Raw genomic sequence first — 57,671 nt, forward strand, 5'->3', positions numbered from 1 at the left:
GCCTGCGAAGATCTGCACCGGCGCGACCAGCGCGGCCATCCACATCGCCATGGAAAACATCTTGCGCGCATGGGCGTTGCCGCTGTCCTTCAGCAAATGCCATGCGCCGGTCGCGCCGACCACCAATGCGGTCGTCAGATACGCACCGATCACCGTGTGGACGAGGCGATAGGGAAAGCTCGGGTTGAAGATGATCGCGGCCCAGCTTGGCCCGGGCACGAACTGTCCGGCGGCATTGATCGCAAAACCGGTCGGCGTCTGCATCCAGCTATTCGCCGACAGGATCCAGAAAGCCGAGATGAAGGTACCGGTCGCGACACAGCAGGTCGCGGCGAAATGCAGGCCCCTTCCGACCTTCTTCATCCCGAACAGCATCACGCCGAGGAAACCCGCCTCGAGGAAGAAGGCGGTCAGCACCTCATACGCCATCAAAGGCCCGATCACCGGCCCGGTCTTGTCGGAGAACACCGCCCAGTTGGTGCCAAACTGATAGGACATGACGATGCCCGAGACGACGCCCATCGCAAAGGCGACCGCGAAGATCTTTATCCAGAAGCGGAACAGGTCGAGATAAAGCGGCTTGCCGGTACGCAGCCACAGCCCTTCGAGCACCGCGAGGTAACTCGCCAGGCCGATCGAAAAGGCTGGAAAGATGAAATGGAAGCTGACGGTGAAGGCGAACTGGATGCGGGCCAGAAGGATCGGATCGACGGCGTCGAACATGGGCACAGCACCTCCGCCGACGGTCTGCGCCCACGACCGATTCTGCGCAAGTGCGTGCGGTGCATTCGCACCTGCATATCGTCGTCGCCCGTCTCGCCGAAACGGGCGAGCGGCAGCTATTGCTTCGGGGCGCTGCCCTGCGGCACGGTCGCGCCCGGCGCACCGCCCTGCCCCTGCATCATCTGCTGCTGCATTTGCATTTGACGGATTGTCGCCTCGGGCAGGAAATCGACCATCTCGACATCGAACACCAGCACTGAATTGGCCGGAATCGGGCCGGTCGCCTTGTCACCATAACCAAGGCTCGGCTTGATCCAAAAACGGTACTTGCCACCCTTTGGGATCAGCTTCAGCGCTTCGGAGAAGCCCGGCACGACCTCAGTGACCTTCATCGGGGTCGGCTGTTGCGACTTGTCGAAGGTCGTGCCGTCGGTCAGCTTGCCCTCGTAATTGACCAGCGCGATATCGGTGTCGGTCGGCTTGGCGCCCTTGCCCGCGGTCAGCACCTTGTACTGCAGGCCCGATGGCGTCTCGACGATCGTCTTGTCGCCACTGCGGTTCTTGGCGAGGAAGGTCGCGCCCGACACGCTCTGCGTGTGCAGATAGGCCTGACCCTGGATGACAGCCAGCGTCCCGAGCACGCCGACGATGATGCCGATCAGGCCGAAGATCAACGCCCGGCCATTACCCGATTTCGCTGCCGGTGACGACGCCAATGGGGGCGCCACCGGGGGCAGCGTGGAGGGACTGACAGGAGGCGTCGCCATCGGCGGATCTTTCACTAAAGGAGTAACGGTCGCGGCGAAACGTCGCAGGCTTATTGGCCCGGAGGCGGTCCACCGGCGCCGGGCGGCATGCCACCCGGCGCGCCGCCCTGCTGTTGCTGCATCATCTGCTGCTGCATCTGCATCTGGCGCAGCGTCGCCTCGGGCAGGAAATCAAGCAGTTCGACGTCGAACATTAGCACCGAATTGGCCGGGATCGGACCGGTGGCCTTGTCGCCATAACCAAGGCTCGGCTTGATCCAGAAGCGATATTTCGAGCCCTTGGGCATCAATTTCAGCGCTTCCGAAAAGCCCGGCACGACACCGGCAATCGGCATCGGCGTCGGTTGCTGCGACTTGTCAAAGGTCGTGCCGTTGGTCAGCTTGCCTTCGTAATTCACCAGCGCGACATCGGTGTCGGTCGGCCGGGCATCGCCCTTGCCGGGTTCGATGATCTTGTATTGCAGACCCGATACCGTCTGCACCACGCCCTTGTCGGCGCGATTCTTCGCCAGATAGGTTGTGACCGGATCGGCCGGCGCCATCTGCGCCAGGGCGACCGCTCCACACATGACAAGCGCGATACCGATCCAGAGATACACCAGCACGCGCCGCTTGACTGGCTGCAACGGAACCGCGGTGATGGATGACATCGGCGCTTAACCCTGACGTGGCGCGACCAGGGCGCCTGAGCTACGGAATCTGGAGAAAGTTATGGGATCCGAAGACCCCACGGCACACTTACCGTGCGCCGTCACGCTCCAGGCGCTTGCGCTCGAGCTTGCGCGCACGACGGATCGCTGCCGCACGCTCGCGAGCGCGCTTTTCCGACGGCTTTTCGTAATGCCGGCGCAGCTTCATTTCGCGATAGACGCCTTCGCGCTGCAGCTTCTTCTTCAGGGCACGCAGGGCCTGGTCGACGTTGTTGTCGCGAACGATGATTTGCATAAACCGGTGCAGCTCCGAATCAATAGATATAGGTCGTCGCAGACATGAGTCCGCGCCGCGAAGGCGTGCGCCCTACCAGCGCCTGTCGGGGTTTTCAAGACGAAACGGCAATTTGCGACCTCCGCTCTGCCCCGCTATGCCGCGCGACATGACCGGAACGCCCCTGACCCTATATAACAGCCTCACCCGATCGCTCGAAGCGTTCGCGCCGATCGATCCGTCACTGGTGCGGGTCTACACCTGTGGCCCGACGGTCTATAACTATCAGCATATCGGCAATATGCGCGCTTTCCTGTTCGCCGACACGCTCGGCCGGGTGCTCCGCTGGAAGGGCTGGCCGACCAAGCACATCATCAACATCACCGATGTCGGCCATCTGACCTCGGATGCCGATGCCGGCGACGACAAGATGGAAAAGGCCGCTGCTGCTCAGGCCAAATCGATCTGGGAGATCGCCGCGCATTACACCGACGCGTTCAAGTACGACGTCGCGCGCCTCAATATCGTGCCCCCGGCCGAATGGACCGTCGCAACCGATCATATCGCGCAGATGATCGACTTCGCCGAGAAGATCGCGCCGGAGCATTGCTACGAAATCGATTCCGGCCTGTATTTCGATTCGACCAGCGTGCCCGACTATGGCCGCCTGGCCCGCGCCGTCTCCGATGAGGGCGAAAGCCGCATCGACCCGGTCTCGGGCAAGCGCCATCCGCAGGATTTCGCGATCTGGCGCAAGTCGCCGGAGGGCGAGCAGCGTCAGATGGAATGGGACTCGCCCTGGGGCAAAGGCGCACCGGGCTGGCATCTCGAATGCTCGGTGATGAGTCACCAGCATCTCGGCCATCCGTTCGACATCCATACCGGCGGCATCGATCACCGCGAGATCCATCATCCCAACGAGATCGCGCAGAACCAGGCGTTCTGCTCGTGCGGCGACAGCGGTGCGCGCATCTGGATGCACAATAATTTCCTGGTGGCCAAAGATCCTCAGGGGCGCGGCGGCAAGATGTCGAAATCGACCGGCGAGTTCCTCAAGCTGCAGGTGCTGGTCGATGCCGGTTACCACCCGCTCGCCTATCGCCTGCTGTGCCTGCAGGCGCAGTATCGCAGCGAGCTGGAATTCACCTGGGACAATCTCGCCGCCGCCGCGACACGCCTCAAGCGCCTCGTCCAGGCGATCGAGCGCTTGCGCACGGATGCGGTCGGCACCGCGGACAGCGTGACCGCCTATCTCGCGCGCCTCGACGAAGCGGTGTCCGACGACCTCTCTACGCCCCGCGCTCTGCCTGTGCTGGAGGAGATGATCGCCGACAAGCGCATCCCTGCCGCCGACCGCCTCGCTGCGCTGGTGGCGTTCGACGCGGTGCTCGGGCTCGAACTCGCCACGCTCACCCGCGCAGATCTGCGCGTCCGTCCGACATCCGCGACATTGACCGCGGAAGAGATCGACGCCCGTCTCGCCGACCGCAAACAGGCCCGCGCCGACAAGGATTTCGCCCGCTCCGACGCGATCCGCGACGAGCTTGCTGCCTCCGGCGTTGAAGTGATGGACGGCGACCCGTTGGGTTGGGACTGGAAACTCACGTGATCCTCCCCGGCACGGGGAGGGGATCCGATAGGAGCCTCGAATGAAAGCCGTTCTCCCCGCCCTCGCCCGCCCTTTGCTCGAACCGCATTTGCCCGCCGGCCTCGACGTCGCCTGGTTTACCTCGCGCGAGGATGCCGAACAGATGGTGCTCGATGCCGATATCGCCTGGGTCGATATGCAGCGCTCGGGCCATTCGGGTGAGGTCGCGGCGCTCGGCACGCGGCTCAAATGGCTTTCGACCATCTTCGCCGGCCTTGACGCCTTTCCGCTCGACCTGCTCAAGGAGCGCGGAGTCATCGTCACCAACGGCACCGGCATCAATGCCATCGCGGTGGCCGAATATGCGGTGATGGGCGTACTCGCCGCAGCCAAGCGCTTCGACGAAGTCGTCCGGCTCGCCGACCGCCACGAATGGACCATCGCCGCGCCCGGCCAGGTCGAGCTGCTCGACACGACCGCGCTGATCATCGGTTATGGCGCGATCGGCAAGCTGATCGGCGACCGGCTCGCAGCGTTCGGCGTGGCCGTGACCGGCGTCACCCGATCGGGCCGCGACGGGACGCTGACCCCGGATGCTTGGCGCGCCAGACTCGAGGAGTATGACTGGGTAATCCTCGCCGCGCCCTCGACCGGCGAAACCAAGGCGATGTTCGGCGCCGACGAGCTTGCCGCGATGAAGCGCAGTGCCTGGCTGATCAATATCGCACGCGGCGACATGGTCGATCAGGACGCGCTGATTGAGGCGCTGACCGCGCGGCGTATCGCCGGCGCATTCCTCGACACCGTGACCCCCGAGCCGCTGCCGGCCGACCATCCGCTCTGGGATGCGCCAAATGCGATCCACACCATGCATTTGTCGGGCCGTAGCCAGACCAAGATGTTCCAACGCGCCGGCGCCCTGTTCCTGAAGAATCTCGATGCCTTCATGGCGGGCCGGCCGATGGAGAATGTCGTCGATCTCGACGCGGGCTATTGACCGGCGCGGCGCGAAGGGAAAAGGATCGCCGCCTGTCGCGGGAGACGATGACTTGCTGCACGCCGCACTCCTGTTCCTCACCATGGCCGGCGCTGACGAGGTTCCCCAACGCTTCGATGTGAAGACCGTTGGCGACACGAGGAAATGCCGCTTCGTCGCGTTGGACCAACTGACCCTGTCGCAGGGCATCGACCAGTCGCCGTTCCGCGCCGCGACCTGGGAGGTCAGCGCCGACGGAACCAGCGAAACACAGGGCGGCACGCTCTGGGCGCTGCTCCGCCCGGGCACGTCCGCGGAGCCCCGGCCGGTGCTGACCGACGCCGGCGCGCAGCTCAGACTCCCGGCTTCGGCCAAGACCCGCATCATCACCGCGACCTTGCTGGTCGACGGACGCGACCTGAAGCTGGCGGGCAAGGTGGAACCGGTGAAATCGCCTCCTGAACACGGCAATGGTCCGGGTATCCGCCCGGCCATGCTCCCCGACACGGTCGCCTGGCGCATCGCACCTCAGGAAATGATGCGGCTCCTGCCCATCCTGACCCGGGCGAAACGCGCCGAGATCCACTGGATCGAGGAGTCCGGCAAAGTCGTCACACGCGGCTTCGACACGATCGGCTTCCGCCGTGCCGTGCCATTGCTGAAAGCGGCGAACTGGACCTGCGGTTAAGACGCCAGCGTCGCTCCATTTATCCTGAGCGCCAGCTCGATTTACCCAATCGGGGAAATTATCCCTTGCCCCGATTACCCCAACTGGGTAACAGCCGCGTCATGACGACCATGGCTGGCATCAAGATCAAACGCTTTCGTGAGGAACGCGCGCTGACCCGAGCGGCGTTCGGCGCCTGGTACAGCGCGCCGGGCAGCACGGTTCAGGGCTGGGAAGAAGATGGCAAGCGCGCCAGCGGCCCGGTCGTCAACCAGATCGCGGCAAACGGCATCGCCAGCCACGCCGACTGGTACATCGCGATACGCACGGAGAATGACATGAGCACCTGGGCCCCCGACAGCTGGACCAAGGCCGAGGCGCGGCAGATGCCGACCTATGCCGATCCTGCCGCGCTCGACGCGGCGACCGACGCGCTGGAGAAATTCCCGCCATTGGTCTTCGCCGGGGAGGCTCGCAACCTTACCGCCGATCTCGCCAAGGTGGTCGAGGGCAAGGCTTTTCTGCTTCAGGGCGGCGATTGCGCGGAGAGCTTTGCCGAGCATAGCGCGAACAACATCCGCGATACGTTCCGCGTCATCCTGCAGATGGCGGTGGTGCTGACCTATGCGTCGAAGCTGCCGGTGGTGAAACTTGGCCGGATGGCCGGCCAGTTCGCCAAGCCGCGCTCCGCCGACACCGAGATACAGGGCGATGTCGAACTGCCTGCCTATCGCGGCGACATCGTCAACGATATCGATTTCACCGCCGCCGGGCGCCAGCCCGACCCGCAGCGCATGATCCGCGCCTATTCGCAATCGGCGGCAACACTCAATCTGCTGCGCGCCTTCGCGACCGGCGGTTATGCGAACCTGCATCAGGTCCATCGCTGGACGCACGATTATATGGGCCGCAGCCCATGGGCGAAGAAATATTCCGACGTCGCCGACCGGATCGGCGAAGCGCTCGACTTCATGGAAGCGTGCGGGATCAGCCCGGAGACCGTGCCGCAGCTGAGCCAGACGCAATTCTACACCAGCCATGAGGCGTTGCTGTTGCGCTACGAACAAGCGCTGACGCGGCAGGATTCGCTGACCGGCGACTGGTACGACACCAGCGCGCATATGCTGTGGATCGGCGACCGCACGCGCTTCGAGGGCAGCGCCCATGTCGAGTATCTGCGTGGCATCGGCAATCCGATCGGCATGAAGTGCGGCCCGAGCCTTGAGCCCGATGCGCCGCTGCGCCTGCTCGACACGCTCAACCCGGACCGCGTGCCCGGGCGCATGACGCTGATCACGCGTTACGGTCACGACAAGATCGAAGCCGGCCTGCCCAAGCTGGTCCGTGCGGTCCTGCGCGAAGGCCATCCGGTGGTGTGGAGTTGCGACCCGATGCACGGCAATGTGGTCAAGGCCGCCAATGGCTACAAGACGCGGCCGTTCGACCGCATTCTCGCCGAGGTACGCGGCTTCTTCGCCGTCCACCGCGCCGAAGGATCGATCGCCGGCGGCATCCATGCCGAGATGACCGGGCAGAACGTCACCGAATGCACCGGCGGTGCGGTCGATGTGACCGAACAGTCGCTGGCCGATCGCTATCACACGCATTGCGACCCCCGATTGAATGCCGGGCAGAGCCTTGAGCTGGCCTTCCTGCTCGCCGAAATGCTCAATGTGGAGATGGCCGAGCGGCGCCGGGTGGCGGCCTGATCGCACCCGGCCGCCGTTGACCCGGGCCTATAACGTCGGCCCGGGCTGGATCGCTCAGTCGGCATAGGCCGGCTCGAGTTGCACGGCCCGGGCGTGATCGGCTTCGGCGCCGGCCTTGTCGCCGATCGCCTCACGCGCCAGGCTGCGGCGCAAATAGGCCAGCGCCAGGTCCGGATCGGCATCGATCGCCGCGGTGAATTCCTCGATCGCGCGCAGCTCATCGTCGATCAGGCGATAGGCCTCGCCCTTCGCATTCAGCGTGACCGGGTCGCCGGGCGAGCGGGCCAGCGACTGGTTGTAGTCACGGATCGCGCGATCGTGGCGGCCCAGCGCGACATAGGCATCGCCGCGATTGTGATAGGTCGCTTCACGCTCGGGCTCGATCGCCAGCGCCCGGTCGTAAGCGGTGATGGCGCCGGCATAATCCTCTGCATCGGTCAGGAGCAGGCCGAGCACGCTGAACGCGTAGCTCGATTTGGCATCGATCCCGATCGCCGCGTCGAGATCGCGCCGCGCCTCGGCGGCGCGATCCATGTCGCGATAGAGCGACGCGCGATCGACGAGAAACTCGGCATTGGTCGAATCCGCCGCGATCGCCCGGCCATAATCGGCCAGCGCCTTTTTCCTGTCGCCGGACGCCTCGTACAGCTTGGCCCGCGACTGAAACGTCTCGCTCGAACGCGGATCGATCCGGATCGCGGCGTCATAGGCCGCGAGTGCGCCCTTGCGATCGCCGGCGCGGACCAGCGCACGTCCCTCCCACAAGGCAAGGTCGGCGCGCTTGGCCAATATCTTGCGCGCGGCGCGATAACCGCCCACCGCAGCCTGCCAGCGCCCGAGATTATAATTCGCGTCGGCACCGCCGCTCAGCGCATCGGTATTGCCGGGAGCGATCGCCAGGGCCGCCGTGTAACGCGCCAGCGACTCCTCGTTGCGATCCATCATCAGCAGCGTCGAGCCGAGCGCGGCGAGCGTATCGACATCCTTTGGATCAAGCGCATGAGCCCGTTCGAAGTCGGCCAGCGCTTTGGCAAAATCCTTGCGTTCGTAGATGATCCAGCCGCGATTATAGTACATCCCCGCCGTCGGCTCGGCCGAAATCAGGCGGTCGTAATCGGCAAGCGCCTTGTCCGGTTGCCCGGCCATGGTGAGCGCAATCGCGCGTTCGAAACGGACATCGGTATCGTCGCCGGCCGCCAGCAGCGGGTCGAGCAAAACCACCGCACGCTCCGGATGCCCGGCGCGCCGTTCGGCGCGCGACAGGTCGAAGATGATGTCCCGGTTTTTCGGGTCGAGGGCAAGCGCAAGACGGAAGGCCGCCGCGGCATCGCCAAACCGTCGAAGCGCCACCAAGGCGCGGGCGCGGGCCAGTTGGCCACCCTTGACCGCGGCATCGAGGCGCAGCGCCTGTTCGCTGGTGCGCAACGCCCGGGCCGGGTCGCTTTCAAGCTCGACGGTCGACCGGCGCACCAGTTCGACCGCGCCCGGCTCGGTAGCGCTTGCGGGAAGCGCAGCGGCCGGCACCGCAACCAGCAGCACGCAGCCAAGGAGAGTGGACCGGATCATCGCACTTGCCCCTTGCGACCGCGCGCCGCAGCAACCGGCGGTGATGCCGGCGGACTGCCCCGAGCCGTGGAGACCGCTTCGATCGGTGCCCGGGCGAGCCATTTCGCGGCCGCCGCCTTGACCTCATCCAGCGTCACCGACGAGAGCAGCCGGACATAGTCGGTCTGTTCCGCGGTCACCGCCTTGTCGCGCGCCGATCCGCTCATCGCCGCGGCCCACCAGTCATTCTTGCTCCGTGCCGCGGCCGCCCGGCTCAACAGCGGCTGACGCACCGCCTCCACTTCCTCGGCGGTGATTGCACCGCTCACCAGCCGTTGCGCCACGGCCTTGCCTTCCGCGACCAGCGCGGCGAGATCGGCGGGCTGGCTTTCGACTTGCGCGATCAGCAAGCCCTGATCGGCATGGTCGGGCATCGACGTGATCACCATCGGCGCATAGGTCTTGCCCATCTCCACGCGCGCGCGCCGGCGGAATTCGTCGTTGAACACGCCGGCGACCAGATTGAGCGCATATTCCTCGCGCCGGCGGGCCGGCTCGGCAACGTAGAGCGGCCAGATCAGGCTTGCCGCGGCACGATCCGCAGAGCCGCCGTGCGTCGCGCGGATCACCGGGAAAGCACGATCCGGAACACGCAGGAAGTGCGCATCCGGGCGTGCGCGATCAGTGGCCGAACGCGGCGGCAGCGCACCGATGGTTTTCGCGACCATGCGGATGGCGGTCGCCTCATCGATATCGCCGACCAAGGTCAGTTCGATCGGCGCCTCGGTCAGCGCAGGGCGAAGCAGCCGCAGGAAATCGGCGCTGCGCAATTTGGCCGCCACCGCCGGCGGCGGCAGGATCTCCGGATGGCCGGGATCGAGCGCCGAGTATAACGCGTCGTTGAGCGACATGGTCGGCTCCGTGCCCATCATGCGATACATCATCGACAGCGCGGTCGGCAGGCGCTCGTCGATCGCCGGACGGAAGCCGGGATCGGTCATGAACGCGGCGAACACCTGAAGTTGCGTTTCGATATTGGCCTTGTTGGTCGAACGCGAGAGCTGGAAGACATCATTGCCGATCTTGTAATCGAATTCCCAGCTGGTGCCGCGCAGGCTGCGCTCCATATCCCCGTTCGACAGGCGTCCGAGCCCGCCCGCGGTGAGCAGGCTGGCGCCCAGTGTCGCGCCGAAAACACCATCGGCGGGCAGTTCGCGGCGACCGGCACCCAGTAGCGCGCGCACTTCGATCCCATTGGTTTCAAGCGACGACTGTTTGAAATTCAGGATCGCGCCATTGGCAAAGCGCAAGCGCACAAAGCCGGGATCAGCGATCACTTCACGACTGGCGACGGTGCCGGGCGTGCCGAAATCGGCATAGGGCCAGACGGTCTTGTCATGATCCGCGAACGCGGCGAGCGCGGTGCCTGCCTCGTTACGGGCCCAGGCGCTGCGTATCTTCTCGCGATCGAGCGGCGTGGGCAGCACGACCGCGACCAGCGATCCCTTGCCCGCCCATTTGCTTGCGCCGACCGCCTTGAGCGTCGGCGCGTCGAGCGTTTCCACCGCGACGTCATAAGCGTGCATCGCCTCGCGCGGCGAGACGGCGGGGCGGTGATCAAGCAACCGGTCGAGGATCATGTTGGCGCGTGTGCCCGCAGTGCGTGAATCGGCGACCGATATGGCGCCGCGCAATACCGCGCGCTTTGCTTCCATCTGTGCCTCGACCTCCGCCTCGGTCGGCCCGTCCTGAACGAAGCGGCGGAATTCCGCGTGGGCGGCGGCCATGCCCTGTTCCCAGCCATCCTCGACCGGCACCGCGATCAGGCACGAGGTGATGAATTCGGGCGCGTCGTTCTCGACCACCATCGCGCCGACCAGCCCGCTTTTCCCGGCATTGACGAGCAGTTTGAAGCGCTCGGCAAGAATGTCGCGCCAGACCGCGTCGCGTGTTTCGCTGGTGTGGCGCACCATCTCCACCTCGTCACGCGGCGCGGGCGGCAGGATGCGACAGGCGGATACGATCGTCGGCATGTCCGGCGCGGCGGTGCTGAAGACATCCAGACCGCGGGCAAAATCGACCTTGCCGGGCGACGCGCGGACCGGCTTTGGCCCCTTGCCCTGCCATGTGCCGAACCCGGCGCGGACCTGCGCCTCGATCGCATCGAGCGGTTGATCGCCGACCACGACCAGCACGGCGTGTTCCGGCCGGTACCAGCGATCGTAAAAGGCGCGCAGCGTGTCCGCCCGTGCGGCGGCCAGTGTTGCGGTCGTCCCGCCCGGTTCGCGCGCCACGGTGCGCGATCCCGGCGCCTGGAAGAGCGAGATTGCGTCACGCACGGCCTGTTGCGGGCCGCCGCGGCTTTGCCGTTCCGCCAGCACCACGCCGCGCTCGATCGCCACCCCGGCATCAGTGAAGATCACCCCGTCGGCCACGTCGCGCAGCCAGCGGAACCCCTCATCGATGCCCTTCTTGTCGGTCGAGGAGAAGTCGAGCCGGTACGTGGTCGAGAACAGGGTCGTGGCGGCATTCTGATCGCGCCCGAACGCCACGCCGAGCGCGGCGAAACGGCGGTCAAGATCGCCCTGCGGCGCGGAACGCGTGGTGCGGAACGCCAGATGCTCGACGAAATGCGCGTAACCGCGCTCCGCATCCCGTTCCTCGAAACTGCCGACATCGATCCCCAGCCGCATCGACAGGCCGCCGGCCGGGTTTGCCGCATGCATGATCGCATAACGCATGCCGTTGGGCAGGACGCCCGAGCGGATATCGGGATCGGCAAGCACGGTTTGCCGCGGTGTGACGACGACGCGCGGCTTGTCCTGACCGCCAAGCGCCGGGCTTGTCGCCATTGCCGCCGCCGCGATCGCGACGAACGCCGTCAACGCGCAGCTAAGGCGCCCCGCAAATGGCCTGGACTTGAATAACATCATATTCCCCCGATCCTTCATCTAGCTGAGGAATGGCGAGCGGCGCCAGCGGGATATCATCGACTTTGGATACGGTTGGGGAGGCATGGTTTCGGGCATGTCGAGCGTGCGAAAGTCCCTGATGGCCCAGCTTGGGGCGACGGCCCGCGACCGGGGTGGCGCCGGGTGGCGGCCTGAATCGACGTGTCGAGCATTTGAGACCGTAATTTCGCGTCACGATCGCGTTCAAATTCCCGCAGTTGCGGGAAGTGCTGCGCGAAAATGCTTTTTTGGGTGTTCTGCGGGAAGCTGCGGGAAAAACTGCGGGAAAACCGGCGAGCGCGCACGGGAAAATTACGGTCGCGCTGCGGGAATATTGGGAAATGTTGGGTTGAAATCATGGCCTGCTCTGTTCCGGTTCTGCTCAGTGCAAATGGTGCAGCGGATGCGCTTTCACGCGCGCTGCGCGCGTTGTGCGGCGGAGAGCAGGCATGACGCAGTCAGCAAGCCACTTGAATCGAACCACGCGACGGGTTCGGGGGGAGATATGGGACACCGGATGTGTCGTATCTCCGGCGCGGGACACCCTAGGAGCCAGGAGTATATTGCTTTAATTTCAGTAGTTTACCGGAATCGGTTAGCGGATACCTGTAAAAACTGCGCGTTTGATGAAATTGGAATTTTTGTGGCCGCCGATCCGTATCCGGCTCGTTCGGTTCGACACGATCCCTCCTCGGCTATCGTGTCACTCAATTATCCTCTCTCACTCAAGGGGTGCACTTGTTCTCTCTGGACGGCCTTCCTGGATCAGCGCGCGCATGTTGCCGATGCCCTGCGCCGCGATCACGCCCAACTTGGCGAGGTGCCCGCGAAAGCCGTTGAGGAGTTGCGTGCGCTGAGCGACCAGCATCTCGCGCACCTTGTGCTGCATCCGAACAGCCTGATTGGCGATTCCAGTGCCGGTCCTGGCGCGATATATATCGGGCGCTATGGGGGCGATGAGTTGAGTCACGACGACTTGCCTGACATCTGCTGCGCTGCAAAATTTTCTCATTATAGTTGTAAATCTCAGCTGGTTGGTTTAGGTCTGACGACGATAGATTAAGCCGGCAATCAATTAAGGGGTTATCTCATGGACAAGATTCAGCAGACCATCGCGACCGAAGCGAAGCCCGTCTGGACCGCTCCGGTAATCGATGTCGTTTCCGCGCAGACGACCGCTGGCGGCGCGGCCGTTCCGGTTGAGAACCTCACGTCTTCCTGATTTTCAAGAGCTGACAAACGGTTACCGCCGATTTGTCAGTCCGCTACGCTTTACGGGCAGCCATCGCTTCGGCGATGGCTGTTTTTGTGATTTGACGGGCTGATTGTGCTCGCGCACCCTGACTCCTCATCCTGGCCGAATCGGCGATGGAGCCGGAGCTAATTCATGTCCATTTGCGGGCGCGCTACCTGTTCCTCCGATGACCCACGGCCAATCGACCGTACGCTCGCCGCGCTGACGCTCGGATCACCGCGCCTCCGTGTCCAGACTCTCGTGGACGGCGCACGGATCGCAGGATGCGACGGTGCCTCCGTCGCGGCGGCACCGGGCGGTCGGGGGGCGGCGTTCGATGGGCGAATCGACAATGGCGAAGATTTACGGCGCGCGCTGAACATCGGCGCTGGCGAAGCGCGCAGCGCCGCACAGCTTGTGCTGGCCGCCCATGCCGCCTGGGGTGACGCGCTTTGCGACCATGTCATTGGCGATTACGCCCTGGCCGTATGGAACGGCGCAACGCGGCGCATGATGCTGGCGGTTGACCCTGGGGCTTTCCGGCCGCTCTTCTACTGGCTCGGTGCCGGACAGATGCTGTTTGCGACCGAGCAGCGCGGCTTATGGGCCGATCCAGAGGTGCCTAAAGAGGTCGATGAGCGGCAGATGGCGCACTGGCTCGCGATGATGCCGCGCGATCCCGATCGCAGTTTCTTCGTCGATATCTGCAACGTGCCCCCCGGCCATCGCGTGGTGTGGGAAGGCGGCAAGGCCCGGAGCGAGCGGTGGTGGCAGCCCGAAACGCTGCCGATCCTGAAACTGAAGACCGATCAGGATTATGAGGAGGTCCTGCGCGCCACGCTCGACCAAGCCGTACGATGCCGGATCGGCGCGGATGAAAAGATCGGCGTCCAGCTGAGCGGCGGACTCGACAGCACCGCAGTGACCGCGATGGCCGCTCGCGCGCTGGACGAACAGGGACGCGGGCTCACCGCCTTCACCGCCGCCCCGGCGAAACCCGTCCAGATCGAAACCCGAAACCGTTTCAGCGACGAATGGACCCATGCGGCGGCGCTGGCGGCGATGTATCCCAATATCGAACATGTCCGCATCGCGAATGACGAGATGCCGGTATTGGAGGCGGTGGAAGGACGCGAAGGCGGGCAGGATTGGCCGATCCTGAATGCCAGCAACACCGTGTGGGTCGACGGCATCGACCGCGCGGCGCGAGATCGGCGGATCGACGTGATGCTGATCGGTGCGATGGGCAATTTCACGATCAGCCATGACGGCATGGCCGCCTTTGGACAACAGTTGCGGCAGGGCCGGCTGTTGACCGCGCTGGAAACCGGAATGGCGATGCGGCGCAATGGCGGCCAGCGCTGGTTGAATCTGCTGAACCATGCGGCTGCGGCGTTGCTCCCCAACGCCGCGCTGCGCAGGCTTCGCTCATTCGCCGGCAAGCGCGACATGGGGCTGTTCGACTATTCGATCGCCAGCCGCGCCTTCCTGAACGAGACCGGGACGGAGGACGACGCCAGAGCGGTGGCCGGCAATCTCTACAATCTTGCCGGCGGCGATTCGCGCAAATTGCGACTGCTGGCGCTCGCGCGCTCCAGTCATCGTGGTCAACAATATTGGTCGTCACGCCGCCTTTATGGCCTCGACGTCCGCGATCCGACCGGCGATCGCCGCCTGATCGAGCTGGCGCTGATGATCCCCGACGAAAAATGGATGCGCGACGGTGTGCCACGCGCGCTGCTTCGCCACGCGATGGCCGGGCTGGTTCCCGATCTCATTTTGAACGAGCGCCGAAGAGGGCTGCAAGGGGCCGACTGGCAGCTTGGGTTCGAGGAGGCATTACCCGGCCTGAAAGCGGAACTCGGCAGGCTGCGCCACAGCCCGCTGGCGGCGCGCGCGCTCGATCTCGACCGGATGGAAAAGCTGCTTGAAGACTGGCCGGGGGCCTATGCGGCAAGTAGCGCGGATGACGCGAACACCGCCTATCTGCTCGCGGTGAGCCGGGGCATCACCGCCGGCCGTTTCATCCGCCGGATGGAGGGCGGCAACCAGTGAATAGTTACAGATAGCCGAGCCGGCGCATCGTCGCGCCATGATCGTCGGCGATTCGCGCGGCAACCGTTCCCGGCATCGCCTCACGCCAACCGCCTGCGCGCCCGGAGCGAAAAAATGGCGCATTCGACCCTCCAAGCCGCTCGGCGAATCCATCACGCGTCTCCTGCCTCACAAGGACATCGAACGACGACGATTCAACCGCCCGCGCGATCGTCGCATCATCCTCCTTACGCCCGAGAAACCGCGCAGCGGCGGTGAACGACGCGACCGGATCGGTGATCATATCCTCGTAACGTATCAGCCGGACCGGAAAATCAGATTGATCGAGCCAGCTCCGAACGTGCCCGCTCCAGGTCGATACGAACTGGTAGATCTGCCGGTTCGAGTGCTTGCCGCTGGTACCCAGCGCGAAATCGGGATCGGCCATGTCGTCGACTATCCTGGCCAATGGTTTGCCGAAATGATGGACGCAGGACAGCGCCACATCACGTGGGTCACGCACGATCAGGATCGCCCGGTCGATAATGTCGGCGGGAAAGGGCGGCTCGGTCGCGCCGGGCGGGACCAGCCAGGCGTCATGCGCCTTGACCGGTGCGGCGAATTCGCCTGCCACCCTGCGGCTGATCCAAGGTCGCACCCGCGCGATCTCGGCATTGCTCAGGTCGCCTGTGTCCTCGTCGAGCACCAGATCGCATACTGCCCGGCTGCTCAGCGACGCCGGCGGCCCGAGTGCGTTGATGTCCGGGATGCTGCCGCCCGAGTCGAGGCTCGCGAGAAAGGCGCGGGTCCAGGTGTTGCCGGATTTTGGATAGGATGCGAGCAGGACGACCCCGCTCACGGCGCGACCAGCGCCTCGATCCGGTCGAGCCATCCCTCGATCCGGTCGAATTCGAACCGGCGGCGCCAGCGATGAACCGGCACCGACCCGGCGATCGCAGCCTGCACCCCGAACAGTGCCGGCTTCCGCCCGAGCGCGGCCGCGACGGTCGGGCGGAAAATCTCCGCGCCAAGCGCACCGACGATCTCGGCCGGATTGGCCAGGCGTTCGAGCAATTCGTCCTCGCCATGCCCCGGCCGCGCGAGCAGCACGATCGCCCCGATCGGCACCGGCCGGGTCGGGAATCGGTCTGGTCGTGACGGTAATGATATTTCTGCTGGCCCGCGCGGTTGCGCTCAAGCCCGGCCGATTCGACTCCGACCGCATCGAGCGTGTCCTGCCATAGCTTCAGCCGGGGAAAGGCTGGCCGGACATAAGGCACGCCATCGATGATCTCGATCGCGCAGACATCGTCCGCGATCAGCGGATGTCCGCGCCGCGCCAGATGTGCCGCGGTGGTCGATTTGCCCGCCCCCGACGGACCGGAAAAGACGATCGCCTTGCCGCCGACCGCGACGCAGGATCCGTGCAACGGAAACAGGCTGCGGATATGGCAGAGATAGCCCAACACCGATCCAAGCAGGAACAGCCTCACTTCAGCTTGCGACGCGCCCGCGCGCGGATCGACCATGACTTCGCCGGGGCCGTTGACGAAATACGTCGCCACCTCACTCAGGGTGAGCAGGCAGCGCCCGTCCTGCGATACCTGAAGGAACGGGCTGACATCGATCGCCCCATCGAGGCGTTCAGGGGTGGCGCCGAGGCGGATCACGATATCGACCGGCCGGTCATCGCCGTCCCATGGCACCAGTTCAGGCAAAGCGAGGTCGGATTGAACCCGCCAGCCGCAGAGATACAGGTCGCTCACGCCGGCGTAACGCTCAGACGCACAGGATCATCTTCATGCCGGCCAGGCGATCGACAAAAGCCAGTAAATCCGCCTCGATCACCGTCGGGTCGCCTTGATAGGCGTCGATCAACGCATCGCGCAGCGCAACAACCGTCACCGGCTCGGCGATCCGTTCCCAGATCGCACTGCCGACCGAGTCGATTCCGATATAACTGCCCGCATCGATATCGAGCAGCACCTGACCGTCGCCGACTTTCGCCGCCAGAAAGCCGTCAGCCCGCTTAATCTCGCTCTGCAGATCGATCGTCATCCCGTGCCCCAAACCGCCGCCCATCGCGCTGCTTACGGATCGCACTTCACCTCGTCCAGAGTGGAAACGCCGGCATCATGCGACGCGCGCATGACAAATTCGTCATCGGCCCGCCATCTCCGCGTAACGCGTGCCTCGCTAGTCCGACATGATGTCGACATCCTTCCCCATTCGGCGACGCCGGTCGCCGCTGCGCTGGCTCCTTGCCGTGATCGGGTTCATCCTGGTCACGCTGGTCGTGGTCGCCTGGGCCGCGGGGTTCTTCGATCGCGATCCGGACCGGTTCTTCGCCAGCCCGGGCAATGGCCGCGTGCCGGTCGCCGCGCTTTATGTGTCGGGCGATATGGGGTTGCGTTTCGGCATGGGCAGCGGCGTGTCGCACGCGCTGGCCGAGCGGCATGTGCCGGTGCTCGCGATCAATTCACCCAGCGCCTTTGCGACGCATCGCAGCACGGCCGAGGTCGACACGATCGTCGCCACGGCGGTGCGCGATACGCTGACGCGGACCGGCGCCGACCGCATCGTCCTGATCGGCCAGTCGTTCGGCGCCGACATACTGGGCATCGGCGCGGCCGCGCTGCCGCCCGACCTGCGCGCCCATGTCGCGGGAATCGTGCTCGTCGTGCCGGGCCAGGGCGTCTATTTCCGCGCCGACCCGACCGGTTTCGCCTATCGCGGCACGCCCGATGCCGATCCGGTCGCGGCGGCAAAGAGCGTCGCCTGGGCGCCGATCTTCTGCATCCATGGCGAGCAGGAAACCGACAGCCTGTGCCCTAGCCTGAAAGGCACACGCGCCAAAGTGATCGCCCTGCCCGGCGGCCATTTCCTCCACCGTGACGAACAGCGGCTGATCGCCACGATTTTCGCCGCGCTCCGCCCTTATGTCCCGCAGATCAAGGAACTGCCGCAATGACCCGTCCCGGCCGCCTCGCACCGTTGCTCGCGGCACTCCTCACGCCGCTCATGGCGCTGCCCGCCATCGCCAGGCCAGTCGCGGTGACCGCGCCGCCACCGATCATCGGGCTGTGGCATAATCCGATGGGCACGATCCAGGTCCGCACGATGAACTGCAATGGCGAGCTGTGCGGGACGATCGCCCATGCGACCCCAGCGGCGGAGCAGGATGCACGCGAGTCCGGCGTCACTCAGCTGGTCGGGCTGCAATTGCTTTCCGGTTACCGGGAGACCGCGCCGGGCAAATGGTCGGGGACGGTGTTCGTGCCCGATATGGGCCGCCGCTTTTCGTCAAGGATCGTCCAGACATCGCCCGACACGCTCAAGATCTCGGGCTGTCTGATCGGAGGATGGTTTTGCAAATCGCAGATATGGACGCGCGTCTGATCCGGCGCGACCGGATCGGCGACGCCATCGCCTGGGGCCGATCGCACCGCCGCCCGTTGATCGCGCTTGCCATATTGGCGGTCGCGCTGCTCGGGTTCGAGGCGCTGCACGCGATCCTGGGCGAAGTGCGGTTGAAGGACGTACGGCGCGCGTTGCACGAGATTCCGCAGGGGCGTATCGCCGCGGCGATCGCGCTGACCGCGCTGAGTTACTTCGCGCTGACGCTGAGCGAGGCGCTGTCGCTGCGTGCGATCGGCGCGCGGCTGCCGTGGCGCACCGCGGCGCTCGCTTCGTTCACCAGCTATGCGATCAGCCATAATTTCGGGTTGAGCCTGCTCACCGGCGGATCGGCGCGGTATCGCGTCTATGCCTCGGCGGGGCTCGACCTGGGCGATGTCGCTCGGGTAGGGCTGCTGTCCTCGGCCGGCTTCTGGGCGGCGCTGTCGGGGATCATCGCGCTGGCGCTGTTGAGCGGGAACGCGCCGATCGCGATCGGGCCGGCATATTTGCCGGTCATCGGGCAGCGCGTGATCGGCCTTGTCATCGTTGCGCTGCTCGCGACGCTGTTCGCGGCGCGGCATCGCGGCGTCGAACGGATCGGCATCGGGCGCTTCACCTTGCCCGTACCGCCGGTACGCATCATGGCGGCGCAGCTCGGCGTCGCCGCGCTCGACCTTGCCGCCGCGGCCGCCGCGCTGTTCGTGCTGTTGCCGCAATCGGGGCCACAAAGCTTCGCCCTGTTCTTCTTCGCTTATACGCTCGCGGTGACCGCCTCGGCCGTCTCGCACGTGCCCGGCGGGATCGGGGTGTTCGAACTGGTCATCCTGGCGATCCTGCCCGCCGCGGGCGGCGAGGCATTTGCCGCGTTGCTGCTTTACCGGCTGATCTATTACGTCCTGCCGCTGATCGTCGCGGCGGTCTTGCTCGCCTCGGTCGAGGGGCACCGGTTGCGCCGCCCGATTTCGCTTGGCCTGTCGCTGGTCGAGCGCACCAGCCATTTCCTCGCGCCGCCACTGATCGCGCTGCTGGTGTTTGTCGGCGGGTTGATCCTGCTCGTGTCGGGCGCTTTGCCGGCGGTGCATTGGCGAATCAACTGGCTGGCCGATGTCGTGCCGCTGCCGTTCGTCGAAGCGTCGCACTTCGCCGCGAGCATGGCGGGCACCGCGTTGCTGCTGATCGCGCCGGCGATCAATGCGCGGTTGCGCAGCGGCTTCCTTGCCGCGCGGCTGTTGCTTGCCGGCGGCATCGTCTTCTCGCTGCTCAAGGGCTTCGACTATGAAGAGGCCGTGCTGCTTGGGGTGATCGCCGCGCTGCTGCAATATTGCCGCCCGGCCTTTTACCGCCGCGCCGGCATGCTCGACGCGCCGCTGCAGCGCACCTGGTTCGCCGCCGCCGCGATCGCCATCGCGCTCAGCCTGTGGGCGGGATTCTTCGCCTACAAGCACGTGCCGTACAGCGACGATCTGTGGTGGGCGTTCGCATGGCGGGGCAACGCGCCGCGCTTCCTGCGCGCCAGCCTGGGTGCGGCGATGCTGCTCGGCGCAGTGGCGGGCTGGCGGCTGCTCTCCGCGCCGGTTCGCCCGGCGGGGGACGATACCCTGCCGCCCGCAGTCGCCGACGCCGCGATCGCCGTGTCGGAGCGTGCCGACGCCGCGCTCGCTTTCACCGGCGACAAGCAGTTCATCGTCTCAGGCTCGGCGGACGCGTTCCTGATGTACCGCGTGCAGGGCCGCACCTGGGTGGTGATGGGCGATCCGGTCGGGCCGAGCGCCGCCTGGTCGGAGCTGGTGTGGCGGCTGCGCGGGCTGTGCGACACCGCGCATGGCCGGCTCTGTTTTTATCAGGCGAGCGACGACCTGTTGCCGCTGCTGATCGAAATGGGGCTGCAGGTGATGAAATATGGCGAGGAGGCACATGTCGATCTCGCAACCTTCACGCTGGATGGTCCGGCCGCCAGATCGCTCCGTCATTCAGTGCGCAAGGCGGAGAGCGCCGGGCTGGCCTTTGACATCGTCCCGAGGGCCGCGGTGCCCGGCATCGGGCCGCAGCTCCATCAGGTGTCCGACGCCTGGCTGCGCAACAAGGCCGGTGGCGAGAAATGCTTCAGCATCGGCCGCTTCGACGCGGATTATATCAGCCGCTTCGATTGTGCCGTGCTGCGCCACGAGGGGCGAATCGTCGCCTTCGCCAATATCTGGACGACGCACAGCCGCACCGAGCTGTCGGTCGACCTGATGCGGCATTTGCCCGATACACCCTATGGCGCGATGGACCTGCTGTTCGTGCGGTTGATGCAATGGGGTGCGGCGAACGGCTATGCCCGCTTCAACCTCGGCATGGCGCCCCTGTCGGGCCTGACCGGACGACGCCTCGCCCCGCTCTGGTCGCGCATCGGCCATGCGATCTACGGCCATGGCGAGGCGCTGTACGGTTTTTCCGGGCTGCGTTCGTTCAAGGCGAAGTTCCGGCCGGACTGGGTTCCGCGCTATGTTGCGACCACCCCCGGCCTCGCCGCGCCGCGCGCGATGATGGATCTTGTGGCGCTGATCGGTGGATAGTGCCGCGCCGGCCCCGTGACCCCGCGCCTTGACGTCTTCACGCCCCCGCCGTATCAGCCGCGCCTCTGGCTCGACGGCCCCTTCGTCTAGCGGTTAGGACGTCGCCCTCTCACGGCGAAAACACGAGTTCGATTCTCGTAGGGGTCACCAGCGATTTCAATCGCTTGGCTGCCGGATAGCTGCGCAATTGCGCATCTTACTGCAGATTTACTGCAAAACCGTGGCTGGAAATCGGCGGATTTTCACGGATTGTTCAGGACAGCAGCCGGGTAGGCTGGCTCGTCGCCAACTCGCGACCAATGTCTGATTCGTGTCCAATTGCAGTCGTTCCAGCCCCGTCGGCAGAAACCGACAGCGGACGCGTGCTCGGGCTATCGATCATCTCCTATGCGGCAATGCGAAGTGGGGGCCCGCTGGAATTCTCCGGCGACGCCGACGCGCGCGGCGGTGTCTTTCCCGCCGCTATAGAAGACGCCCGCCGTCAGCGCGAAGGTGGCGGTCGGTGTTGAAGCGATGCTCGAGCGAGGCGCTGACAGCTACTTCGCGGCGATAGATCGCAGTGTTCGCGGCCTAGCTGGTCCGACCGGGACCTGAGAGCATCGGTGCTGGCGCCAGCGTCACCGCAGCGGCAATCCTCCGGCGCGCTTCGGGGCGACTGGCGTTGGCGAGGTCGAACAGGGTCGCTTGGCCATTCTGCAGATTCTCACCCTTCTGGCAAATTGTAGCGGTGCTCGTTAGCAACGGTCTCGAAGGGGTGGCCATGGCTGATATTCAATGGGTGCAGGTAATCGCTGGCGTGGTTGGCGGCGGTGCCGCAGGAGCTATAATCACTGCAATTGCTACGACGTATCGAAATCGTATTCAGCCGGTTAGATATCGCCTCGAATTGAAAGAGCTTTTTGGCGGTGTGTCTGCCGGGCCATCGGCAAGCGTCCAAGTGATGCTGAGCGACAAGGGGGCGGTTCAGGCTTTCGGTAACTTGCATCAAGTGACCTTGGACATCAGCAACCGCGGCAATATCGATCGTGCCAATTTCAAGTTTAGCTTGGGTTTTCCGGCCGGGACCAAGATCGTGATGCTCGATGCTCGTGATACTGACCGAAATCACAAATTCGTGTCGCGCACAGATGTCTCCGCCATCTCGCCGGTGGATGCATTGGATTTTGAGGTTAAGCCTTTCAACCGCGGCAATGTTTACGAGATTATTGCGTACGTAGCTGATGCGACCGACCTGAGTGCGGCAGATATTGAGCTCACTAGCCCGGCGCCCGTTTCCTTCGTTTCTTCACCCTCAACGGCCGAACTCGTGGCGGGGCTCAAACCGGCGGTAGAGATCGGCCTCTTCGGAGCGAAACTGACGTTCAAGTAGGCCGCTAGCACTACGGCATTCGTCGATTGGCCGCTCCTGCCAACAGCCACCCTAGGCGACCGCCTTCTCGACATCGCCACGTACTTACGAAGCCGCTGCGCATGCGGTCTGCCAGGCCGCGCCGGTTGCGCGTGGTCGTGAAGCCGCCCGACAGGATAGTCATGGTTGCCATCGGCTCCAGCAGCCCGTCGAGGGTGGGGAAGAAGTCGATACCGCCAGCCCCTTCGCCCTATTCGGGGACCGGGTGAATGTCGGTGACGGCGCGCAATCCCCCTCCCAAGGCAGGCGTGATCCTGGTCGACCTCACCCGACCGCAGGATTGCCAATGGCGAGCCTCTTTCCATCCTGCGACCCCGAGAAATCGAAGGCCCTGATGACGGCGCTCGATTCTATCAATGGGCGGTTCAGCCGGTACACCATGCGGCCAGCGTCCACCGGTCGGAGGAAGAAGTGGCGCATGCGCCGGGTTCGCCTCTCGCCGGTACTCCACCAGATTAGACGACCTTTTGCGGGTGAAGGCATAGGCGTGATTAGCGCTTTTCGAATGATGCGAAGTGGCCCCCCGGGAGGTTGAATGCGCTGGACGTCCAAGGCCTCCGCCACTTCGTTACCTCGTTGACCTCGTGAACTCGAAAAGGGCCTTCGAGATGAAGGGTGCGCCAGCGCTTGGATTTGCGGGAGTATCCACCGGCCGACATCTCCTCACCGCCTTCTCCGTACCATGAGCTAGAAGGGACATCGATCAAATGGTCGCTGAAGCGGCCCTTCCAAAGCGACTCCTCAACAGGATCGATGTACCAGAGTTCGCCGAAGCACAGAGCCTGTGCCCATTTTTCCCATGGCCGTATGGGGTACTGTCGTATGATTAGGCCGGATTGCGTTCGCTCGGCAGTTTCGCGCATCTTCCCGCCCAAGATGCCAAGCCACATCACCGGAACATTGACAGCCATATAAGCCACCGTTCTCTTTTCGATGGCGTCGTAGAGTATGGGGGTATGCTGCACCTCGATCGCGAAGGTGAGCCCGCCATCTGGCGAGATCACATAAACATCGGCCCGCCGATCGCCGCCGCTGGAAAGGACCACGACTTCATAGTCAGCCTGATAGCCCATCATGCGATAGGCGTCCCTAAGAAGCAGCTTCGCGGCAAGATGCTCCTGTGTTTCACCCACCGCCCATGAGCAACTGGTCGGTGGCTTGTGAGAGAAGTTATGAGCGACGATCCGCCCCTTCCTCAGGATCACCGCACCGTGACAATTGGGACAGAAATAGTCGGGTCCTTTTTGCGCCGCACCCGCATCTATCTTCAAGCCATTGAGTAGCCCCGTAAGCATGGCGGGCAGTGTAGCCCGGGTACGCCGGAAAGTTACAGCTTTAAGTACCTTCTGGCATCATCGTGGGTGACTGTTTCTCGTTCGATCTCCTCGTCCATCCCTCGAATGGGTGAATATGGAGCAAGGTTGGGTTCCGCAAACGGGTTTCCCTCAAGGTGGCGAATGAGCGACTCGCACAGCGTGATTATATTGATCCAGCGTAAAGCCAAGTGATGGAGTATCAGAATTTTCGTCGCCGGTATTTCGACTGGAATATCTTTGCCGCCGCGGTTGCGGGGAGAATACTCGAAAACCGTGGCGAGCGACTCGTTCGCCGCGGTTTTGTTGAATCGGCGAACTTCCTCGATGAGCCGGGAAATCGCACCATAGGCGGCGGTTTTTCGGTAGCCGCCAGATGCGGGGTCGAATTGTAAAAATATGCTCGACGTCAGAGCGTCAGGTAGGATGGTGATCTCAATTTGTCCGTTGAGAAGTTGGTAGAATATCGTGGCGAATTTATCCCACTCCTTACCTTCCATGTACACATCTTCGGTACGCGTGGACATGGTCACTGCGTAAGCGTTTAGGTGTTTGATTAGCGATGCCCGGGGGTCTAGCGCTTCCCCCTTATACTTTAAGAGCAAGTGGCAAAGGATATTCAGCAGTTCGTGTTGCAGCGCTTTCCGGTAAGCGGCTTCGTCGGCGGTCAGCCCGCCGAACGTCAAAGGGTGCAGAACGTCTGCAATGTCCCTAAAATTTCGGAAGGTATGAATCCAGTTGCCCGTCGGCTTTTCGGTCCCTCGCTTAACGGCCATGGCGGTTTCGAGGTTACGGCCTACTTCCGTGATGAAGGCGCTGACGAACTCTGCGTCGGTCGTAAATCGGCTGTGAAAATTTACGATCTCGCGGCGCTCTTGATCGTTCATTTCTAGCGAAGCCAAGTGCTTCGCTAGCGCCTTGCGATCCTCGCGAAGCTGCCACACCTGATCGCGAACGAGGGTAACGATGCGCAACGAGCCCGCCTCATGGCGGGCATACGCGTGGCGGTACTCTTGCTGAGTGATGCTGATGCGGCTGGGCTCGTCGTACCAGCCCCCGACACGCCCTCCGATGAGGAGTATAAAGTAATCTGCCTGATCGATATTCGATAGGCAGGCCTCATAGGAATGTTGATCAAGATTGTTGTTGAAATCCCGGTACTCTGACGCGAGCACTCGACAGCCACGGCTCTCCAGAAGGTACTTTATCGCGCCCCTGAGATCCTCAAAGTCGTAAATGGTCGAGGACAGGAAAAATGTCGGACGTTTTGCCATGGGGGCCTACAAGTCAAAAAAGGTTCAGGTTGCACCATCAGAACCCGGCGCTGCGCTGACGGCAAGATGTGTGGTGGTGGGACCACCACAATCTTGGCAAGGGGAGCCCGCTGCGCTGCCCGTTGCATCCCCACCCGCTAATCGGCGCGTTTTCTGATCCGCATACTGGCGTGTGGGATCGTATCCAGGCCGTTGCGCCGTGTCGACGTTGCATCACTCGTCAGGAACGACGGTTCCCGACACCGCGTTTGGCTCGTCCTGATCGGACCCTCTGCGTCCCTCAGCGCCGCACATGCCGCATTCGGCGATGTACTCGCCCATCTCCCCCTCATCCGGCCGCCATGTGACGGTGATGTCGAACGAGCCGCACCGGCCGCACCGGTCAGGTGCTCGCGCCAGCGACTTCAGCGCCAGCCCTGTAAGCTCCTGCAGCACGTGTTCCGTCGCTGAGAGGGCCAGTTCTGCATCGGCACGCGTCGCGTTGCCCGCATGGGTCAGCCAGTTTGCGAGCTGCCAGCCTTTCTGGCAGATCGCTTTCAGGTAGCCGCGGACATACTCCGCCGCGCCACCGGCCGCCTTGGCCCCGATCACATGGTCCGACCATGCGGTGAAGTCGCCCTTTTTCGGGGCGTCTGCGATTTCATCGAAAAGCCCGGCGGCGTTTACCTCCTTGATAAACGAGGTCATCGCTTCCCGGCACTGGAGGCCGATGGCCTGAAAGTCCTCGATCTCGTTGGCGGCATCCAACGCGAGCGCCGCCTGATGGATTTTTCTCTGCGTGATCGACAGGAGTTGCAGCACAACTTCGTCGCCTTCGGGCTCGCGCCGGGCCTGTACGCGCGCCATCAACCCGATATGGAAGGACAGCGTGTAATCGACGCTGGGCATCAGTTTTTGGGAGTAGAGGTTGGTGGGATTGGTGATGACCCACCACCTGTTCAGGTTCGTGTGCACATCCCAAACGCGATAGTCGGTTCCGAAGACCCGTTCGGTCTTTAGCTTCTCCGCGTGCTCGACCAGCTCCTCCTCGATGTCGCTTTCACCCGTATTTTCAATCTCCCTCTCGCGCATCTTGTTGCATTGCCACTCGATGTAATCGGTGATCTCGCGCACCTCATGTTCGGATTGTTCAACGACCAAGTTTCGCAGCTCCGTTTTCGGCAGCTCCGGCGGGATGATGCACTCACCTGAGTCGTCGTGTTGATGCTCTTGTTCATCGGTCATGGCTTTATCTTATCTCTGACATCGGCGGTGCGAGCGCTCTTCCATGACGAGTTTTCAAGCGGCGCATCAATGCCCGAACACCAGGCGCCTAGGCTGCGAAGCAAACTGCGTGGCAGCGCGCAACGCAACGATATCAGTGCCGTATAACCTCGTCTGGAGTGAACCACTCGTTTCTGATGACTGAGGCCGCCACCGCGTCGGGGTCTTCCGTATAAGCAATCAACGCCAAGCTCTTTCGCGCACGGGTGCACGTCACGTACAACAAGCGCCGTGTACGGTTTACGCCCCCATCTGTCGCCTCGGCCAAATGCTTACGGTCAGTGTCCGACAGAGGCTTTGCCTCAAAAAGCTTTTCGTAGGAAAAGAGAAAGCCACGCGCGTCGCTGTCATCGAGTACCGCCAAGACTCTATCGAATTCCAGGCCTTTGACCCCTTGATGAGTCCCGAAGTGACCGCGATCTGCAACATACTCGGCATAGGCGGCGGTCTGCCGATACGGCGTTTCCAAGAATGCCCGCCACGCCTCTAGGCTCGCTGGCGACGCCGCGGCGGCCTCTTCAGCCTCCGCAGAGTCTACCGCGTCGTCGATGGGATCGAGATCAATTGCTTCGTTGGACAGCTCCGGCTGAGTGGCAACCACGAACGCTCGCAGCGCCGCCGGAATCTCGAAGAGCTGGTGTTCCGCCACGCATTGGAACACGTCGAGAAACGTAGCCTCACCCTCTAGATCTAAAGCTAGGAGCGCCTCCACACCCGATCGGACGGGAAACAGCGGATCGTCGGGCGTCGACGTCGCGATAATCGCGGAGCGCTTCAGCAGCGGCGATGTGGCGCGCAAATGCGCCATCAATGCAAAGTCATCCTTGGCGCGTGCCGCATTGACCAGAGGCTCTACCCGTTCCGTAAACAGGCGGATCCCGGCAAGGTCTCCTGTTCGAAGCCCGGTTCCGAGGCGGGAATCGCGATCAAGCGCCTGGAACATGTCGAGGAACCCCGCCCTCGCAGCCGCCATGTGATGCTCGAGTATCAGGGCCTTCACTGCGCGTTCTCGCTCCCATTCGGGATCATTGCAAAGTTCGGCCATCGTTGCGCGAACGACATATTCAAAACCTGGCTTGTCCACGAGATCGCTTGGCGCGATGAAAAGACGCACAATCCCTTTAGAGCTGTCGTCCCGCGCGAGCTGCGTCTGGCGATCCACGGCGGACCGTAGCACGTTACCGAGCGCGACCACGCGCTGCGGCGAGCGATGATTCATCCGTTTGGCGGGCCGAGCCCAATCCAAGGGAACGAGACGCTCGAGCTCGGAGTGACCATCGGTATAGATGCGCTGCATCGTGTCGCCGAAAAGTCCGATCGCAAACTTCCCGACGTTGGCCGCGGCGAGGCTAAAGAATGCCTCGAGCAGTCCCCTGTTGGTATCCTGGCTCTCATCGATCAACAGAAACGGATATCTGTTGACCAGCACCGCCTGCATCGATGGTTTGGTTTGAATGAAGGCGGCTGTGATCTTCAGGACCTCCGAATGCGACAATGAATCGGCACCGAAATTGTCGCCATTTGGATTGTAGGTGAATCGTCGCGGGATGCTCAGCCACTCCAGCCGCTTCGTCGTCGACTCTATCGCCCGACCCCGATCCTGCGCTGCCTTTGTCCCAGCTCGCCCCTTTGCCTGCTTCTCATGGAGGTCGGCAATGTCTGCGGGTAACGTCGCAAGGAGCCAAGTCTGAATATCTGAGTGGTAGGTTTCGATGTGCTTCCAACAAAAACTGTGGATCGTCGAAATGGGAAAAAGCATGTCCTCACCGACGCGTTCTGCAATCTCGTCCGCCGCAGCGTTGGTGTAGGTGATGACCGCGATCTTCTTTCCCAAGCGTCGAAAGCCGAAGCCATGGTTCGCGCGGAATACATCAAGCGCATTCTTCAACGAGCGCGTCTTGCCCGAACCAGCACCAGCGTAGAGAAAGAAGCTTTGTGGGTTGGAGGGGTCGAGACAGGCCTCGATTGTCGCATCGACATGATCGTCGAAATTCGCCGGTGCAGTCTCAACCTCGACCATGAATTGATCCTGCCTTGAGTTCGCTTTCCGCGATTTCCTTGCCGACCGCTGTTTCGAACCATTTCAGTCCATGAGCGATATAAGTTGGGGGTTTGAGTGCTTTCGGGTCGGCCAACATCAGGCAGTCGAGCGCCAATGCGGCTTTCTCAGCCGTTTTCAATAGGTCGAAAAGTTCGTCAGCTAAGTCCGCGCCTGACGGCCCTTGAGTGACGATCGCCTTGATCTTTGCCGAAGTGCTCGATCCTTGGACGTCTGCCATCGCTGCGGTGTTCGTCAGCACTAATGCATCTTCGAAGGTCCGAGGGATAACGCTCGTTGGGGTTGCACTACTCGACTCAACGCTGATGGGTTTCTGGTAGGCAACGTAGAGGTCATAGCCATCGCCCGACGTTGCATGATCTGAAGGTGGTAGTGCCGCCAGCTCATCGATCAGTTTCAGGCCGGGGTGCCATTCTTTCAGGACGGAGTTCGCGGTTTGCTGACCCCTGCCCAGTTCGGGCCGAGCCGATTTCCACCGTGTTGTCTCATGGCCATTCTTGTCTGTGATCTTGACCGTTGCCGTTGCGTCGAGATCACCGATGATCAGCGTGGCAATACCTAGGACATCAATCAGGTCACGGAAGCTGTGCACGTGGCTCCCGCCCAGTTCGAGCAACGTCACGTATCGGCGCGAGAGTTCGGGGAAATGATGGCGGATGAAGTGCGGCACGAGGATCCGCTCGGCTTGGCCTTCGACAAAGATGACGCCGTCAGCGAAGAAGAGATCGCAATGTGTCGCCTTCAGATAGCGCTTCACAAAGCGTTTGGTCTCATCCCCCTCGCCGAACACATGGGAGAGGTTGGCGACGGTTGTGGTCGGTGTCTCGCCCTTGGATTTCGCCGGCCTGCGCCGAAAATAGCGCAGATTTGCGAAATCCGCCTCGTGCGCAACATGGCTGGAATGCGTGCTAACCAGCAACTGGGTGCAATACGCGTCTTTGTCGCCGAGATCGCAATGCTTGCGAAGCAGATTATACGCCTTGTTTATAAAGACCTGTTGAACTTGCGCATGAAGGTGCGCCTCTGGCTCTTCTACGAGAACTAGATGTAGTGGCTGGATCTCATGGACTACATTCTCCCCGCCGACGATACCTGCCTTCTCAACGCGCATCCACTCGTCGCGAAAACCCATCAGCATGAACACCATGGCGATGAGATTTTGATAACCGAGACCGGAATAGTCCTCGGGGAGCTTGAGAGTTTTGGTGCCGTCCCCCGATGGGTCTGCGACTTGGTACTGCACCGAAGAGCCGTGCTTGAGGCCGTCGGTCGTTCGCAGCAACGTCGAGATTTTGAGTTTCGGATTGCTCATCCCGGGGTAGCCGAGATCTTCGAGTTCCTCGAAAGCTGCCGCGAAGCCAGCCTCTAGCCTGGAGTCGAAACTGCGTTCGGCCGCCTGGATCGCCCCCAACGCCTCGTAATCCTTTTCAGTCGGCGTCTTTGAGGGATCTAGATGTCGATCATAATATGACCGCAATTGATCGGAAAGTCGGCGCTTGAAGCGACGGACGCCTGCTTCGGCCTTGTCCTCTCCACCCTCATGATCACCAGCATCCGCAAAGTCCCGCTGCGCAGCAATTTCGTCCATCTTGATCAGATTTTTGAAGGGTGGGTGATCGAAGCGAAGCGCGCTGGCAGGCAAATCTTGCGGAACAGCCAAGCCGCATTTTCCGGGGCGAGTCACCGCCCGCGGGTCGAGGGGGAACGCTGCTAACTCAAGATGCGCCCGCAGCCTGCGTTCAAGGAAATCGGTCAGGCAAAGCGGCCAAACCGCAAGCTTGATTTGTTCGCCCGCAGGGCCGGTCGTCGCGGCACTGCCCGACGCCACACGTTCCGCTACATATTCCGCTTTTAGCTTCCCGATATCTTTGATTTGATATCGCAGGCGCACGCCAAGCAGTCCCCCCGACCAGTCCAGCGTCGGAAGAATATGGACTACATGCTGGATTTCGCTGAGTGGCACTTCGAGCCAGACGTCGAGCGCCGGCAGAAGCGTGTCCAAATCGACCGTGGTCTCTGCCTCGAACTCCCATTCCTCGCCAAGGACATCAATTTCGGTCCAGTTTGCGATAGTGATATCTCGCAGTGCGAGGCGAGTCGGCGTCATCAAGAAAGTGCGCAAAGCCACCATTGCCGATGTCTTGCCGCTATTATTAGCGCCAACGAGGATAGTGGTCTTCTTATCAAGATCGAGATGGGTTGATTTCAATTTGCGGAAATTAGAAATTTCCACGAACTTGATTCGCATGTTCTCCCCCTCGAAATATCGATCCTGCCGGACTGCCGCGCTAAGTTTACATACAGCGCGCCCCCGGAAGCGCTAGGATCATTCGCTCGACGATTCTATTCTCGGCTTTCGTGCGCGTTCCTTCGTCTTCCGAAATAAGATCATGGCGATCTGACTCCGACGTTCCTGCAATGCTAGCACTCAGTATGGCATTCGTCAGCGAGGGGTGCATCGCTTCAGCTAGGCTACATTGCGCACATTCGACTCTCACCGAGCGTCCACGCTCAAGCAGCGCCTGGATGCCGGACATCGGCACGAGGGTAATCGCGCCAATCTTGATCACCTCGATCTCACCAGCCTTGATCAGCTCGTAGAACTTCGACCGGCCGATGCCGGTGACGCGGCAGGCGTCCGCAATCCTCAACGTGATGGGTGACAGGTCGCCGTTCGGGCGACGCGGCATGTGACGCATGATGCGTTCCTTCATTTGTCTATCCCCATTTCTGGGGGATTGACGGTGGGTAAGCCTTGCCTCGGCGCCGTGCGGGCGAGCATGCGGCCGACGAGCTTCATAAACTCGTCGTAGCGAAGGCGGCCGAGCCGGTTGGTCTCGGCATCGAACGCCGGCTGGTGCGCGGTGAGGGTCAGCTGGTGGCGGATGAACAGCCCGAGAGCCTCGGTGAGGTAGTCGAGCTTCTGCTCCGTCCGGTCGGCGATCCGGTTCTGGCGGTCGAGCCGCGCCCCGAATCGCTGGTCCAGTTCATGGCCGGCGCGACGATCGAACCAAGCGGTCAGCGCATCGGTCAGGATCGCGGTCTTGGACGAACCCGGCTGCGCCGCCAACGCGTCGAGCTTGGCCGACAGTTCGTCGGGCAGGTAAAACTGGTGGCGGGTCTTGCGTGTTTGCATGCGCGCAGAATCCACCGTCGCGCGTCCGGAAAACAGTAGCCCGCTAGTGCCTGCAGGTGCCTCTTCGAGGCAACTCACGCCACCTTCAGCCGATTTCCGGTCCTGCACGCCGCCGCCCGAAGGTCCAGCTGATCGAGTCGCCCCTGCCGATTCCGGATACGTACCGGCCGACCCGCTTCTCGAGCACCGGGCGCCAAGGTACGAGCGTGAACTCCCGCGATTTCTCGATCACCGCATATTTGGCGGAGCCGACCTGCACCGCCTTGCGATAGGTGCCCTCGACAGCGCCGCCGTGGTTCTCGGCGTAGCCGAGACCCATCTCTTTCGAGAGCTGGCCGGCCACCTGCCGCAGTTCACGCCGGCGAAGCTCGTCGATCATGCCGGCGCGGAAGTGGATGGCATCCCCATCGCGCCATGCGAGATCCTGTTCGACAAGCCATTGCTGGCGCAGCGCAAGCGCCTGGCGGACCTGTGCTCCGAAGCCGCGCTCAAGCGTTTCCGGCTCCTTCGCCAATTTCTGCTCGTCCAGCCAGGTCACGCCGTCGTGCCGCGCAAGTTGCTCGAGCGGGAGCTCGGACAGCGTTTCTACGTCGACGGGCCGCGCCGCAGTCGCGCTGCGCTCGAACGCAAGCACCCGATCGACATGATCAGGCGCGATCTTCCAGCTGCCGTCGGGCAGCCGCTCGACGTCCCCTCGGCCGCGCCGCATCGCTTCCAGACGGCGCACATGCGCCTCGGCAAAGCGCTGGGTCGCACTCGCGTCGTGCCTAAGATGATTGTCGATGCTGTAGGTCCCACCACTGGCAGCGGCGACGTCGGCAATGACCCGGTCCGCTTGCCGGACGGCCGGGACCACGGGGTTCACCTTCACGATCTCGGAATGGTCGAGGATCTCCGAAATCGACCGCTCGCCGAGCTCGACATAGTGGCTGCGCCCGTCGATCGCCGCGACGATCATGTAGTGGCGGTCATTATGCTCGTCGGAAAGTCCGGTCGAGATGACGCGGCCGACCAAATGTTTTCCCTCGGCGGGGTCATAGATCGCATAGTCCTGCGGCGGCACCTCTGGCGCCCGCCGCGTGAGCTGCTCATGCATGGCCGCGATGATGTCGCCCCGACGCGCCATGGTGCGGAGCGTGTCCTCCAAGTCATCGGCAAGCCGGAAGCGCCCCCTGCTCTCCTCTGTAGCCAATCCCATGCGCGCAAGCGTGCCCAGCCGCCCCGCACGCAGGCCCTGCTCGACGCTGTCGCTATGCCAGGACGACACCAGCCCGTCGGGCTCGCGCGCGAGCAGCAGCTTGCGGTCGATATTGGTGAACCGCTCCTGCGTGATCTCACGCCGACGGGCCTCGAAAATCTCGCGATCGGTTCGGGGCCCAAGGTCGAGGTTGACCAGCTCGGCGGCGCGCGCGGCAAGCCCGCGGCTGATATACTCGCGGGCGATGATCAGGTCCTTGCCCCGATCGTCTGTCCCACGCACCAGAACATGGCTGTGGGGATGGCCGGTGTTGTAATGGTTGGCCGCGACCCAATCGAGCTTCGTACCGAGGTCCTGCTCGACCTGTTTCATCCAGCGCCGGACCAGCGGCTTGAGATCGTCGTATTGGGCACCATCCTCAGGCGCGACGATGAAGCGGAACTGGTGGCGATCGCCTGCCCCGCGTTCGAGGAATGCCTTGCCGTCGGCGACATCGTGATCCCCCGCGTAGAGCGTGCCGCGTTCGCCCTCGCGCGTGGTGCCGTCTCGCTGCAGATAGCGCAGATGCGCGACGGCTGCCCTGGCTCCCTTGCCTGCGAGTTTCACGAAGCGCGCCTTGACGATCACGCGGCGCGCGCGGGAGCCGACATATCGATCGGACGATCCGAGCACCCGACCAACGCCAGCGCCGCGACCGATGCGACTGCCGTCGAAGCGCCGCGCGCGAGCGCCAGATGGCCGCGCGCCGCCTGCCAGATTGGCAGCCTTGCGGAGCTGGTGCGCGAACGGCCGATCCTTGCCAACCCGGCCCAGCCAGAGCTCGAAATCATCTTCCGCCATCACGAAGCCTCGCCTTGGAAGCGTCAGATGAGGGTGCGCAGAGTGGCCCATTCAAGGGCCTCCATTTTGTCTCGCGGGAGACCCGCAGAAATGCGGGGTTTGCGAGGCCCCAGTCTCGCGACTGGAGGCATGGCCATGGGCATGCCTCCATAGAAAACGACGTGCAGACGCCACTTTCGCGGCCTCAGGGAGGCACCGCTTTTATCTTGCCTTACCCCTCTTCCTGCCCCTGACCTCTGCACCCTTCCCGTTGTTCGCTATTTGTTCTAACGTACCGCTTCTTGTGATTCGAGCTGTGGAGCGGCATGATGGGCGTCCGGATAGAACCTTGCCAAGGTGCAGAACTGTCGCTGCGGGGCGATGTCGAATGCATCATTCCGTTACCTGTGCGAGCACTTCGAGAGGGCTTTGCCATCGCGATTTCCGACGGAACGCTGCTACGCGGAGCCTTGGATCCAAGGACTGGTGAGTGCCGCTTTTCGATCTCTGTAGAAGGCGCAAGCATCGTGTCGATCACGCGCGGAGCCTTTGGTGATGTGGTCGATATGGCGTGGCGGATCGAATGGATCAGTGTTGCGGCGGACGGGGATGCGTTGCGTTCCGATGCTCCTTCTCAAGCGCCAGATCAGGCATTGCTGGCACTAGAAGAACTTCCAAAAAGAGCCGCCTGATTTGGCTTTTCTTGCGCGCGAAGGTGGCGCGTAGCCTGCGACCGGGTGGCTTTAACGGCTCGTTTCATCTTCGTTCGCTAGCATATGGCAATGCCAGCGACGCTCAAGGAATACCCCGGCGCCCTCGCAACGCCTGCTCAATTTCGTGAGCTTGCGGACGAATATCGGGATGCCGCGCTCCTCCTGCTCGCAGCGAGCGAGCGACGTCGACCGCTGAGTCGAGCGCCGTTCCGCTTATCGGCGATCCAAGCGATCGAGCTTTATCTCAATGCTTATCTGCTGGCCCACGGTCACGATGCGGCCGAAGTCCGCAAGCTCCAGCATGATCTTGGCGCACGCACTGAGCTGGCCGCAGCGGCAGGGCTGAAGCTACGCCAGAAGACGGCAGAGCATCTCAAAACCTTGCATCAGAACCGGGAATATCTGGTGACTCGCTACGGACCGGAACTTGCGTCGCAGACATCGCAGATCAACCGGCTAACGGCGACGCTGGACGAGGTTGGTAGGAAGGTTGGGGCTACGTTTCCGTGCAAGGAGACCCAGCAAGCGCTGCCCAGGGCAGCCTAGGCTGCGGCGCTACTCTCGAGCGTGGCGATGCGCTCCTCGCAGATGACCTGCACCGCCTGACCGAGCGTCTCGACGCGCTCGCCCAGCCACGCAAGCTCTTCCTCGCTGATCCGGTAATGCTTCGAGTAGCGCGCCTTCACGTAGGCTTCTTTCAGCTTCTCGAAGCGGGCCCGATCAGTGCGACTGTCGCGTGGCCAAGCGTCGATCAGACGCTGATCGATGCGCTCGGCTTGGGTGCGCAGGAAGCCCAGATTGTGCACGTGCGGCGTGTAGAAGGTGCAGACCAACAGCACGCAATGGTAAAGCCGCTCAGTAGTTTGATGCAGATCGAACGCGGCCTTCTTAGGGTCGCCATCGTCAACGGCGTGGCGATACCCGCGATGAAAACTCATCGCGCTCGGGTACCACTCCTCGAAATACTCCCGCGCCATCGCCAGCGCCTGCTGAGGCGTCTTGGGCTTGGGCTGGTGCAGTTCAGCGCTGTCGCTCTCGTAGAGAGCGATGCCGTCACGGGCGATGTCCATGAAGAAATAACGGCCATGCGCGAGTCCGTCGTTCACTTCACGCATCGTGTGGACGATGAAGTTGACCGGGGTGCGCAGCGTCTTGGTGATCGCCAACTCGCGGTTGAGCCGGTCCTCGGCGGTGGCCCAGAATTCGATGCGGTCGGTCAGCTTGTCGTTGTTGACGATGATCAGCAGGTCGAAATCCGACTGATAACCCTTGGCGGTGTGTGGCTCATCGACCCAGCCGCCGCGCGCGTAGCTGCCGTAGAGAATGATCTTCTGGATGCGCGCCTGCTTCTTCCAGTCGGAAGTCGCGATGGCGGTCGCGTCGCTGAATTCCTCGAACAGGATCTGGACGACACGTGCCAGCTCGCGCTGCTTCGCGGTCGGCAAATGATCGAGGCTGGTCTTCATGGCTTCAGTCTCATGCCAATGGCTTAGAATACCTAATGCGGAAGGAAAAGCGGCGGGCTCAAGGCCCGTCGCCGTCCGTGCACCGGAGGATATGCAGCATCGCGGCGGCAAGGTGGCGCTCCACCTCCGCGACGCTAATGTTCAGCTCCACGGCGATCCGCTGGTAATCCAGATCGCGATAGCGGTGCAGATCGAACACCGCGCGGGGCAGCGCGTCCATCGTATCCAGCGCGAACCGGATGCGCCGGAGAACCTCTGCGAGCGGGAGTTCCTGTTCCATGATCGAAGCTCCAACAGGGAGCCAGCGGCACCGTGGGCGCCGCTGGCATGGTGGGGATGATCACGCGGCTTCGCGGACTGGCTCGGCATTGGGCTCGACCGTCTCAGACTCGGAGGCGATCAGGGGCGCCACCGCGACTGAGCGATCGACGGCGCCAGCTCCGCCGCGCGGCGTGTAGGCGGACGGGGGAAACCGCATCCAGCGCGGCACCCAGCCCTCGACCTTGGTCCGCCCGTTGGCGCCGTTCAGGCAGTCGCGGATGATCGCCTTGAGCACCTTGCCCGGCTCCTTGGCGTTGCCCGCGACGACCTGCTTGTCCGAGACTTCCTCGACGATGGCGAGCAGCACCTCGCGGTCGCGGATCAGGTCGAACAGCGCATCGTCCGGCTGCCAGACCGCCGCCATGTCCACCGTCAGATGCGCCCCCAGCAAGTCCACGATCTCGCTGCGGGCCCAGAGGGTTTCACCCACGACGATGGCAAGGATGGACATCACCGAAGCGTCTTCGAGTGGTAGGAGCCGGGCGAACATGGTGGCCAGTCCCTCCCCTCCCCCGCCGGTGATCGTCGGCGTGTCGCCATCGAAGCCGAGCAACGCCAGCATCTCGCGCCGCTTGGCGTCGAACGACGCCTCCGATGCCGAAAGCTCAACGCTCTCGATTACCGCTTCGCTTCCGGCGCGCTGCTGCTCAACCTTCACCGACCAGAGCGGCGAGCCCGTGATCATATGCGCGACCGCGACCCTTAGCGCCACGCCCGGCGCGTCAGCCAGCTTGGCTCGAACCGCCGCATGGCGATGTAGGTCGACATAGTCGTTCGTCGCAGCGGTAATTTCGGGACGGCTCGGTTTCTCGGTGACGACATGGCCTGCCGCCCCCTTGGCCAGCATCCGCGCTTCCTTGAGAGTGATATAGCCCTCGTGGAAGGCGACATCGCCGCGATGCCCGATGGAGATATAGACCTTGCCGCCCGTCCGCTTAGCCCGTTTCTCATGTTCCCAACTCTGGAAGAACTGACCCGGCTCGAGGGTGACGACCTCGCGCCAGCCCGCCTCGCGATAGGCCTCGGCGCGCGCAGCGATGGCGGCATTCTGCGCTTCCCAGAATTGCTCGACACTGGCGAAATAGCTGTCCTCACCGAACAGGTCGGCGACGACCTCGCCTCCGAACCCGGCAAGGTCGAATAGCGCCACCTTGGTGGAGATCGACGCGCCGCCGAACAGCCACGACTTGAGCGCCTGTCCGACCGGTGCGCGCGCCTCGGGGTCGTCCAGCAGCGCCAGCCACTCACGCTGCTGCGCCCTCGACGCAAGGGTCAGGTGTCGCACAGTGACGGCATCAATCTTCTCGACGCGGTAAAGCGAGCGGATGCGTGGAAGCAGGTTGCCGAGCGCCAGTGTGCGCTTCACCTGCACATCGGTCAGCCCGAAGACGATGGCGATATGCTCAGGCCTGCGGCCCTCCCGGACCAGCCGGGTGAAGGTTTCCCAGCGCGTGACCTCGTCGGGATCAAGCCGCGCGATGTTCTCTATGAGCGACGCCTCCAGCGCTGTCGCATCGTCGTCCGTGTCCATGACCGCGCAAGGCAGCGCGTCAATGTCGCCGCCCTCCGCCGTCACCGCCAGCGCCGCATGGTAGCGCCGCTTGCCCGCCACGATCTCGTAGTTATCGGGAGACCCGTTCGCCCGCACGATCAATGGCACCAGCACCCCCCGCGCTCGGACGGACGGCAGAATGTTGGCCAGGTCCGGCGTCTTCCTGCCCGCACGCATGTTGACCGGCGAGACGCTCAGCTTGGCGATGTCGATATGTTTGAGTTCCATTGTCCTTGCTCCTCTTCAAACACCGCACCGGCCCCGGAAAAGGGGGGTGGGCGGCAGAAGCGAACCGGCAGTCCCGATTGAGCGGCGAGCAGCACCCGCAGGGCCGGAACGGACGTGGAGGACCTGGGCGCAGCCCAGGTTGCGGCACGCCGCGACGGGACTAGAGGGCAGCGACGCCCATCCCCCTTGGCCGCGGCCGGCAGGCGACGCTAGCGCGCCAGCGCTGTCCGCATGCCGGCGTGTCGCCGGCTCTCGCGTTATGTGATCGTCACCGCACCAGCGGCCGAGACCCGCCAGGGGCTCGGTGAAGCGGAGCGGAATAGAGCACGGTCGCGCCAGCGGCGCGGAACGCCCCTTGGTCCAAGCTGGAGTGCTCTCGGTTATTCAAACGGATTCCGATTTAACTTCGGACAGATGGGAACGGCGTTAGAATCGCCCTGTGGGAAGGCGGACAATCTCTTTCGCAATATCCTCAAGCCGATCTTCGCCGTGAAGCATCGCATTCAAGTGCGTCTCCAACCGTTCATCGTAGTCAGAATTCATTATAGGTGAACCGCCGCCGGCTATGACGCAGTTGTAATCCGTTACGTAGCGGCCGCGGTAAGAGACGCGGTTGACGACGGACTGAAGCTTGCCATCGATCTTCGCTGAGCCGTCATCCAGTTCGCCGCGTGTGATCACATGCTTTCCATCGACGAGGCCGAATTCTTCCCAATAATAAGGGAATGGCCCCTCGCCCCGGGCCACCTCGGCTATGCGGCCTTTAGTGTGCTCATAGATTCCGATCGGTGGTAGGGGCGCAACGTCGAGCATGACGAAGCTGTATTTGTATGAGCCGGGACTGATTGCAGCCACGCGCCGGATTTTCATCTCGTCGTCGTTGATCTCGAGCACATCCTTTGACGTCGAGGCCGTACTGATCTGCAAGTTGGCCCGCCCGCGCGTCCAGCAGATCGGCACGCCATCCTCGTACTCGAGGGGCTGCTCAAAAAGCACTTTAAGCCGCTCGCGGATGTCATCCGGATCCTCGAACCACTTGACACCTCTGACCCCCGGAAAGGCGGCGGAAAATCGCTTGGCGAAAAGGACAGTGCTGTGCTCCCCCTTGAGCGAAGGTCGCTTTGGCTCGGCCGCCACGGCAGCGGCCTTGGCCTCTAACTGAATGGCGGCGTCGAGGATCAACTCGGAGAAGGTCAACTGATCTTTCGAAGTCAGCGGGCCCGGTTCACCGCGGCCGCCGCGACGTATCGCGAAGCGCCGGCTGAGCTCGCCGAGACTAGCGCGACGGTCGCGAAGCATCACGGTCAAAAAGTCGGCGCCAATGTTCACGTCGAACTCTGCTCCCGGGTCAGCGTCGCCGTCGTCCTCGAGATACTGCACCATCGCCGCGTGACGCATGATCGCCTTGGGAGCGGGATCGTCCCCATCTTCGAACGGCTTGAGCGTCTCATCGCCCAAGGCGTTGGCTCCGAGGTAGGCGTTGCGCTGCTTCTGCGCGAAACGGACACATCCTAGGACTAGGCGCTCCGCAATCTCGCGGCTGCCAGCACTCGGTAGACCATCGACCAGGTCGCCTGATAGGAGATCGTAAAATGCGTTAGAGGCGAAGAAATTTGGGGCTCCGTCCTTGTGCGCATCTGCTGCCACCTCGAGCGCTGTCGCCGCGACTACGCTGCAGATCAGTTCTTTGCGATCCCGCCGTAAGAGGCGCCCAAGCGCGTCCTCAAGCTCGATCTTACGCGCCAACAGATGGGCGACCCACTCAGTCCGATCCACGGCGTCCGGTAACTCAGGCATGATCACGACGAGATCGACATCACTCTTCTCGCCGAACTGTTCTCCTTCACGATAGATGAGACTTCCGAACACGTAGACGCCTGCGGGAGCAAGCTCCTTGCTAATGCTGACCGCCCAGCGCCGCAGGAGCGCCATGGTCTGGTTCACAGAATTCGCAGGCAGAGTTTCCCCCTCTTGTCGTAGAAGCGTCCGAGCGCACAAATGGACTGACTGAGCTGCTGCCGCTCCCATGGACACCAAGTTAGGCTACATGAGCCTGCCGCTCGAAGTCCATGGGGCTGAGATAGCCCAAGGTCGAGTGCCTGCGTGTCGGGTTGTAGAAGCGCTCGATGTAATCGAACACGTCTGCCTTTGCGTGATTGCGCGTTCGATATGTCTTCCGGCCGATCCGTTCGGTCTTCATCGACGAGAAGAAGCTCTCCATTGCCGCGTTGTCCCAGACGTTGCCCGACCGGCTCATCGAGCAGGTGACGCCATTGTCGGCCATCAGCCGCTGGAACTGCTCGCTCGTATATTGGCTGCCCTGGTCCGAGTGATGCAGCAAGGCGTCAGGCTTTCCACGTCGCCAGATCGCCATCATCAGCGCATCGGTCACGAGCTGGGCGGTCATGGTATCGCTCATCGACCAGCCGACTACACGTCGGGAGAACAGGTCGATGACGACAGCGACGTACAGCCATCCTTCGGCGGTCCAGATGTAGGTGAAGTCAGCGATCCACCTTTGGTTGGGTGCCTCGGCGGTGAACTGGCGGTCGAGGATGTTGTCGGCAATGACCGACCGCAGGCCATCATCCTTGGGCAGACCACGACGTCGCGGGCGCGCCTTCAGGCCGTGCACACGCATCAGCCGTTCGATGCGATGCAGACCACATGACAGGCCTTCGGCCAGAAGATCGTGCCAGACCCGGCGCGCACCATACGTCCGATAGCTGGAAATGAAGCTGGCGCGCACCTTGGCACCGAACTCCTCATCGCTGCGGGCGCGGGCACTGGGTGCCCGGACCAGCCAGGCGTGAAAGCCGCTGCGCGAAACACCGAGCGTCTCGCAGATCCACGATACCGGCCAGATCCCTCGGTGCTTCGCTACGAACTCGAACTTCATATCGAGTCCCTGGCGAAGTAGGCCGCCGCTTTTTTTAGGATATCGCGCTCCGCCTTCATCCTAGCAAGCTCGCGGCGCAGCCGCTCAATCTCTTGCTGCTCCGGCTTCATCACGCCGTGGCCGGGGAATGCCGATCCCGGGTCAACCTGCTGCTCGCGCACCCACTTGCGCAGCACGTTCTCGTGCAGGTCCAGATCGCGAGCCGCTTGCGATACCGATACTCCGCGTTCCCGGACCAACTTTACTGCCTCGAGCTTGAACTCGCGGCTGAACTTCCGTCGTTGCATCTCCATCCTCCAGTTCCAAAAACACCTTATCTCGGTGTCCACGGAACCGGCAGCAGCTCACTGATCCGCGACGCGCTTAGCACCTATCAGAGTGTTACCTACGTCTGTGATAAGAAGTTTCTGCTGATTTTGATGTTCTGCGATTACGCAGTTGAGCCTTGGTATTACGAGCGCGGCCGTAACTTCTACGAGGACGGGCAGAATTATGCGATGGCATCGCTTCTGGCGATCGCCGGCCCAACATTGCTCGGCAAGACAGAGTTCGGGGCACTTTTGGCGGCGTTCCAACACGCAACCAAAGACAAGAGCGTGGCAGCGCTGCGCGAGCTTGTCGCCGCCGCCCGCCGGACGGACTGGCAGAAATTTCCAGAAGCGCTCGGCCCGCTTGCGCGGGATGCCGCACCGGAATGCCTCGCAGCGGTCGCCCATCCCGGCGTTGACACCGACGCCGCGATGGTGGTGCTCCAATCACTCATTAGTCGAATGGAAGTGATGAGCGACGGGCCGTATCGCGTAGAGCATGACCAGTCGAAGAACCTTGAAACCTACCATGAGCTGCTTCAGCGCTTCATCGATCATGAGGACGAAATCGAGCTGCGGCAGACCGAGATTGCCAGCTTCAAATTCCCTCTAAAGCTGACCGAGGTTCGGCAAGTAGATTCTAAGGCGAGCCCTGCGGTGCAGCTCGCCGATGTAATGATTGGTGCGGCCTTGGAAGCGACCCGAGTTAAAACGGGCCAACTCTCGAGTGGCATAGATCCGGACGCGCTGATGGCGCTCTACGGCGAGAACCAATTCATTCATTTGACCCCGGATGTGGACTTCGACGAGCAGCGACGCTTCAGGAAGGGAACGCAGGCAGCGGAGGTCATCGACTACTTCGCTGCGAACTTCGGTTCATGGGATCGGAGAAGAAGGTAGCAACTTACCAGTCGGACTCGTCCGCCTCCTGAGATCGCGCTACTGCACCAGCCGCAGTCCCACAGGCTTCTGAACAATTCCATAGTCGCCCAGCCCTGCCCGCACCGCATCGCGCAGGTAAGACGGGCACAGATGCGCATAATGCTTGCGCGTAATCCGCTCATCCGCGTGCCCGAGCGCTTCTGCGATGACGGCCATCGGCACGCCGGCCATCGCTAGTCGCGACCCGTAGGTGTGCCGAAGAATATGGAACCCCGCAGGCTCCACCCCCGCTGCCTCGCACGTCTCGCGCATCGGCCTGATCTGGTGCGACGTGCCGAGCTCCCGATCATGCTGGTTCAGGAAGACGAGTTCGTCGGTTCGCTTGCCCGTGCAGAGGCCTCGCAAGAGCTGGATCCCCTCATCGCTCAGATGCACGAACCGGGGCCGCCCGCTCTTGGTGTCCGGGAACGTCAGCACACCGCTCATCAAGTCGACATCGCGCACGCGCACGCGGTGGATTTCGGACCAGCGCGCGCCCGTGAGCAGCGCTGCCTGGATCAGCGGCCGGAACCAGTCGAGCGCGTGCTCGATCAGGCGATGGATCTCCGGCCCCGTGAAGTATCGAATGCGGGGCGCGCTGACCTTAGCGTAGGGCTTTACCCGGCGCCACGCGCTGTCATCCGCAACTTTGCCCAGCGCGAATGCCCGGTTGAGCGCGGCGCGAAGCGGCGTGAACGCGCGGTTGGCGTTCGCCTGCTGGACACGCGCGGCATCGTCGCGAATTGGCCGCTCCTTTCGCACGCCCTTCTTGTTCGCGCGATAGACCGAGCGCCGCGAAGCAATCTTCTCCAGGAACTCGCGCAAACGTTCGGTCGTGAGGTCGCTAACCTGCAGGTTCCTGAACTCGGGTCGCACGAGCCGGTCGATCACGTAGCGGGTCTTGTCGAGCGACTTGCCCGAGAAGCTGGCGATATAGTCGTCGAGCGCGTCCTCGACCGTGTAGCGTGGTCGGCGCCTGCCCGCGTCGCGATCCAGCGCCTCGAACCAGTCCCGCGCCTTGGCCTGCGCGGCGGCGAAGGTCAGGACGTCGGAGGTCTCGCCGTCGAAGGCATCGTCGGCGGGGCCCAGCAGCAGCTGCTCGCGCTTGCCGTCGGCGGTACGGTACTTGGCGATCCAGATGCCGCCCTTGGCGCCCTTGCGGTAGCCGAGCGCCCTGCCCCGCGTCAGCGGGTGCCAATAGGGGGCATGACGCCTGGGGAGCAGCGCTCGCGCGCTCCTGCTGTCGAGCCGTTGGTTGCGGATAATGCGCGCCATGCTTTGCCTCACGGACTTACTGCAAATTTACTGCAAAACCGTAGCAGAATTGGGCTGGACGCGGAAGGACCGAAATCACCATAACCGATTGAATTACAACGAATACATAGGCGTCCATATGGACGCGAATACCCCCCGTTGCGTGTACTCTCACGGCGAAAACACGAGTTCGATTCTCGTAGGGGTCACCAGAGATTTCACTGACTTAGCGCCTTTGAAATTCGATCAAATGCGGACGTGGTCCAGATACGGACCATGGAAATCACTAGCCAGCCATGGCTGCCTGTGGGCGATTTTCGATTAATGGCCGATCGTGCAGTACGGCGTGACGATTCGTCCGGCGACCTTTACCTTTTGCCGACATTAGATAACGTCACTGACGAGCGTCGTATGGCTTATTCTAGGCGGGGCGGAGCCGAACGTCGGAAGTCGCGGCATGGTCGAGCCGCTTGGCGGTGCCGGCTAGATACTGCGCCGACCCCATCAGGAGGATGCCCGGCACGAGGAAATCATAGCTCGTCCAGCCATCGACGCCGCCCGGCAGATCGGTGCCGCGCATCGACCCCTCGCCGCGTCGTTCAGGCTCTTTCCGTTTCTAGCAAGCGCACCAGGTCTGCCAGGGTGGAGGTGACCGGCGCGCCAATACCGAACCGATCCGCCACGCGGACAACCGCACCGTTAATCGATTCGATCTCGGTCGGCCTGCCCGCCAGCCGATCCTGCAGCATCGAGGCCTTGTGGTTGCGATGGTTGGCCAGCGCAAAGGCGATCCTCGCATCGATCCGCGACCGTTCGAGGCGGATGCCCTGGGCAGCAGCCGTTTCCACCACTTCGCCGACAATGGCAGCAGCGATACGGCGCCCCGGGGCTTCGTCCATGCCGCCTACGGTGAGGCCGGTGACGGTCGCCAGCGCATTGAGTGCCGCGTTGAACGCCACCTTCTCCCACACCGCCGCCTGTACGGCCTCGTCAGCCTCGGCATTGAGCCTCCCGCGATTGAGGAGCGTAGCAACGGCGTGCGCCGCCGGCTGCGCCTCGGCGGTGAAACCGCCAAGGCGGATATGCCCCTGTCCGTGAGATTCGACCCTTCTTGCGCCTTCGAGGTCGGCGGGCAGATCGGTGACGCCCATCAGCACGCGGGCGGGCGCGAAGACCTCGGCGATGGCTTCCGCATTGCCGATACCGTTCTGGAGCGTGAGCGCGTAAGCGTTCCCGTCCGCCAGATGCGCCACTGCGCGGGCTGCGGCGGCGCTGTGCATCCCCTTGGTGAACACCATGACCAGATCGACCGGCCCCTTCACGTCGCCGGCCAGGGCAGCGTTCACCGGGACGATGCGCTCGCCGTCATCGTCCGAGAGCAAAATGCCTTTGCTGTCCAGCAGAGCGAGCCGCTTTGGATCCACATCCACCAGCGTGACTGAAACGCTCGCTTCCGCAAGACGCGCGGCAAACAGGCAGCCCATGGCACCTGCCCCGACGATGACGATATCCTGCATTGCGCCCCTCACCCATCATGTTCTGCCGCCGCAGCTATAGCTGAGGGAATGGCGGTGCAAATGCGGCCATCCCCGCTTCCGCCCGCACCAGCGGCAGGAATTGCAGCAGTTGGCGGGTGCCCGCAGGCAGCGAACCGCGCCGTCGCCGATAGACGAAGAAGCGCCGATGGAGCGTCAATTCGCTAATCGTCAGCAAGCGGACCGCACCGCTGGCGAGCTCACTTTCGATCAGTACGTGGGGCAGCCAGCCAAGCAGCCTTCCTTTCGCAACAAAGGACAATTGCGCGCCGACCGAGTTGGTTTCCACCGCGATGACGGGCAGCGCCCGCCCCGACTGGCGGACCAGCCGTTCGAATAGAGTGCGGGGCGTCGAGCCGGACTTCGGCATGATCCAGCTCTCGGCCATGACTCGATCCAGATCGACATCAACATGCCGGGTGAGCGGATGGCTGGTGGAGCAAAAGGCCGTATAGACATCATCGAAACGGCACTCCGCCACCGGCATTACCTCCTCGTGCGGCGGCAGCTCCGCCGCAATCATCAGGTCAATGCGCCGAGAAACCAGCGCGTCGATCAGTTCGCTGTCGGGCGCTTCCAGCATGTCGATCCGCAGCGCGGGCGCTTCCTTCAGCAACTTCGCGGCTGCCCTGGGGACGATGCTCCGCGTCACCGCGGCCACCGCGCCCAGCCGCACCACGCCGCGCCGAAGGCCCTTCAAAGCGTCGAGCGTGTCGAGCGCCTGCTCCATCTCGAACAGCAGCAGCCGCGCATGGGGCACGAGGCCTTCGCCGGCGGCTGACAGCACCATGCCCTTGCTGTGCCGTTCGAACAGCGGCAGCCCGAAGCGAAGCTCCATCTCCTTGATGACCCGGCTCAACGCGGGCTGCGTCATATGCACGGCAAGCGCCGCCCGGCCGAGGCTGCCGCATTCGACCACGGCCAGAAAGGCGCGCAATTTCTTCTCGTCGAAAGTCATGCGAAATCCGTATGACTTCTGTGATATTTTTCAATGGTCGAGATGCCCCTCCCCCGCCCATCAGGGTAGCGGGACAGCGGAGCAGGACCGTATGACGACCGTCAGAGATGCCACCATTCGTCTGTTGCGCGCCCATGGCATGACTACCATCTTCGGCAATCCGGGATCGACCGAATTGCCGATGTTCCGCGATTTTCCAGCCGACTTCCGCTACATATTGGGACTGCAGGAATCGGTCGTACTCGGTATGGCCGACGGGTTCGCTCAAGCGACGCGCAACGCCGCGCTGGTCAACCTCCATTCCTCCGCCGGCACCGGCCATGCGCTCGGCAATCTGTTCACCGCTTTCAAGAACCAGACACCGCTGGTCGTGACGGCGGGGCAGCAGGCACGATCGATCCTGCCCTATGAGCCATTCCTGTTCGCCGACCGCGCCACCGAGTTCCCGCGGCCGTTCGTCAAATGGGCGTGCGAGCCCGCCCGCGCGCAGGATGTGCCCGCCGCGATCGCCCGCGCCTATCACATCGCAATGGAAGCCCCCTGCGGCCCGACCTTCGTATCGGTGCCGGTCGATGATTGGGATCAGCAGTGCGACCCGATCGAGCCGCGTCGCATGGTGGCGAACAATCCCGGCGATCCCTTCGCTTTGGCCGAAGCGGCCGAAGCCCTGGCACAGGCGCGTCGACCGGCCATCGTGGTAGGTGCAGGGGTTGCCCGCGACGATGCGTGGGAAGAAGTGATCGTGTTGGCCGAACGCCATCGGGCGCCGGTCTGGGTAGCGCCCATGTCCGCGCGCAACAGCTTTCCTGAAGACCATCCGCTGTTCGCCGGTTTCCTGACCGCCGGTCGCGAACCGATCGTCGCCAGCCTAGCCGGCCGGGATCTCATTCTGGTGCTGGGCGGTCCGATGTCACTCTATCATGTCGAGGGGTTCGGCCCGCATATCCCGGAAGGGTCGGTTGTCTGGCAGATCGTCGACAACCCGGCTCAGGCCGCATGGTCGCCCGCCGGCACCGCCATCGTTGCCAACAGCAAGGCGGCAATCACCGCGCTGCTCGCCGGACCCGAACCGGTTGCACGCGCGACGCCGGCACCGCGCGCCCGAGCGCCAATGCTCGACGGTCGCACCCTGACAGACGCCTATCTGCTGCAACAGATCGCCCGGCTGCGCCCGGCCGGATCGGTCATCGTCGAGGAGGCGCCGTCGTCACGCGGCGCGATGCATGATCATTTGCCGATCGTCGCGCGCGACAGCTTCTACACCTGCGCCAGTGGCGGGCTTGGTCACGGCCTGCCCGCCGCCATCGGCATCGCGCTGGCGCGTCCCTCGGACCGGATCATCGCACTGCTTGGCGACGGCTCCAGCATGTATGCGATCCAGGGTTTGTGGTCGGCAGCACAGCTCGGCCTGCCGATCAGCTTCGTCATCGTCAAGAATGGGCGCTATGAGGCGTTGTTGAACTTCGGCCGCGTCTTTGGCCTGCAGGAGACGGTCGGCACCCGCCTTCCGGAAATCGACTTCTGCGCGCTGGCACGAGGGCAAGGGATAGCGGCAACCCATGTGGATAGCGCCGCGACCCTCGACGCCGCGCTGGCCAAATCCTTCGCCGCGCCGAAGCCGACGCTGGTCGAAGTGGTGGTGGACTGAAAGGCTGAAGCGATGTTCGAGGGCAGACTGTCGGAGCTGATCGACGACCGGCCGCAGGAAGGCATCTTCCGCGTCAGCCGGGCCATCTTCGACGACCCAGCAATCTTCGACCTGGAAATGGCGCGCATCTTCGAGGGCGGCTGGGTCTTCCTTGGCATCGCGGCGCAGGCTGCGCAGCCGCACGATTTCTTCACCACGCAAATCGGCCGGGTGCCGGTCCTGGTCAGCCGTGACGGCGACGGCAAGCTGCACGGTTTCGTCAACAGCTGCCCGCACAAGGGCGCGCGCATTGCCCAGACCATGCAGGGCAATGCCCGTCTCCACGTCTGCCCCTATCATAGCTGGAGCTTCGACAGCGCGGGCAGGAACAAGGCGATCAAATGGAAAAAGGCAGGCTGCTATGCGGAAGCCTTTGACGGCGCCAGCCACGACCTTGCACCGCTTCCCGCCTTTGCCGAGCATCGCGGTTTCGTCTTCGGCAGCCTGACGGTCGGAGTGCCCAGCCTGACCGACTATCTGGGTGAGACGGCAACGCTGCTCGACCTGGTCGCCGACCAGAGCGAGCAAGGGATGGAACTGGTCCCCGGCGGCGTCACCTTCACCTATGACGCCAATTGGAAACTTCAGCTGGAGAATTGCTCGGACGCTTATCACTTCACCTCAGCGCACCCGAGCTACATCCGCATCGTCGGCCAGCGCCAGGAGCAGCAGGACGCCTCGGTCGTCCGCTCGGTGTGGGAAGACAGCAGCTTCTGGAGTGAAGACGCGCAAGGCGTCCAGGGCGGCAGCTACAGCTTCGCTCATGGCCATGTCCTCAACTGGGGCCTGATCGGCCTGTCCGATGCACTTCCACTCTATGAGCGCGCCGAGGAACTCGCTGCCCGACATGGGGAGGCGAAGCGCAACTGGATGTTCAACATGCGCAACCTCACCATCTTCCCCAATCTTCAGATCGCTGAAAATGCGTCGAGCCAGCTTCGCGTAATCCGCCCGCTCGCCGCCGGCCGCACGGAAATGCGAACCTGGTGCCTGGCGCCGAAGGGTGAAAGCGACAACGCCCGCCGCCAGCGCATCCGGCAATATGAGGATTTCTTCAATCCCAGCGGCATGGCGACACCCGACGATACGGTGAGCTACGAGAATTGCCAGCGCGGCTTTGCCAGCCGGGTCGAGCCCTGGCTTCAGGGCTATGCCCGCGGCATGACCGTCACCCGCGAAGGCGGCAATGGCCTGTCCGATGCCATCGCCATGACCCCCGAACGCAGCGTGCTTGCCGATGCCCAGCTCTGTGACGAAACACTCTATCACAGTTATTATCGCGAATGGGCCCGCCGTATGGCGGGCGCGGTGCGTGCATGAGCGCGCCCTTGACCCGCGCCGAGGCAGAGGAGCTGCTTTACCGCGAGGCGCTGTATCTCGACAGCGGCAACTGGGATGCCTGGCTCGATCTCTATCTGCCCGACGCCGTCTTCTGGATGCCGGCCTGGCGCGACGAAACGACTCCAACCGCTGATCCTGACCGCGAACTTTCGCTGATCTACTATCGCGGCCGCCGCAATCTCGAGGATCGGGTCTGGCGCGCGCGGTCGGGGCTTTCCGTCGCCTCCACGCCGCTGCCGCGTGTCGTGCACGCCGTTACCAATGTTCTGGTGGAAGATGCCGGAGAAGCGCAGGCCCGAACCACGGCGAACTTCACGGTCCATCTCTATGACCGGCGCAGTGAGCGCAGCCACGTATTTTTCGGGCGCTATGAGCACCAGCTGGAGCTGGCGAACGCGACCTGGCGGATCGCCGCCAAGAAGATCCTGCTGTTGAACGACGTCATCCCGACCGTCGTGGACTTCTACTCGATCTGAATGTGGCCCGCGCCGCGGTGCAGGCTGCGTGCGACGCGACGGATCTGCAGGCTCGGCAACGGGTGTTCCATTGCAAGGGTGGTAATCGCATTGGCGCGCGTGACCCCATCCTCGGTCGACGCGAACATGCAGACATAGCCCTGCCCGCGCCGGACGCTGGTGAGGACTGAGTCCGGCGACACCTTCCAAACCAACATGTTCATCGATGTCGTGCTGCAACGCAGCCTGGTCCGGCCAACAATCTCTATGCAGGGGGCCCTGATCTTGCGGCCCCCTAGCTGTCACCGCTCTTCGGCGACTTTTCAGGAGGCTGGCCACCGACCTTGATCACGGCCGGAACCCGCGAAATGTTTCTGTCCAACGCAGTGCGCATGCTGCACCGGTTGCGCGATGCCGACGTGCCGGTGGAACTTCTGGTCTATGAAGCGATGCCGCATAGCGGGTTCTTCGGCATACCGGACGACGCGCGCGTGGCGCAGGACATACAGAAATTCGCTCAACATTGCTGGAGCCAGACGGACGCTTCGGCGCCCCTTTCGCCGCAGTGAGCGCGGGCCCCACGATATGCGCGTGCGTCATCGAGCAACGTTGTGTTCGTCATCGATTGCGGCACCCTCATCGTGAGCGGCGGCGACCTTTGCTCCTACGTTCTCGGACTGGTTTCAGGCGAGCGGGCGGCCATGGGCGCGACCGGCAGGCCGCCATGTCGGTGACGCCTGCCTTGATTATGTCCGGTTCGGACAAATAGATGAGCTCGATCTTTGTTGATGCAGTCATGTGCTGCATCTCTCACAGTCTGGTGTCGGTGCTGCCATGTCGAGAGAATGCACTTATGGTTAGTTGCTCCCGTCAGCGGAAGCGCGCTTGCGGCGAACTGATGAGATTGGGGACGGCTCCTCGCACTGGCAATTCGTAACAGATAGACTGCTTCGCGCTCGGTAGTGGACTCGATGTCCGGGCTGGAGAATCCAGAATCATGCCCCTCGTCACTCGTTGATAAACGCCGTCAATTCTTCCGGCGCTCCCGTCGGGAAGGCCGATTTGAGATAATCGAGGAACGCCGATACGCGGGCGCTGAGCAAGCGGCGCGATGGATAGAGTGCCCATAACGCGATGTCCGGCCCCTCGATGTCACCCCAATGCACCAGTGTCCCGGCAGCCAGATCATGGCCGACAAGCGACACGGGAAGGCGTCCAGCGCCGGCCCCAGCCCGGATCGCGTCGCGGTTCATGATCATCGATGATACGCAGAGAACCGGTTCGACCGCGATGTGCAGCGCTCCATCCGGGGTCTTCACCTTCCAGTCTCCGGTTTGCTCGAACGATCCGCGAACGACGGCAGGAGCCGCCGCCCCATCTGTCGGCCGGGAGACAGAAGGGCTCGCTACCACGACAAGCCGATCGCGCAGAAAGGCGCGCCCGACGAGGCTCTCGTCCGGATCCGGGTTGACCCGGATCACAAGATCATAGCCCTCCTCGATCATGTCCACCGGCCGATCTTCGGTGGTCACCTCAAGCCGTATCTGCGGAAATCGGGCGGCGAACCCGGCGGCAAGCTTTCCCATCGCGATCTGGGAGAACAGCAACGGCGCACTTATCCTCAATCGCCCGCTAGGTTTATCTCCGCCAGAAGTGATGGCAGCCGTCGTCTCACTGAGCTCGGTGAGCAATGCGCCAGTTCGCTGATGCAGCGCGCGCCCCTCCTCCGTCAGCTTGAGCGCGCGCGTGCCGCGCTCGAACAGCCGCAGATTCAGACTGTTCTCGAGTTCCGAAACCCGACGGGACAGCGTGGCCTTTGGGCGTCCCGAGGCGCGCGCGGCCCGTCCAAATCCTCCGTGCCGGGCGACGAGATTGAAGTCGGAAAGTGCGAGCAGATTCATGTGTTCCACCAGTGAGACGAAGTGTCCTGAATATAGCGTCTACCAGTACGGATGTGGATCACTAATTTTCGGAAAGCCATTTTGGCATCAACCAGGAGTTATCCCATGACCATCCTCGTTACCGGCGCCACGGGCAATATCGGCCGCCACGTCGTTGAGCAGCTCATCAATCGCGGTGCAGATGTGCGTGCGCTCGTCCGCGATCCCGCGAAAGCCAACCTTCCGGCGGGCGTGGCCATCGTTCAGGGAGACCTTTTCGATGTGGATTCGCTGCGCGACGCGCTCTCGGATGTCTCGACGCTGTTCCTGCTCAATGCTGTGGCAGCCGACGAATTCACCCAGGCGCTCATCACGCTAAACCTCGCCCGCGAAGCCGGCATCGAGCGGATTGTCTATTTGTCGGTGATCCACAGCGATCTCTACGTCAACGTGCCGCATTTCGCGGTCAAGTTCGCCGTGGAGCGGATGATCGAGCAGATGGGCCTCAGCGCCACGATCTTGCGCCCCGCCTATTTCATCCAGAACGACATCACGATCAAAGATGTCGTGACCGGCCACGACGTGTACCCGATGCCGATCGGCAGCAAGGGCCTCGCCATGATCGACGCGCGCGACCTGGGTGAAATCGCCGCGATCGAGCTCATCCGTCGCGAGCAAGCCGGCGCGCCGCTTCCGCTCGAGCGGATCACGCTCGTTGGCCCTGACACTCTGACGGGTGCGGACATCGCCGCCATTTGGACCGAAGTTCTTGGCCGCCCGATCGTCTGGCCAGGCGACGACAATGCCGGATTCGAGCAGAACCTGCGCCAGTTCGCGCCCGATTGGATGGCTTTCGACATGCGCCTGATGGCCGAGCGCTTTCAGACCGAGGGCATGATCCCCGCCGCCGGCGACGTCGATCGCCTCACCGCGCTGCTGGGTCGCCCGCTGCGCTCCTATCGTGAATTCGCTGCCGAAATCACAGCCTAAGGCCCAGGCGCGCAGCAACTCGAAACCAGGATATTTGCCATGATCTATTCGACCGCCACAGTTCCGGTGAACCCGGAGGGCGAAACCAAACGGCCGAGCACGCCGCCTATGGTCGACCATAGGCTATCGATATGGCGTTCATACTATCCCCGCGTGCCCGTTGCTCATGCGGGCACGATTCCGCGCCCGTCGATCCGCACCACCGGGACGAAATCGGGGCTGTTGGTCATATCCAGTTCGAGCGCGTCGGCGCTGCGCCCGTACTCGATCTGTCCGCTGCCGAGCACGCTGACGCGCTCGACCTGCGCCTGCCAGCGCTTGCTGCCCAATGCGGCGATGGCGGCCCTGCCGCGCGGCGGCTTGAGAAAGAATATGTAAAGCGCACCGCCCTTAACCGTAAAACGCACATCGCGTGCATCAAAGCCCTTGAACGCGCCCTCATTCTGCATGCCGGTTGCCAATTGCGTCGGCCCCTCACCATAGACATGGAATGGCCGTGAGCCGAAAATCGCGCTGCCATTGACCGCCATCCAACCCGCGAGGTCGTCGAGGATACGCTCCTCTTCCGCATCGATCGTGCCGTCGCCGCGTTGCGGGATCGAGAGCAGCAGGTTGCCGTTCTTCGAGACGACATCGGCAAGCCGCTGGACGACATCCTCGGCTGATTTGTAGCTGCGGTCGGTGAAGCGCGCGCGATTGTAGAACCAGTCGCCGATGCACGTGTCGGTCTGCCACGGCTCTTCCCACAACCGGTCGGAAAAGCCGCGCTCGACATCCTGCACGAGCCCGAACCGCGCATAGGGTTTCAGCTGCTTGGCGGTCAGGACAACATCGACCTTGCCATGCCAGCGAATGGAGCGGTTGTAGTAATCCGCAGCCGCCGCCAGCCCGATCGGGCCGAACGGCAATTCATAATTGTCCATATAGCAGAAATCGGGGCGATATTTCTCGACCAGATCGGCCTGTCGCAACAGCCATTGCCGCGCATAACGCGCGTCGCCCGGCGGCGCGGTTTCGATCCATTGACCGTCATGCGCGGTATGCCAGGCGTCCATCGCTGCGATCGTGTCGAGCCCGTCGGGCGCAACCATATGGCGTCCGGTGTAGAGCGCCTGCGGATCGAGCCCCTGCCACCATTTGCCGCGCCCGTCCGCCGCGGTCAGCCGATAGGCGTCGTAGCGCTGGCCCTTACGCGGCCCCTCGGGATCGTAACCATAAGCGGGCTGATACCAGTGCCAGGCATGCGAGGCGTGGTTCGAAACACCGAAGCGAAGCCCCGCCGCCCGCGCCGTCTTCGCCCAGATACCAACCACGTCACGCTTCGGCCCGACGCGCATACTGTTCCAGGCGTGATGAGCACTGTCATAACAATCGAGATTGTCGTGATGGCAGGCGAGCGAGACGAAATATTTCGCCCCGGCTTTCACAAAGCGCTTCATCAGCGCATCCGGATCCCATCGATCGGCGGTCCAGCGATTCTGGATCTCCATCATGCCCGTATCGGCGGGGTGGCCGTATGTTTCCAGATGATGTCGATACATCGGGTGCCCCTGCATATAGAGAAACCGGCCGTACCAATCCCCCTGCTCCGGCACCGATTGCGGGCCCCAATGCGACCAGATCCCGAACTTCGCATCACGAAACCAGTCGGGGTAGCGGTAATGCTCGACGAGCGAGGGCCAGGTCGGCTGGACCGGCCCCGTCTCGACGACGCCGCGACGCGCCAGCGCGGGCATCGCCGGCATCGCGGCGAGACCGGCAAGCACGCCGCGCCGATGCCACCCACCTGGCATCATCCGCGCTTTCTGACGGTGACCGCAGCGCCCGTATAAGTCACCTCGGCATCATAGCCATTGTCATCGCTCACTGGCTTACCCGGCGAGACCCACTTCACGCGGATCGTCCGCGTCGCGGGCATGCCCGTCCAGCCAGCTCCTTCGCGCGCACCAATCGTGACCGCGCCGCTGCGGTCGTCATAGGTCATGGGGATACGACTGAACGCGCCGGTCTTGTACCGTTCGCTGCGCCCGTCATCCTCGTACAGCGAGAAGCTGCCATTTGCGCCGGCATAGACCGCGATGGTCAGCGGCGCATCACGCTTCTCGTCGACATATTGAGTCACTGGCCCGATCGGCACCACCGCGCCCGCGCGCACGAACAGCGGCATGCGTTCGAACGGCGCATCGACCATGGCGCGGGCACCGCCACGATAGGCCTTGCCGGTCGAGAAGTCGTACCAGTTCCCAACGCCGGGGAAATATACGCTGCGGGTGCGCGCCTTGTAGTCGGTGACCGGTGCGACAAGGAACGCGTCGCCGAACAGATATTGGTCGTCGATCCGCCGCGCCTTCACATCGGCGGGGAAATCCATTGCCAGGCCGCGCATGATGCTGCCGTCCTTCACGTAGGTATCGGCGCCGAGCGTGTAGATATAGGGCATCAAGCGATAGCGTAGCGTGTCGTACCACACCATCGAGGCACGCATCGGCGAGCCTTCGGGGCTGATCTCGTAGATTTCGCGATACGGGAATTCACCATGGCTGCGGAACAGCGGGGAAAAGGCGCCGAACTGGAACCAGCGCAGATTGAGTTCGCGCCATTCGTCGAGATTGGCCGCGGTCGGGGTCTTGGTCGAATAGCGATCTTCCAGCGCAAAGCCGCCAATGTCATGGGTCCAGTTGGGAATGCCCGACATCGACGCGTTCACGCCTGCGGAAATCTGCGCACGCAGATCGTACCAGCGGCTCGCCACATCGCCCGACCAGATCGCGGCGCCATAACGCTGCAAGCCGCCAAAGCCCGAACGAGTCAGCAGGAACGGCCGCACATCGGGTTTATAGCTGGTCCATCCATCGTAGAAGGAGCGCGCGTTCATCAACGGGTAGCTGTTGAAGAACTGCGCCGCCGGCCCCATCGCTGTCGGCCCCATCGTATCGATCCGCTCCGGGATCGACAGGTTCGAATGCATGTCGGGCTCGCTCGCATCCGCCCACCATGCATCGACGCCGAACGCCGCCAGCCTGTCCTCGACCTGCTTCCAGAAGATGCGGCGTCCTTCGGGCGCATAGGGATCGTAGAAGGTACTCTTGTACCCTGGCCCGACCCAGTCGGTATTCCCCTGACGAAGATTGCCCTGATAGGTGAGCCCCTTGGCGGTCAGTTCCTTGTAGGTGTCGGTGGTCGGATAGAATTTCGGCCAGACCGAGATCATGAAATTGGCATTGTCGCCATGGACCTGGTCGATCAGCGCCTTGGGATCCGCAAAGCGTGTCGGATCGAAGCGATGGCTGCCCCAGTCGTCGTCGCGCCAGTAGCGCCAGTCGAGGACGATATTGTCGAGCGGGATGTTCAGCGAGCGGTACTTCTCGACAACGTCGGTAATTTCCTTCGACGTGTCATAGCGCTGGCGAGACTGCCAGAAGCCATAGGCCCATTTGGGCATCATCTCCGCCTTGCCAGTCAACTGGCGGTAGCCCGCGATCACACCATCCATGGTGTCGCCGGGCACGAACCAGTAATTCTTGGCCAGTGCCACGTCGCTGGTCAGCCACACCGAATGGCGATCGGGCGCAGGCAGCGGATCGCTGTGAAGCAGCGCCATATAGCCCGCATTGGGTTCCCATTCGATGCGGATCGCGACTGGCTTGCCCTTGGTCATTGGCAGTTCGAAATTGGCGTACCAAGGGTTCCAGTTCTGCCGCCAGCGATCCAGCACCAGCTTTCCGTCGGCATAAAGTTTGTAATAGCTCGAGCCATAGAGTTGGAACTTATGCGTTCCGGTCGCGGTCGGCAGCACGTCGCCGGTCCACACCACAGTCTGCTTCTGCACGGCGTTGCCGGCAGTGTTCTGACCGCCGGTCGCGGCGACCGTCTTCGCCTTGGCCGCTTCGGGCCATTTCCCCTGATCTTTCAGGAACTGATAGTCGATCGTCGCTTCCTGCCGCGTCACGGCGGATTTGCCGTCGAGGAAATACTCCGCTTTCCAGCCGGCCTTGCCGCCGCTGGACACGCTCATCCCCTCGCCGACCAGCGTATAGGGCTTGGGATTACCAAAGCGGCTGATCCCGTCATTGTCCCACAGCAGGCCGTATTTCTTCGTCGAGACGACGAAAGGGACGGCGATGTCCATATTGTGCTGGGCGAGTTCGACGTCCTCGCCATTATAATCCATCTGCGAATTCTGATGCTGGCCGAGGCCGTAAAGCCCCTCATCGGTCCCGCGATTGAACTGCTGCGAGACGGCGACGAACGCCTTGCCGTCGATCGTTGTCGGCCGGAACACCGGTGCCGCGCTTTCACCAAGGAGAACGCGGCCGGCAGCGTCGAGGAAGCGAACCTGCCCGGTCGTCAGATCGACATCGGCGACAGCCTTCGCCGCCTTGACCACGACATGACCCTTTGTCTCGGCGACAGTGAACGGCCCGGCGGCCGGCGGACTGGGCGCCATCAGGCTGGGCGTGCGGGTGATGCCCTCCCCCCCCCTGGGCAGCGCCACGACATGGACGATGCCCTCACCATGGACAGAGAGCTCGACGCGCGCCGCCGGACCGTCGGCAGGCGTCACCACCACGCCATCCGTCGTCTTCTGCCACGTTTGCGCCTGTGCCGTTCCGATAGCGCTACCAAGCGTGAGCGCAGCGATGATTGCTCTTTTCATATTCATCCCCTTCATCCGTTTCTCAGGCGCCTCAGCGGTAACGCCCCATCGTGATCTTCAATATCTGTGGCCGGTCGAGCAGATTGATTCCATAATCGGTCTGATCGCCATTCCAAATCCGGGCCATGATCCATTTGCCGTCGCGGAAAACACCTTCCTCGACGCGAACGACCAGACCGTTCGGCTTACCGTCGGCCGTCCCGAAATTGAGCCGGACATGGTCGCCAACAATGAGGAATTCGTCTGTCGAAAGCTGGGCAACCGCAACGCCGCCGATCGGATCCTTACCCCATGGCGCGGGTTCGGACTTGAGCCAGGTCCAGTCCTTCATGCCGAACTGCCACTCGCCCCATGACGCGGCGATCGTCCAGTCGCCCATCACCGTCGCCTGAGTGGTGCCATCGTCGGGCTTCGCCGCTCCCCATGTCGGATGCTCGAAGGCGATCCGCGCCCAATCACGCATGATCGACCCGATCGCGGCATAGGGCAGCGCAAGCGGTTCGAGCGTTGCGTCGTCGAGATCCTTCGAGCCGAGCGGGTAGTTGAAATAGCCGGTCGCATCGAGCCCGAACGGCGCATAGCCGATCGCGCCACGCCCCAGTGCGGCGTAGAAAAAGCGGTGAAATTCGCGCGCATTGCCGATCTCTGGCACCATCAACGCATTGTCCGGACGGGCATATTTGTCGAGATACTGGACGACATTCGCGCTCGCCCGGTCATAAATGTCGGGTGCGGCGAAATCGATATTCGGCCCAGCCGCCTTCCAGATGTCGAGCACGTCCTGCTGTGGCCCACCGCTTGCCACGCCATCGGGATCGGGCACGTTCGACGGGCCGGCCAGCGCCGCATTGACGTACATCGGCAGTGGTTTGATCGCCTTGCCCGCCGCCGCGATCGCATCGACATAGGATGCGACATACCAGCTGTTAAAGGCACGATCCGCCTGCGCGCCGAACGCCTC

49 protein-coding genes, 1 tRNA gene and 1 pseudogene (2 of these 51 running past the window's edge) are annotated in these 57,671 nt (G+C 63.0%); 19 read left to right on the forward strand and 32 right to left on the reverse strand.

Annotated features, from left to right (window positions below; all coding sequences use genetic code 11):
* The 4 genes from G4G27_RS10905 to rpsU form a co-directional block, all read right to left on the reverse strand.
* A protein-coding gene (locus G4G27_RS10905) for a cytochrome ubiquinol oxidase subunit I (RefSeq protein WP_183113345.1) crosses the window boundary here: on the reverse strand, positions 1-723 show its 5' portion. Its footprint begins 687 nt before the window's first position; only the first 723 of its 1,410 coding nucleotides appear in the window; it begins with the start codon at positions 721-723; the stop codon falls past the left edge of the window.
* Positions 724-839: 116 nt separating this feature from the next.
* On the reverse strand, positions 840-1,490 hold the full coding sequence (locus G4G27_RS10910) for an FKBP-type peptidyl-prolyl cis-trans isomerase (RefSeq protein ID WP_183113346.1): 651 nt from the start codon (positions 1,488-1,490) through the stop codon (positions 840-842).
* A gap of 50 nt (positions 1,491-1,540) precedes the next feature.
* Positions 1,541-2,140, reverse strand: a complete 600-nt coding sequence (locus G4G27_RS10915; protein WP_183113347.1) for an FKBP-type peptidyl-prolyl cis-trans isomerase — start codon at positions 2,138-2,140, stop codon at positions 1,541-1,543.
* Positions 2,141-2,228: 88 nt separating this feature from the next.
* Positions 2,229-2,435 carry a 30S ribosomal protein S21 gene (gene rpsU / locus G4G27_RS10920; protein ID WP_069203433.1) on the reverse strand — a complete coding sequence of 69 codons (207 nt, stop codon included), beginning with the start codon at positions 2,433-2,435 and terminating at the stop codon, positions 2,229-2,231.
* Between the two features lie 148 nt (positions 2,436-2,583).
* Between rpsU and cysS the strand changes: the two genes are divergently transcribed.
* From cysS to G4G27_RS10940, 4 genes are all read left to right on the forward strand, one after another.
* Complete coding sequence (cysS, locus tag G4G27_RS10925; RefSeq protein WP_183113348.1) at positions 2,584-4,023, forward strand: cysteine--tRNA ligase; 1,440 nt, start codon at positions 2,584-2,586, stop codon at positions 4,021-4,023.
* A gap of 40 nt (positions 4,024-4,063) precedes the next feature.
* On the forward strand, positions 4,064-4,999 hold the full coding sequence (locus tag G4G27_RS10930) for a D-2-hydroxyacid dehydrogenase (RefSeq protein WP_183113349.1): 936 nt from the start codon (positions 4,064-4,066) through the stop codon (positions 4,997-4,999).
* A gap of 52 nt (positions 5,000-5,051) precedes the next feature.
* Positions 5,052-5,666: a hypothetical protein gene (locus G4G27_RS10935; protein ID WP_183113350.1), complete on the forward strand. Its 615-nt coding sequence runs from the start codon at positions 5,052-5,054 to the stop codon at positions 5,664-5,666.
* A 317-nt stretch (positions 5,667-5,983) separates the two neighbouring features.
* Complete coding sequence (locus G4G27_RS10940; protein ID WP_183113738.1) at positions 5,984-7,354, forward strand: 3-deoxy-7-phosphoheptulonate synthase class II; 1,371 nt, start codon at positions 5,984-5,986, stop codon at positions 7,352-7,354.
* 54 nt (positions 7,355-7,408) lie between these two features.
* Here the strand turns inward: G4G27_RS10940 and G4G27_RS10945 are convergent, their stop codons facing one another.
* The 3 genes and pseudogenes from G4G27_RS10945 to G4G27_RS24145 all read right to left on the reverse strand — a co-directional run.
* A complete protein-coding gene (locus G4G27_RS10945; protein ID WP_183113351.1) occupies positions 7,409-8,920 on the reverse strand; it encodes a tetratricopeptide repeat protein in 1,512 nt (503 codons plus the stop codon).
* Complete coding sequence (locus tag G4G27_RS10950; RefSeq protein WP_183113352.1) at positions 8,917-11,829, reverse strand: insulinase family protein; 2,913 nt, start codon at positions 11,827-11,829, stop codon at positions 8,917-8,919. Before G4G27_RS10950 ends, G4G27_RS10945 begins: the two co-directional genes overlap by 4 nt.
* Positions 11,830-12,637: 808 nt before the next feature.
* A pseudogene (locus tag G4G27_RS24145) lies at positions 12,638-12,751 on the reverse strand (IS110 family transposase); the annotation flags it as partial.
* 189 nt (positions 12,752-12,940) lie between these two features.
* Here G4G27_RS24145 and G4G27_RS24315 point away from each other — a divergent pair.
* Both G4G27_RS24315 and G4G27_RS10960 read left to right on the forward strand, forming a co-directional pair.
* Positions 12,941-13,072 (forward strand): hypothetical protein, encoded by a 132-nt coding sequence (locus tag G4G27_RS24315; protein ID WP_267134687.1) that lies wholly within the window; start codon positions 12,941-12,943, stop codon positions 13,070-13,072.
* 165 nt (positions 13,073-13,237) lie between these two features.
* Entirely contained in the window at positions 13,238-15,139 is a 1,902-nt protein-coding gene (locus G4G27_RS10960) for an asparagine synthase-related protein (protein WP_183113354.1), read from the forward strand.
* Between the two features lie 4 nt (positions 15,140-15,143).
* On the opposite strand, the gene G4G27_RS10965 is transcribed toward G4G27_RS10960, so the two are convergent.
* From G4G27_RS10965 to G4G27_RS10975, 3 genes are all read right to left on the reverse strand, one after another.
* Positions 15,144-15,977, reverse strand: coding sequence for a sulfotransferase domain-containing protein (locus G4G27_RS10965; protein WP_244624644.1), 834 nt, complete (start codon positions 15,975-15,977; stop codon positions 15,144-15,146).
* Positions 15,974-16,246, reverse strand: a complete 273-nt coding sequence (locus G4G27_RS24150; protein WP_244624645.1) for a hypothetical protein — start codon at positions 16,244-16,246, stop codon at positions 15,974-15,976. The genes G4G27_RS10965 and G4G27_RS24150 overlap by 4 nt, the downstream gene beginning before the upstream one ends.
* Before the next feature lie 651 nt (positions 16,247-16,897).
* The gene (locus G4G27_RS10975; protein WP_183113357.1) at positions 16,898-17,176 is read right to left on the reverse strand and encodes a PqqD family protein; all 279 of its coding nucleotides are present in this window, start codon (positions 17,174-17,176) and stop codon (positions 16,898-16,900) included.
* A gap of 208 nt (positions 17,177-17,384) precedes the next feature.
* On the opposite strand from G4G27_RS10975, the gene G4G27_RS10980 reads away from it, so the two are divergent.
* The 5 genes from G4G27_RS10980 (at position 17,385) to G4G27_RS11000 (ending at position 22,444) form a co-directional block, all read left to right on the forward strand.
* Positions 17,385-18,089, forward strand: a complete 705-nt coding sequence (locus G4G27_RS10980; protein WP_244624646.1) for a virulence factor — start codon at positions 17,385-17,387, stop codon at positions 18,087-18,089.
* Entirely contained in the window at positions 18,086-18,517 is a 432-nt protein-coding gene (locus tag G4G27_RS10985) for a DUF2147 domain-containing protein (protein ID WP_244624647.1), read from the forward strand. The genes G4G27_RS10980 and G4G27_RS10985 overlap by 4 nt, the downstream gene beginning before the upstream one ends.
* A complete protein-coding gene (gene mprF / locus G4G27_RS10990) occupies positions 18,487-21,075 on the forward strand; it encodes a bifunctional lysylphosphatidylglycerol flippase/synthetase MprF (protein WP_345940682.1) in 2,589 nt (862 codons plus the stop codon). The genes G4G27_RS10985 and mprF overlap by 31 nt, the downstream gene beginning before the upstream one ends.
* Before the next feature lie 75 nt (positions 21,076-21,150).
* Positions 21,151-21,225 (forward strand) — tRNA-Glu (locus tag G4G27_RS10995).
* A gap of 610 nt (positions 21,226-21,835) precedes the next feature.
* Positions 21,836-22,444, forward strand: coding sequence for a hypothetical protein (locus G4G27_RS11000; RefSeq protein WP_183113358.1), 609 nt, complete (start codon positions 21,836-21,838; stop codon positions 22,442-22,444).
* A gap of 530 nt (positions 22,445-22,974) precedes the next feature.
* On the opposite strand, the gene G4G27_RS11010 is transcribed toward G4G27_RS11000, so the two are convergent.
* The 8 genes from G4G27_RS11010 to rlxS all read right to left on the reverse strand — a co-directional run bounded on the left by G4G27_RS11010 (position 22,975) and on the right by rlxS (position 33,566).
* On the reverse strand, positions 22,975-23,754 hold the full coding sequence (locus G4G27_RS11010; protein ID WP_183113360.1) for a competence protein CoiA family protein: 780 nt from the start codon (positions 23,752-23,754) through the stop codon (positions 22,975-22,977).
* A 56-nt stretch (positions 23,755-23,810) separates the two neighbouring features.
* A complete protein-coding gene (locus G4G27_RS11015) occupies positions 23,811-25,070 on the reverse strand; it encodes a DUF4062 domain-containing protein (RefSeq protein ID WP_183113361.1) in 1,260 nt (419 codons plus the stop codon).
* 213 nt (positions 25,071-25,283) lie between these two features.
* Positions 25,284-26,294: a hypothetical protein gene (locus tag G4G27_RS11020; RefSeq protein ID WP_183113362.1), complete on the reverse strand. Its 1,011-nt coding sequence runs from the start codon at positions 26,292-26,294 to the stop codon at positions 25,284-25,286.
* A gap of 133 nt (positions 26,295-26,427) precedes the next feature.
* Positions 26,428-28,353 carry a UvrD-helicase domain-containing protein gene (locus tag G4G27_RS11025; protein WP_183113363.1) on the reverse strand — a complete coding sequence of 642 codons (1,926 nt, stop codon included), beginning with the start codon at positions 28,351-28,353 and terminating at the stop codon, positions 26,428-26,430.
* Positions 28,340-30,640: an ATP-dependent endonuclease gene (locus G4G27_RS11030; protein WP_183113364.1), complete on the reverse strand. Its 2,301-nt coding sequence runs from the start codon at positions 30,638-30,640 to the stop codon at positions 28,340-28,342. The genes G4G27_RS11025 and G4G27_RS11030 overlap by 14 nt, the downstream gene beginning before the upstream one ends.
* A gap of 46 nt (positions 30,641-30,686) precedes the next feature.
* Positions 30,687-31,106, reverse strand: a complete 420-nt coding sequence (locus G4G27_RS11035) for a helix-turn-helix domain-containing protein (RefSeq protein WP_244624648.1) — start codon at positions 31,104-31,106, stop codon at positions 30,687-30,689.
* Positions 31,103-31,528, reverse strand: a complete 426-nt coding sequence (locus tag G4G27_RS11040; protein ID WP_183113365.1) for a CopG family transcriptional regulator — start codon at positions 31,526-31,528, stop codon at positions 31,103-31,105. The genes G4G27_RS11035 and G4G27_RS11040 overlap by 4 nt, the downstream gene beginning before the upstream one ends.
* 85 nt (positions 31,529-31,613) lie before the next feature.
* Positions 31,614-33,566: a relaxase/mobilization nuclease RlxS gene (gene rlxS / locus G4G27_RS11045; protein ID WP_183113743.1), complete on the reverse strand. Its 1,953-nt coding sequence runs from the start codon at positions 33,564-33,566 to the stop codon at positions 31,614-31,616.
* A 305-nt stretch (positions 33,567-33,871) separates the two neighbouring features.
* Between rlxS and G4G27_RS11050 the strand changes: the two genes are divergently transcribed.
* On the forward strand, positions 33,872-34,237 hold the full coding sequence (locus tag G4G27_RS11050) for a hypothetical protein (RefSeq protein ID WP_183113366.1): 366 nt from the start codon (positions 33,872-33,874) through the stop codon (positions 34,235-34,237).
* Positions 34,238-34,327: 90 nt separating this feature from the next.
* Positions 34,328-34,804, forward strand: a complete 477-nt coding sequence (locus G4G27_RS11055; RefSeq protein ID WP_183113367.1) for a hypothetical protein — start codon at positions 34,328-34,330, stop codon at positions 34,802-34,804.
* Here the strand turns inward: G4G27_RS11055 and G4G27_RS11060 are convergent.
* From G4G27_RS11060 to G4G27_RS11080, 5 genes are all read right to left on the reverse strand, one after another.
* Entirely contained in the window at positions 34,801-35,724 is a 924-nt protein-coding gene (locus tag G4G27_RS11060) for a nucleotidyltransferase and HEPN domain-containing protein (RefSeq protein ID WP_183113368.1), read from the reverse strand. The two genes, G4G27_RS11055 and G4G27_RS11060, sit on opposite strands and share 4 nt — an antisense overlap.
* Positions 35,725-35,782: 58 nt before the next feature.
* Complete coding sequence (locus G4G27_RS11065) at positions 35,783-36,004, reverse strand: sigma-70 region 4 domain-containing protein (RefSeq protein ID WP_183113369.1); 222 nt, start codon at positions 36,002-36,004, stop codon at positions 35,783-35,785.
* A gap of 60 nt (positions 36,005-36,064) precedes the next feature.
* Positions 36,065-37,825 (reverse strand): ParB/RepB/Spo0J family partition protein, encoded by a 1,761-nt coding sequence (locus G4G27_RS11070; RefSeq protein WP_183113370.1) that lies wholly within the window; start codon positions 37,823-37,825, stop codon positions 36,065-36,067.
* A 426-nt stretch (positions 37,826-38,251) separates the two neighbouring features.
* On the reverse strand, positions 38,252-39,769 hold the full coding sequence (locus tag G4G27_RS11075) for a nucleotidyltransferase domain-containing protein (RefSeq protein ID WP_183113371.1): 1,518 nt from the start codon (positions 39,767-39,769) through the stop codon (positions 38,252-38,254).
* A gap of 94 nt (positions 39,770-39,863) precedes the next feature.
* Positions 39,864-41,011, reverse strand: a protein-coding gene (locus G4G27_RS11080) for an IS3 family transposase (RefSeq protein ID WP_183112250.1) whose coding sequence is annotated in 2 segments (ribosomal slippage) — positions 39,864-40,750 and positions 40,750-41,011 — 1,149 coding nt in all. Because the reading frame shifts where the segments join, the coding sequence is not laid out codon by codon here.
* Here G4G27_RS11080 and G4G27_RS11085 point away from each other — a divergent pair.
* Positions 41,006-41,932, forward strand: coding sequence for a hypothetical protein (locus G4G27_RS11085; protein WP_202049682.1), 927 nt, complete (start codon positions 41,006-41,008; stop codon positions 41,930-41,932). The two genes, G4G27_RS11080 and G4G27_RS11085, sit on opposite strands and share 6 nt — an antisense overlap.
* A 39-nt stretch (positions 41,933-41,971) precedes the next feature.
* Here G4G27_RS11085 and G4G27_RS11090 read toward each other — a convergent pair whose 3' ends face one another.
* The 4 genes from G4G27_RS11090 to G4G27_RS11105 form a co-directional block, all read right to left on the reverse strand.
* The gene (locus tag G4G27_RS11090; RefSeq protein WP_183113372.1) at positions 41,972-43,228 is read right to left on the reverse strand and encodes a site-specific integrase; all 1,257 of its coding nucleotides are present in this window, start codon (positions 43,226-43,228) and stop codon (positions 41,972-41,974) included.
* A 400-nt stretch (positions 43,229-43,628) separates the two neighbouring features.
* On the reverse strand, positions 43,629-43,787 hold the full coding sequence (locus G4G27_RS11095) for a hypothetical protein (RefSeq protein WP_183113373.1): 159 nt from the start codon (positions 43,785-43,787) through the stop codon (positions 43,629-43,631).
* Positions 43,788-43,806: 19 nt separating this feature from the next.
* A complete protein-coding gene (locus G4G27_RS11100; protein WP_183113374.1) occupies positions 43,807-44,724 on the reverse strand; it encodes a ketopantoate reductase family protein in 918 nt (305 codons plus the stop codon).
* 34 nt (positions 44,725-44,758) lie between these two features.
* Positions 44,759-45,700, reverse strand: coding sequence for a LysR family transcriptional regulator (locus tag G4G27_RS11105; protein WP_183113375.1), 942 nt, complete (start codon positions 45,698-45,700; stop codon positions 44,759-44,761).
* 91 nt (positions 45,701-45,791) lie between these two features.
* Here G4G27_RS11105 and mdlC point away from each other — a divergent pair, with 91 nt between their 5' ends.
* Genes mdlC through G4G27_RS11120 form a run of 3 tightly spaced genes read left to right on the forward strand, consistent with a single transcriptional unit; the run spans position 45,792 to position 49,204 of the window.
* Entirely contained in the window at positions 45,792-47,348 is a 1,557-nt protein-coding gene (gene mdlC, locus G4G27_RS11110; protein WP_183113376.1) for a benzoylformate decarboxylase, read from the forward strand.
* A gap of 12 nt (positions 47,349-47,360) precedes the next feature.
* Entirely contained in the window at positions 47,361-48,707 is a 1,347-nt protein-coding gene (locus tag G4G27_RS11115; protein WP_183113377.1) for an aromatic ring-hydroxylating dioxygenase subunit alpha, read from the forward strand.
* Positions 48,708-48,715: 8 nt separating this feature from the next.
* Entirely contained in the window at positions 48,716-49,204 is a 489-nt protein-coding gene (locus tag G4G27_RS11120; RefSeq protein ID WP_244624649.1) for an aromatic-ring-hydroxylating dioxygenase subunit beta, read from the forward strand.
* Here G4G27_RS11120 and G4G27_RS11125 read toward each other — a convergent pair.
* Positions 49,192-49,407, reverse strand: coding sequence for a hypothetical protein (locus tag G4G27_RS11125; protein WP_183113379.1), 216 nt, complete (start codon positions 49,405-49,407; stop codon positions 49,192-49,194). The genes G4G27_RS11120 and G4G27_RS11125 overlap by 13 nt on opposite strands.
* 120 nt (positions 49,408-49,527) lie before the next feature.
* Between G4G27_RS11125 and G4G27_RS11130 the strand changes: the two genes are divergently transcribed.
* Entirely contained in the window at positions 49,528-49,752 is a 225-nt protein-coding gene (locus G4G27_RS11130) for an alpha/beta hydrolase (protein WP_244624650.1), read from the forward strand.
* Positions 49,753-50,190: 438 nt separating this feature from the next.
* Here G4G27_RS11130 and G4G27_RS11135 read toward each other — a convergent pair whose 3' ends face one another.
* On the reverse strand, positions 50,191-51,084 hold the full coding sequence (locus G4G27_RS11135; protein ID WP_183113380.1) for a LysR family transcriptional regulator: 894 nt from the start codon (positions 51,082-51,084) through the stop codon (positions 50,191-50,193).
* Between the two features lie 105 nt (positions 51,085-51,189).
* Between G4G27_RS11135 and G4G27_RS11140 the strand changes: the two genes are divergently transcribed.
* Positions 51,190-52,053 (forward strand): NmrA/HSCARG family protein, encoded by an 864-nt coding sequence (locus G4G27_RS11140; RefSeq protein ID WP_183113381.1) that lies wholly within the window; start codon positions 51,190-51,192, stop codon positions 52,051-52,053.
* A 164-nt stretch (positions 52,054-52,217) separates the two neighbouring features.
* Here the strand turns inward: G4G27_RS11140 and G4G27_RS11145 are convergent, their stop codons facing one another.
* The 3 genes in view from G4G27_RS11145 to G4G27_RS11155 are tightly spaced (at most 31 nt apart) and all read right to left on the reverse strand, a layout consistent with a single transcriptional unit that may run on beyond the window.
* Positions 52,218-53,846: an alpha-L-fucosidase gene (locus G4G27_RS11145; RefSeq protein WP_183113745.1), complete on the reverse strand. Its 1,629-nt coding sequence runs from the start codon at positions 53,844-53,846 to the stop codon at positions 52,218-52,220.
* On the reverse strand, positions 53,846-56,710 hold the full coding sequence (locus G4G27_RS11150; protein WP_183113382.1) for a TIM-barrel domain-containing protein: 2,865 nt from the start codon (positions 56,708-56,710) through the stop codon (positions 53,846-53,848). Before G4G27_RS11150 ends, G4G27_RS11145 begins: the two co-directional genes overlap by 1 nt.
* Positions 56,711-56,741: 31 nt before the next feature.
* Positions 56,742-57,671 carry the 3' portion of a DUF5597 domain-containing protein gene (locus tag G4G27_RS11155; protein ID WP_183113383.1) on the reverse strand. Its footprint extends 681 nt past the window's final position, so the window shows 930 of its 1,611 coding nt (coding positions 682-1,611); the start codon falls outside the window, past its right edge — the gene reads right to left on this strand; it ends in the stop codon at positions 56,742-56,744.

This window comes from Sphingomonas sp. So64.6b, assembly GCF_014171475.1.
Taxonomy (GTDB): Bacteria; Pseudomonadota; Alphaproteobacteria; order Sphingomonadales; family Sphingomonadaceae; genus Sphingomonas; species Sphingomonas alpina_A.

Bases quoted from the DNA above. Each gene is read 5' to 3' on its own strand.
- G4G27_RS11000 (WP_183113358.1), top strand. From the start codon at position 21,836: ATGGCTGATATTCAATGGGTGCAGGTAATCGCTGGCGTGGTTGGCGGC.
- G4G27_RS11105 (WP_183113375.1), bottom strand. From the start codon at position 45,700: ATGACTTTCGACGAGAAGAAATTGCGCGCCTTTCTGGCCGTGGTCGAA.
- G4G27_RS11060 (WP_183113368.1), bottom strand. From the start codon at position 35,724: ATGAAGACCAGCCTCGATCATTTGCCGACCGCGAAGCAGCGCGAGCTG.
- G4G27_RS10950 (WP_183113352.1), bottom strand. From the start codon at position 11,829: ATGTTATTCAAGTCCAGGCCATTTGCGGGGCGCCTTAGCTGCGCGTTG.
- G4G27_RS11040 (WP_183113365.1), bottom strand. From the start codon at position 31,528: ATGCAAACACGCAAGACCCGCCACCAGTTTTACCTGCCCGACGAACTG.
- G4G27_RS11020 (WP_183113362.1), bottom strand. From the start codon at position 26,294: ATGACCGATGAACAAGAGCATCAACACGACGACTCAGGTGAGTGCATC.
- G4G27_RS11070 (WP_183113370.1), bottom strand. From the start codon at position 37,825: ATGGAACTCAAACATATCGACATCGCCAAGCTGAGCGTCTCGCCGGTC.
- G4G27_RS11135 (WP_183113380.1), bottom strand. From the start codon at position 51,084: ATGAATCTGCTCGCACTTTCCGACTTCAATCTCGTCGCCCGGCACGGA.
- G4G27_RS11025 (WP_183113363.1), bottom strand. From the start codon at position 28,353: ATGGTCGAGGTTGAGACTGCACCGGCGAATTTCGACGATCATGTCGAT.
- cysS (WP_183113348.1), top strand. From the start codon at position 2,584: ATGACCGGAACGCCCCTGACCCTATATAACAGCCTCACCCGATCGCTC.
- G4G27_RS11050 (WP_183113366.1), top strand. From the start codon at position 33,872: ATGATGGGCGTCCGGATAGAACCTTGCCAAGGTGCAGAACTGTCGCTG.
- G4G27_RS10915 (WP_183113347.1), bottom strand. From the start codon at position 2,140: ATGTCATCCATCACCGCGGTTCCGTTGCAGCCAGTCAAGCGGCGCGTG.
- G4G27_RS10930 (WP_183113349.1), top strand. From the start codon at position 4,064: ATGAAAGCCGTTCTCCCCGCCCTCGCCCGCCCTTTGCTCGAACCGCAT.
- G4G27_RS11145 (WP_183113745.1), bottom strand. From the start codon at position 53,846: ATGCCAGGTGGGTGGCATCGGCGCGGCGTGCTTGCCGGTCTCGCCGCG.
- rpsU (WP_069203433.1), bottom strand. From the start codon at position 2,435: ATGCAAATCATCGTTCGCGACAACAACGTCGACCAGGCCCTGCGTGCC.
- G4G27_RS11150 (WP_183113382.1), bottom strand. From the start codon at position 56,710: ATGAAAAGAGCAATCATCGCTGCGCTCACGCTTGGTAGCGCTATCGGA.
- G4G27_RS24315 (WP_267134687.1), top strand. From the start codon at position 12,941: ATGGACAAGATTCAGCAGACCATCGCGACCGAAGCGAAGCCCGTCTGG.
- G4G27_RS10975 (WP_183113357.1), bottom strand. From the start codon at position 17,176: ATGACGATCGATCTGCAGAGCGAGATTAAGCGGGCTGACGGCTTTCTG.
- G4G27_RS11055 (WP_183113367.1), top strand. From the start codon at position 34,328: ATGCCAGCGACGCTCAAGGAATACCCCGGCGCCCTCGCAACGCCTGCT.
- G4G27_RS10945 (WP_183113351.1), bottom strand. From the start codon at position 8,920: ATGATCCGGTCCACTCTCCTTGGCTGCGTGCTGCTGGTTGCGGTGCCG.
- mdlC (WP_183113376.1), top strand. From the start codon at position 45,792: ATGACGACCGTCAGAGATGCCACCATTCGTCTGTTGCGCGCCCATGGC.
- G4G27_RS11035 (WP_244624648.1), bottom strand. From the start codon at position 31,106: ATGAAGGAACGCATCATGCGTCACATGCCGCGTCGCCCGAACGGCGAC.
- G4G27_RS10985 (WP_244624647.1), top strand. From the start codon at position 18,086: ATGACCCGTCCCGGCCGCCTCGCACCGTTGCTCGCGGCACTCCTCACG.
- G4G27_RS11015 (WP_183113361.1), bottom strand. From the start codon at position 25,070: ATGGCAAAACGTCCGACATTTTTCCTGTCCTCGACCATTTACGACTTT.
- G4G27_RS11065 (WP_183113369.1), bottom strand. From the start codon at position 36,004: ATGGAACAGGAACTCCCGCTCGCAGAGGTTCTCCGGCGCATCCGGTTC.
- G4G27_RS11090 (WP_183113372.1), bottom strand. From the start codon at position 43,228: ATGGCGCGCATTATCCGCAACCAACGGCTCGACAGCAGGAGCGCGCGA.
- G4G27_RS11115 (WP_183113377.1), top strand. From the start codon at position 47,361: ATGTTCGAGGGCAGACTGTCGGAGCTGATCGACGACCGGCCGCAGGAA.
- rlxS (WP_183113743.1), bottom strand. From the start codon at position 33,566: ATGGCGGAAGATGATTTCGAGCTCTGGCTGGGCCGGGTTGGCAAGGAT.
- G4G27_RS11125 (WP_183113379.1), bottom strand. From the start codon at position 49,407: ATGAACATGTTGGTTTGGAAGGTGTCGCCGGACTCAGTCCTCACCAGC.
- G4G27_RS11095 (WP_183113373.1), bottom strand. From the start codon at position 43,787: ATGCGCGGCACCGATCTGCCGGGCGGCGTCGATGGCTGGACGAGCTAT.
- G4G27_RS11030 (WP_183113364.1), bottom strand. From the start codon at position 30,640: ATGCGAATCAAGTTCGTGGAAATTTCTAATTTCCGCAAATTGAAATCA.
- G4G27_RS10960 (WP_183113354.1), top strand. From the start codon at position 13,238: ATGTCCATTTGCGGGCGCGCTACCTGTTCCTCCGATGACCCACGGCCA.
- G4G27_RS10910 (WP_183113346.1), bottom strand. From the start codon at position 1,490: ATGGCGACGCCTCCTGTCAGTCCCTCCACGCTGCCCCCGGTGGCGCCC.
- G4G27_RS11140 (WP_183113381.1), top strand. From the start codon at position 51,190: ATGACCATCCTCGTTACCGGCGCCACGGGCAATATCGGCCGCCACGTC.
- G4G27_RS11100 (WP_183113374.1), bottom strand. From the start codon at position 44,724: ATGCAGGATATCGTCATCGTCGGGGCAGGTGCCATGGGCTGCCTGTTT.
- G4G27_RS10940 (WP_183113738.1), top strand. From the start codon at position 5,984: ATGAGCACCTGGGCCCCCGACAGCTGGACCAAGGCCGAGGCGCGGCAG.